Below are 56,629 nucleotides of genomic sequence, written 5' to 3'. Positions count from 1 at the left end.
TCTCGAGACCTTAGGTACTGAGAAAAATGCTCACACATGCTGTTCAAGTAAACAAGTGGAGGACTTGCATTTAAGGCATGGGACCTTAGCTCCATGACGGCGTCATAGCGCTTCTGCAATTTGAACTGATGCTTCCAGCTATTTAAAGCAACGAGAGCCACTACCGCAGTAGCTACAGTGGCAATACTGGAACTTGCACTAAGAAAGCTCACCAAACCAATCTGCCCATCCTTGGAAAATATGAAACCAAAGACACTTCCGGAAAGAAACAGCAAGACGCAATAAATAGTCGTCGCTATTTTATCAGTCATTATTTTTCCTAAATTCCATCCACTTTGTTATCTGCGGAGAATACTCGTATGCCCGAAAATAAACAAAGACCCATCCTGTTCTCGGCACCGATGGTGCGCGCCATCCTGGAAGGCCGGAAGACGGTAACGCGGCGGGCAGTGAAAGGTTTCCAAATCCCTGCCGAGGACACCGCCATTCCGATTGGCGATCGTCAGCGCTGGAGCGCAATAGGCCAGCGAGACCCGCGCTATGGCTTCTGCGTATTTGGATCGACCGAAGCAGAGTGCGCAAAGGAACTGGAAGTGTACGCACCTTGCCCCTACGGCAAGCCCGGCGACCGGCTGTGGGTACGCGAGACATGGTACTGCGATCACTTCGAAGTCCAGAAAGGGCCATACCTGCAACCTGCCGACATGCATGACCTTGATCAGTCGCGCGAAGACGGAGACCTGGTGTACGCCGCTGATGGCCTAGCGCCGTACGAGCAGGAGCAGCCAACCTGGAAGCCCAGCATCCACATGCCCCGCTGGGTCAGCCGCATCCTGCTGGAGATCACCGACGTGCGCGTCGAGCGCTTGCAGGACATCACCGAGGAGCAAGCCAAGGCCGAGGGCGTGCGACTCTACACCGATCATGCCGAACTGGGTGATTGGTGGCACGTCGAGGGGATCGAGACATACAGCGCCGACCCGCGCAAATCGTTCGAACTGCTCTGGTCATCCGTCGGCGGCAACTGGAACGCCAACCCTTGGGTCTGGGTGGTCGAGTTCAAGCGGGTGACGCCATGATCGCCACCCTCTGGTTCGCCTACGTGTTCATCTACAAGGGGCCAAGACCATGAATGCACAAGTCCTCGACCCTTGCAGTGCCAGCCGCATGATGTGGTTCGACAAGGGTGATCAGCGCGCCCTGTTCGGTGACATCCGCGATGAAGAGCATGTGCTGTGTGATGGCAGGGTGTTGAGGGTTGAGCCCGACGTCATTATGGATTTCCGGCACCTACCATTCCCCGACGCCAGCTTCAACATGGTGGTGTTCGATCCGCCGCACCTGGTACGCGCCGGCCGTGAAAGCTGGCTCCGGCTTAAGTATGGAATCCTCACCGACGATTGGCGCGACGATCTGCGCAAAGGCTTCGCCGAGTGCTTCCGGGTGTTGCGCCCTGGCCAGTTCCTTATCTTTAAGTGGAACGAAACCCAGATCCCGGTCAGCGAGATTCTTGCCCTTACCGATGAGCAACCGTTGTTTGGCCACAAGTCCGGGAAGCGCGAAAAAACGCACTGGATGACCTTCATGAAGGGTGAAAAAGATAAATAGTCGGGAAACCGACACCCCAACACATCAACCATTGAGGCTCACCAAAAAAAGGAGTCTCTCATGAAGTATTTCGCAGACGCAGTCATCGCAATCGCCCCATTAATAACCCGCAAGTCTAGGAATCGCTTCTTCCGCAAGTACGACCGATGGACAGACAGATTGCTTCGGCTGGGCTTCATCGATCTTAAAACGCGACAGGATATGCGGCAGCAAATCGCAGGCGCATATCTCGCCTCCTTGATGTAGCCATTCCCCCTCTGAATAAGCCTGCCGGAAACCGGTGGGCTACTTTCCGTCGCCCCGCGCGGCCAGGACCACCCATGTCAGCATCAGAAAAACTCAACGACGGGATCACGGGCGACAAAGTGCCCGAGGCGCAGATGGCCGAAATCCTCGGCACCACGCTCGCCGCCTTACGCTCCAAGCGAGCCCGAAACCAAATCCCACTCGGCGTGTGGAACAAGCAAGGCAGCCGGGTCATGTACAGCATCAGGAGATACTACGAATGGCTCGAAAGCCAATGGGTTTGCCCGCAGGAATGGACCTCCACCACGGATCGATCCGCATCCGCTTTATGTGGAACGGCAGCCGGCGGAGTGAAACGCTCCCCTATTCCCCGACACAGAAAGGAATCAAGTCTGCCTCACAGGTTGTTGATCAGGTAAAGGGGCTGATCAAGCTGGGGCTGCTCGACGACGACAAGTACGCCGAGCTTTTCCCGAGTTCCAGCAACCTCGCCGGCGGCAAGATCAACTTCGGCGAGTACGCGCAGCTCTGGCTGGATAGCCGTGAGGTGGTGGCCGGTACGAAGGGGAACTACAAGGGAGCGCTGAACAGGTACTGGATGCCCGGCCTGGCCCTGGTGCGGATCGACCTGATCACCACCACGCTGCTCCGCCGGGTTATGGCCGCCAATGAGTGGAAGTCGCCGGGCGTTAAGCGCAACGCCATCTCGAAGCTGTCCACCATCCTGAACTCAGCCGTATCCGAAGAGCTGATCCCGAAGAACCCAGCGGCAATTCTCGAACTGCCCAAGCGCAGCAAAAAGGAGATCGACCCCTTCACGCTGGAAGAAGCAGACCAGATCATCGCGAAGATGTACGAGCACGATCACTGGCCCAGTACGATTTATGCGGCATTTTTTGAGTTTGTGTTTTTTACAGGGATGCGTCTATCTGAAGCCCTGGCGATGCGCTGGGATGCGGTAGACGAAGAGAAGAGGACGGCCCACGTATGTCGCGGGATCGCCTTGGGGGAAGTGGTTGAGCGCACGAAAACGGGCAGTGACCGCTTCGTTTTGTTGAATGACCGCGCCCTGCATGCCCTGAAATTTGCCAGGGAGTACGCGCAGCGTCGGAAAAATGGCAAAGGGAAAGTGCTGGAAACGCCCTTCATTTTCCCGCCATCAAAGAACTCGGAGTACGTTAAGCAGACGTCGGACCTGCATAAGCAATGGGTTCCGACGCTGAAAGCACTGAATATCCGTCGTCGGCCGCCATACAACTGTCGTCACACCTATGCGACAATATGCATTATGTCTGGCATGAACCCCGCCTTCATTTCCCAGCAGCTCGGCCATAGTGTGCAGATGCTGCTCTCGACTTATGCGCGTTGGATCAACTCAAGCTCGGACTGGAGCGAAATGGAAAAGCTCCAGATTGGTCCCAAATTGGTCCCAGCTCAAATAAGCGCACCCTAAGCTATTGATAGGTAAAGTAATTGATCTCCACAGCTAACATCACCATGCAGTTCGGCGCCAAGCCGCTCTTTGAGAACGTCTCGGTCAAGTTCGGCGCCGGCAACCGGTATGGTCTGATCGGTGCCAACGGTTGCGGCAAGTCGACCTTCATGAAAATCCTCGGCGGCGACCTCGATCCGTCCGGTGGCCAGGTCATGCTGGAGCCGAATGTGCGCCTGGGTAAGCTGCGCCAGGACCAGTTCGCCTACGAAGAATTCACCGTGCTCGACACCGTGATCATGGGCCACGAAGAGCTGTGGAAGGTCAAGGCCGAGCGCGACCGTATCTACTCGCTGCCGGAAATGAGCGAAGACGACGGCATGGCCGTGGCCGAGCTGGAAACCGAGTTCGCCGAGATGGACGGCTACACCGCCGAATCCCGTGCTGGTGAGTTGCTGCTGGGCCTGGGCATTCCCCTGGAACAGCATTTCGGCCCGATGAGCGAAGTGTCCCCCGGCTGGAAACTGCGTGTATTGCTGGCCCAGGCGCTGTTCTCCGACCCGGAAGTGCTGTTGCTTGACGAACCGACCAACCACTTGGACATCAACACCATCCGCTGGCTGGAAAACATCCTGACCCAGCGCTCCAGCCTGATGATCATCATCTCTCACGACCGTCACTTCCTGAACAGCGTGTGCACCCACATGGCTGACCTGGACTACGGCGAGCTGCGCCTGTTCCCGGGCAACTACGACGAGTACATGACCGTGGCGACCCAGTCCCGCGAGCAACTGCTGTCGGACAACGCGAAGAAGAAAGCGCAGATCTCCGAGCTGCAATCCTTCGTCAGCCGCTTCTCGGCCAACGCCTCGAAAGCCAAGCAGGCGACCTCCCGTGCCAAGGCGATCGACAAGATCCAGCTGGCCGAGGTCAAGCCTTCGAGCCGCGTGAGCCCGTTCATCCGTTTCGAACAAACCAAAAAGCTGCACCGCCAGGCGGTCATCGTCGAGCGCATGGCCAAAGGCTTCGACGGCAAGCCGCTGTTCAAGGACTTCAGCTTCCAGGTTGAAGCCGGCGAGCGTGTGGCGATCATCGGCCCGAACGGTATCGGCAAGACCACCCTGCTGCGCACCCTGGTTAACGAACTGACTCCGGATGCCGGCAGCATCAAGTGGACCGACGCGGCAGAACTGGGCTACTACGCCCAGGATCACGCGAGTGACTTCGAAAACGACATGAGCCTGTTCGACTGGATGGGCCAGTGGACCCAAGGCGAGCAAGTGATCCGTGGCACCCTGGGGCGCATGCTGTTCTCCAACGACGAGATCCTCAAGTCAGTCAAGGTGATCTCCGGTGGTGAGCAAGGCCGCATGCTGTTCGGCAAGCTGATCCTGCAAAAGCCGAACGTGCTGATCATGGACGAACCGACTAACCACTTGGACATGGAATCCATCGAGGCGCTGAACCTGGCGCTGGAGAACTACCCGGGCACGCTGATCTTCGTCAGCCATGACCGTGAGTTCGTATCGTCCCTGGCCACCCGCATCATCGAGTTGAGCGCCAACGGCGTGATCGACTTCAGCGGTACCTACGACGACTACCTGCGCAGCCAAGGCGTGGTGTTCTAAAAGTAGTGACCTGAAACTGTGGGGAACAGGCTCGTTGTGGCGAGCGGGCTTTTGTGGCGAGCGGGCTCGCCACAAAAGCCGGTTTCTCAGTCAAAGTAGTTAGCCTGCTTCCTTTTCCCCCAAGCCCTTGCCATGATGCGCTCACCGCCCGCCCGCGAACGAGTGCCCATGTCTGCCGCCGCCCCCAGTTCACTGTCGATCACCCTGCAGATCGTCTCCATCGTCTTCTACACCTTCATCGCCTTTATCTGCATCGGCCTGCCGATTGCGGTAATCCCGGGCTATGTCCATGAGCAACTGGGCTTCAGCGCGGTGGTGGCCGGGATCACCATTGGCTCCCAGTACCTCGCAACCCTGCTCAGCCGTCCCATGGCCGGACGCATGTCCGACAACGTCGGCACCAAGCGCGCGATTGTGCTGGGGCTGGCGGGGATCCTGATCAGCGGTGTATTGACGTTCTTCGCCACCCTGGTGGACAGCCTGCCCAGCCTGAGCCTGGGGATTCTGATTGCCGGCCGGCTGCTGCTGGGCGTGGCCCAGGGCCTGATCGGCGTGGGCACCATCAGTTGGTGCATGGGCCAGGTGGGTGCCGAACATACCGCGCGATCGATTTCGTGGAATGGCATTGCCTCCTACGGCGCCATCGCCATCGGCGCGCCGCTCGGAGTGGTGATGGTCGCCGAATATGGCTACACCAGCCTGGGTATCGCGCTGTCGGTATTGGCGGCGCTGGGCCTGGTGCTGATCCGCAACAAACCCTCGGTGCCGGTGGTGCGCGGCGAGCGCCTGCCGTTCTGGGCGGTGTTCGGGCGCATCGCACCGTTTGGTGCCAGCCTGTGCCTGGCGTCCATCGGCTACGGCACCCTGACCACCTTTATCACCCTGTATTACCTCAATCGCGGCTGGGTCGGCGCGGCGTACTGCCTCACGGTGTTTGGCGTGTGTTTTATCGTCTCGCGGCTGGTGTTCATCTCGGCGATCAGCCGTTTTGGCGGCTTCAGGGCGGCGATTGCGTGCATGATCATCGAGACCTTGGGCCTGACGTTACTGTGGCTGGCGCCGTCCACCGGCGTGGCCTTGATCGGTGCGGGGCTGACCGGCTTTGGTTTGTCGCTGGTGTACCCGGCACTGGGCGTGGAAGCCATCAAACAGGTGCCAAACAGCAGCCGCGGTGCGGGCCTGAGTGCGTATGCGGTGTTTTTCGACCTGGCCCTGGCGATTGCTGGGCCATTGATGGGTGCCGTGGCGTTGAACCTGGGTTACAGCTGGATCTTCTTCTGCGCGGCGCTGTTGTCGGTCACGGCGCTGGGCGTGACCTTGCTGCTCAAGCGCCGCGCTTACTGATCGGCGGTCTGCAAGCCGGCGCGGGTAGATTGGCCGAGGGTGTGGGTGAAAAAACGCCCGGCTTCGGAAATCAGGTCGCGGTGGATGCCTTCACGGTCGACGCCGTCGGCATCGGTGCAGATCGCCGGCATCGCGGCCAATTGGTCGCTGTCGCACGGCGCCATGAACACGAAGTGCCCTGCCCCCGCCAGCAACTTGAAGTCCGGTGGTTCCGGCAGCTTGCGCGCCAGGGCGGCGGCGTTTTTGTCCACCGCCACCAACTTGTCGCCGTCGCCGCTGTAGAGCAGCACCGGCACGTGCACATCCGCCAGGGTGTGGCGGCCGAACATCAGGCTCAAAGGCGCCATCAACATCAACGAATGAATGCGCGGGTCGGATTGTGGTTGGAGGTCGTCACGGTCCATCACCAGTTCACCTTTGGTGGTGCAGGCATCGCGATCTTCGGGGCGTTCCTGGCAATAGCGGCGCAGGCGATCGAAATCCGGCTTGGCTCCCGCCAGGATCAACGCGGTTTCGCCACCGGCCGAATAGCCGATAACGCCCACCTGATCGACGTTGACGAATGGCGACAGCATCGGGTCAGCCAAGGTCGCGGTGATCGCTTCGGAAATCTGGATCGGCCGGCCGTACAGGTTACTTACCGTGCCCAGGCGGCTGTGGTCCTTGTAGTTATCGCCGGGGTGCAATACCGCGACCACCACAAAGCCTTTACGCGCCAGGGAGGTGGCCAGGTCATGCAGAGCCAACGGCGTACCGGTGTTGCCATGGGACAGCATCAGCATCGGGAAGCGGCCAATGGCGATCTTGGAATCTTCGGTAGCCGCGACGTGATAGGGACCCAGTTGTGTGCTGTGTTCATCGTCGGTGGACGGGTAGAACGCCACCGCTTTCATCGGTTGCAGATCCAGCGGGTCGAGAAAGGTCATGCGATGGAAGCCCACACTCCAATGGGGGTGCGGCGCAGGCGCGGCGTGCACTGAAATCAGGCCGCCGAGCAGGGAAAGAACCATAACGGCACAAAGACGCATCATGAGGATGTCCACCTTTGCTGCGTGACCACGTTCAACACCCGCGGCATGTCTATTTGAAAAGTCCATGGCTCAAGGTACTCACACTGGGTGATAAACCCATGCGTGCATAACCTGGGCCAAGGTAATGACAGCGGGTAAACGAAAAAACTCCGTACGCCAGTCGCTTCAAGACGACCAGAATACAGCGTTTAGGCGCCCGGCTTCAGATAGAAACCGAGCAGAGGCGAAATTTACACAAGCCTTACGCAGCGGCGAACAATTGTTCGTTGATCAGTACGTTCGCGTCGCTGATGGATTTGCTGCGTACTTCATCACCATAAGCCAGGCCGTGGGCGCGTACGAATTCGATGTCGGTAATGCCGAGGAAGCCCAGCATCACTTTCAGGTATTCCTCGTGGGCAACACCGGTTGCCTGGCCAACATGCAGGCCGCCGGAGGTGGAAACAACGATGACTTTCTTGTTACCGCACAGGCCTTCAGGGCCGGCTTCGGTGTAACGGAAGGTTTGACCGGCGACGGCGATGCGGTCAATCCAGGCCTTCAATTGGGTTGGAATGGTGAAGTTGTACATCGGCGCAGCCAATACCACGGCATCGGCGGCGAGGAATTCAGCCAGGGTCTTGGCACTGAGGTCGGCCTCGTGCTGTTGTGCGGCGTCACGCAGTTCGGCGGCGGTGCCCAGGGCGCCCAGGGTCGCGCCGGAGAAGTGGTTGATGCCTTCACTGGCGAGGTCGCGGTAGGTCACTTCCACACCCGGCTCGGCCGCTTGCCAGGCCTTGACTACGCCAGCGCTGAGCTGACGGGAAGCCGAGTTGTCGCCGAGGATGCTGGAATCGATGTGCAACAGTTTCATGGTGGATCTCCGAGTGTGGGATCGACAGTGGCGATCAGATGGTGGTGATGCTACGCATGAAACCAATAGTCGATAAGTCGCCTGAATTGCGATAGTTTGTCCCACTGACAGGACAATAGGCTGACCATGCAAGACCTCAACGACCTCTACTATTTCGCCAAAGTCGTCGAAGCCGGCGGCTTCGCGGCGGCCGGGCGGCTTTTGGGCATTCCCAAGTCGCGGCTGTCGCGGCGCATTGCCGAACTGGAAGAGCGCCTCGGCGCACGCCTGCTGCAACGCACCACGCGGCAACTGACCCTGACCGCCGTTGGCGAGCGCTACCTGCGCCACTGCCAGGCGATGCTGCTGGAGGCGGAAATGGCCGACGAGGCGGTGGCCAGCATGTCCAGCGAACCCCGCGGGCGGCTGCGGGTCACATGCCCGGTGGGGCTGGCGCAGCACTTCCTGCCAGAACTGGTCGCCGGATTTCTCGCCGCCAACCCCCAGGTACAGCTGGAGATGACCCTGGTCAACCGCCGCGTCGACCTGGTCGCCGAAGGCATCGATGTGGCACTGCGAGTGCGCGAGCTTGGTGACGAAGACCCGCTGCTGGTGACCAAGCGCCTGCGCCAGGCCCAGACCGTGCTGGTCGCCAGCCCCGCCTTCATGCTCGGTCGCCAGGTAAGCACCCTCGACGATCTCAAGCAACTGCCGATACTCGGTGCGCTGGAGGCGGATCGCCTGGTGCATCAGCGCATCCTTGACCCCCAGGGCAACCCACACGATCTGGCGATGGAAGCCCGCCTGGGCATCGACGACTTCATCGTGCGCAAGGCCAGCGCCGTCATGGGTCTGGGCTTTACCGTGCTGCCGATGATGTACTGCGAAGAGGAACTGGCCAACGGTCGGTTGGTGCAACTGCTGCCGCAATGGTCGTTGCCGGGCGGCTGGCTCCAGGCCGTCTACCCGCATCGCCGTGGCGTGCTGCCGGCGATTCGGGCCTGGATCGATTACCTGGAAGAAGGCTTTAAGAGCTGCGGAGACCGCTTGCTATGAAGATGACCGAAGCACAAGTCGCGAGTTTCTGCCTGAGCCTGCCCGGCGCGCGGGAAGACTACAAATGGGGTGGCGTGCGGGTGTTCTCGATAGCGGGCAACAAGATGTTCGCCCTGCAAAACCTGCGCGGTGATTCGCTGGCGTTCAAGGTCGACAAGGAATTGTTCCTCGGCCATGTGGACCGCCCTGGCATCCACCCGGCGCCGTACCTGGCACGCGCGCAGTGGATCATCATGAACACGCCCTACCCGCTGGGCGCCGAGGAACTGCGCGGCTTGTTGCAGCGCTCCCACCAGTTGGTGGTGAGCAAACTGCCCAAGCGCACGCAGATCGGCTTGCTGCTAGAGAACTGACAGTAGCGTGCCACCGAGGAACAACTGGTCCAGCCAGAACACCTGGTGCAACAGCACGATCACCCAGAACAGCACCTGGTAAGACACCTTGCGCGTCTTGTGCCGGAACACCTGCTGGGCAATCAATGCCCCCGGCCAACCGCCCGCCAGCTCCACGGCGTGGAGGATGTTCTCCGGGGTGCGCCAGCTGTCGGTGAGGGCCTTGCGCTTGTCGCTCCAATACAGGAAGAACGCCAGCACGCTGACCACGCCATAGGCCGCCAACGGAAGTACCGTTTCACCGCGCAGCCACACCAACACCGAACCCAGCAGCGGCGCCGTGCACAGCAGCACAAAAATCGCCGCTTTCAGGCGTGGGTGTTGAATCATCATGCCTTGGCCGCAGCCCAGTCGATCCAACCGAATTGCCAGGTCGCCAGGATCAGCAGGCCGAACGCAATACGGTACCAGGCAAATGCCGCGTAGCTATGGCTGGCAATGAACTTGAGCAGGCCCTTGACCGCGATCATCGCGAAGATGAACGAGGTGACGAAGCCAATGGCGAACACCGGCAGGTCCGCCGGCTGGAACAGGTCGCGGTATTTGTAGCCCGAGTACACCGCCGCACCGACCATGGTCGGCATGGCCAGGAAGAACGAAAACTCGGTGGCGGTCTTGCGCGACAGGCCGAACAGCAGGCCGCCGATGATGGTCGAGCCGGAGCGCGACGTACCCGGGATCATCGCCAGGCACTGGGCAAAACCGACCTTGAGCGCATCTTTCCAGGTGATGTCATCGACGCTTTCGGCGTGCACTTCATGCTCGCGGCGCTCGGCCCACAGCATGACGATGCCGCCGATCACCAACGCAGTGGCCACGGTGATCGGGTTGAACAGGTAATGGTGGATCAAATCGGCAAAGATCACCCCCAGCACCACGGCCGGCAGGAACGCGATCAGCAGGTTGACCGTGAAGCGCTGGGCATTGCGCTGGGTCGGCAAGCCGGTGACCACATCGAGGATCTTGCGCCGGAATTCCCAGACCACCGCGAGGATCGCACCCAGCTGGATGATGATATTGAACGCCATGGCACGTTCGCCGCCGAAGTCGAGCAAATCGGCGACGATAATCTGGTGTCCGGTGCTGGAGATCGGCAGGAACTCGGTAAGCCCCTCCACTACGCCAAGAATCAATGCCTGAATGGCTGTCCAAAAATCCATGCTTCCCCCAAAGGTCATGCCCTGTGGCATGCCTTATCAATCTTTTAATGGTTCACTGACGAGCGCACTGAAGGCCCGGTGTTGACCATGGGTCAATGCCGGTCTGCAAAAATTCTGTGAAAAATCAGGCAGTACTCAGGTTTTGCGATTTCAGGCCGAAAGCCTATCAGACAAGGCGTAAAAGTCGATGCGACGCCCACAATTATAAAAAGCCCGGAGTGACAGGACGATGAACAGTTTGCGTAATATGTCGATCAGCCGACGCCTCTGGTTGATCCTGATCGTCGCCGTGCTGATGCTGATGGCCCTGGGTTTGCTGATGCTCAAGCAGATCCACGACGACCTTTACCAGGCCAAGCGCCAGCAGACCCAGCACGTGGTCCAGACCGCCAGCGGGATCCTGACGTTTTATCACAGCCTCGAAACCACCGGGGTGATGACCCGCGAAGCCGCGCAAAAACAAGCCCTGAGCGCGGTGCGCGGCTTGCGCTATGACCACGACGACTATTTCTGGATCAACGACCTCACCCCCGTGATGATCATGCACCCGGCCAACCCGAAGCTGGACGGCCAGAACCTCTCGGCCATCCGCGATCCCGACGGGTTTGCCGTGTTCAACGAGTTCGTGATCCTCGCCAAGGCCAAGGGCGCCGGCATCATCAACTACCGCTGGCCGAAGCCGGGCGCCGATGCGCCGGTGGCGAAAACCTCGTATATCCAGTTGTTCGAGCCGTGGGGCTGGATCATCGGCTCCGGCGTTTACGTGGACGATGTGCAGGCCGAGTTCAACAGCCAGGTGTGGAAGGCCTCGTTTATCGGTCTGGGCATCGCCGTGGTAATGGCCCTGCTGGTATCGCTGATTGCCCGCAGCATCGTGCGCCCCTTGCAGGACGCAGTGAACGCCATGGGTAATATCGCCAGCGGCGAAAGCGACCTGACCCGCAGCCTCGACACCGACGGTCGCGACGAAGTCACCCAGCTGTCCCAACACTTCAACAGTTTCACTGCCAAGCTGCGCCAGGTCGTCAGCCAGTTGCAGGTGTGCGCCAACGCCCTGGGCCAGTCCTCCACGGAACTGGGCAACAACGCGACCCAGGCCCATGACCGCAGCCAGCAACAGTCCCAGCAGATGGAACTGGTGGCCACCGCCATCAATGAAGTCACCTACGGCGTGCAGGACGTGGCCAAGAACGCCGAACACGCCGCCAGCGAAATGCGCGATGCCCAGGCTCAGGCCCAGCAAGGCCAGGTCAATATCGACAGTAGCCTGCAGCAGATCGACCAGCTTTCCACCACCATCAGCGAGGCCGTGGAAGTGATCCGCACCTTGTCCAGCGAAAGCACGCAGATCGGTGGTGTGTTGGAAGTGATCCGCTCCATCGCTGACCAGACCAACCTGCTGGCGCTCAACGCCGCCATCGAAGCGGCACGCGCCGGGGAACAAGGCCGTGGTTTTGCCGTGGTGGCCGATGAAGTCCGCCTGCTGGCCCAGCGCACGCAAAAATCCACCGCCGAGATCCAGGCGATGATCGAGCGTCTGCAAGGTCACTCGGAAGCAGCGGTCAAGGTGATCAGCGACAGCCACAGCGCCTCGCAACTGACCATCGAACAAGCCGGCCAGGCCGGTGCCAGCCTCACCGCCATCGGCCAGGCGCTGCACAACCTCAACGGCCTGAATGCGTCGATTGCCAGCGCCACCCTGCAACAGGCTCATGTGGTGGAAGACATCAACCAGAACGTCACCCAGGCTGCGAGCTTGTCCCACAGCACCGCGCTGGCGGCGGAACAGTCCAACGTGGCCAGCGTGCACTTACGCGGGCTGAGCGAACAACTCGACAGCCTCTTGCGCCAGTTCAAGGTCTAACACCGCTCCAAATGTGGGAGGGGCTTGCCCCCGATGGCGATATATCAGTCTGCATATGTGCAGCTGTCCATCCGCTATCGGGGGCAAGCCCCCTCCCACATTTGCCCTACTGTGTTTTGAAGATTGCTGGCCTCTGGTTACAATCCCCGCCCTCTCCCACTCTCCCAAGGAACTGCCATGTCCGGGCTTGAACTGTTCGCCGCCGCCCTGGGGGTGATCGCTGTCTGGCTGACGGTCAAACAGAACCCCTGGTGCTGGCCCATCGGCCTGGTGATGGTGTTGCTGTACACCTGGGTGTTCTATGACGTGAAGCTCTATTCCGACATGCTGCTGCAGGTGGTCTACGCCGCCTTGCAAGTCTATGGCTGGTGGCAGTGGACCCGCGCCGGCGAGGTCAGGCAAGGACGCCAGGTCACCCGCCTGGGTTGGCCCGCAATCATGACCAGCATGGCCATCGGCGCGGTCGGCAGCCTGCTGCTGGGCGCTGCGATGGCGCACTGGACCGATGCCGCCCAGCCCTGGCTCGACGCCGCCCTCACCGGATTCAGCCTGGTGGCGCAAATGTGGATGGCGCAGAAACGCGTGCAGTGCTGGCCGCTGTGGATTGCCGTGGACGTGATTTTCGTCGGGCTGTTCCTCTACAAGGGCTTGTATCTCACCGCTGCGCTCTATGCCCTGTTCACCGTGATCGCCGTGCAAGGCTGGCGTGAATGGCGCGCCGACCCGGCGTTGCAACCATGAAGGTGGTCGTACTGGCCGGCCCCGAATCCAGCGGTAAAAGCTGGCTGGCCGCCGAACTGCACGCGCATTTTGGCGGTTTGATGGTGCGTGAATACGTGCGCGATTTCATGGACCATCACCAGCGCGACACCACCCTGGCGGATATTCCAGCCATCGCCCACGGCCAACTGGCCTGGGAAGATGCCGCCCGCGCCCGGCAGCCGCGCCTGCTGGTCCTCGACACTCACCTGCTGACCAATAAACTGTGGAGCCAGACCCTGTTCGGCGACTACCCGGCATGGCTCGACGACGAACTGCTGGCCCGGCAGTACGACCTGCACCTACTGTTATCGCCGGATGATGTGGAATGGACCGCCGATGGCCAACGCTGCCAGCCGGAACTGGCCGACCGCCGGGTGTTTTTCCAGGACAGCCTGGCGTGGATGCAGGCGCATCGACAGGCGGTGGTGGTCATCAGGGGGAGTTGGGAGGAGCGCCGCACCGCCGCGTTTGCTGCGGTAGAACAGCTGTTGTAGTGAGCGGGCTTGCCCCGCTCACTACAACACCGGGGCGGTTAGTAGCCCAACGACAGGCCGGTATTGCGACGCGGGTCATTCGCCCCATAGAAGCGGTTGTTACCTACCGGCTTACCCTCCAGGGACGGTGCCCCCACCAGGATCGCCGCCAAGTGGTTGGCATCCTGCGGCCCGGCAAACTTGTGGCCCCAGCTTTCCAGAATCTTCTGGGTGTCCGGGCTGACCGCGAAGGTCTCCAGGTTGGTGGTTTCCGGCATCCATTGCTGGTGGAAACGCGGCGCGTCCACGGCTTCCTGGATATTCATCTTATAGTCGATGACATTCAGGATGGTCAGCAAGGTCGCCGTAATGATGCGGCTGCCGCCCGGTGTACCCACCACCATCACGGCCTTGCCGTCCTTGGTCACGATGGTCGGGCTCATCGAGGAAAGCGGCGCCTTGCCCGGTGCGATGGCGTTGGCTTCCCCCTGGACCAGCCCGTACATGTTCGGTACGCCGACCTTGACGGTGAAGTCATCCATTTCATCGTTGAGGATCACCCCGGTCTTGCTCGCCATCACGCCCGCACCGAACCAGTCGTTGAGGGTGTAGGTCACCGAGACCGCGTTGCCCCACTTGTCGACGATCGAGTAGTGGGTGGTGTTGTTGCCTTCGTGCGGCGACACACCCGGCTTGATTGCCTGGGAATCCCCGGCCTTGTGCGGATCGATGGCGTCACGCAGTTTGGCCGCGTAGTTCTTGTCCAGCAGATGCTCGATCGGGTTCTTCACGAAATCCGGATCGCCCAGGTAGCTGTTACGGTCCACATAGGCGTGGCGCATGGCTTCGATCTGGTAGTGCAGGCCCTGGGCCGAGTGATAGCCCAGGTCAGCCATCGGGTAGCCTTCGAGGATGTTCATGATCTGGCAGATCACCACCCCACCCGAGCTTGGCGGCGGTGCCGAGACCACGTGGTAGCCACGGTAGTCGCACTCGATGGGCGCCAGTTCGCGGGTTTTGTACCTGTCGAGGTCGGCCTGGGTGATGATGCCCTTGCCGGCCTGGCTGGAATCCACCAGGGCCTTGGCGACCCAACCCTTATAGAAACCGTCGCTGCCCTTGGCGGAGATTTCCTTGAGGGTCTTGGCCAGGTCTTTCTGCACCAGCTTCTGGCCGACCTGCAGCGGCTGGCCGTTGTGCAGGAAAATCCCGCGCATATCCTTGTCTTTTTCGAACTCGCCGGTGGCGGTGTGCAGCAGGTCGATATCGCCCTGCTCCAGGGCAAAGCCGTTTTCCGCCAGCTTGATCGCCGGGGCAATCACCTGGGCGCGTTTGAGGGTGCCGTACTTGCTCAGGGCCAGCTCCATGCCGGACACGGTGCCGGGCACACCGACAGCCAGATGCCCCTTGGCACTCAAGCCTTCGACCACATTGCCGGCCTTGTCCAGGTACATATCAGCGGTGGCCGCCAACGGGGCTTTCTCGCGGAAGTCGAGGAAGGTCTTGCGCCCATCCGCCAGTTGCACGGTCATGAAGCCGCCGCCGCCCAGGTTACCCGCCGCCGGGTACACCACCGCCAGCGCGTAGCCGACCGCCACGGCGGCATCCACCGCGTTCCCGCCGGCCTTGAGTACATCCACGCCGACATGCGTGGCCAAATGCTGGGCGGTCACCACCATGCCATTTTCACCGGCCACCGGGGCCTGGGAAGCGGCTTGCACGCCGCTGACCGTCAACACCAAGGCGGTGGCAATTAATGCGCGGTTGAAGGGTTGGTATTTCATCCATGGCTACTCTAGTTATTGAGACGCACCAAAATAGCCCGCCCCGAATTTAATCCCCAGCGCAATGGCGTTTTTATTACAGAACCTGTCGGTCACAGAACGGAGCGGAAAAAGCCCATGCTATATTTCGCGCCCAAACTGTCCTGCAAGGCGCTTTGACATGGCGATCAAGAAGACCGGAATTCGTGCCCAACAGGCGGACCAGACGCGTTCGCGCATTCTGCAGGCGGCGGTCAAGGTGTTCACCCGCGACGGCTATTCCGGTGGGCGCGTCGACACCATTTCCAAGGAAGCCGACTCCAACGACCGCATGCTCTATTACTATTTCGGCAGCAAGGAACACCTGTTCGTCTGCGTGCTGGAACACACCTACGAGCAGTTCAACCACGCCGAAAGCACACTCAAGCTGGACCTGGATGCGCCGGTGCAGGCCCTGCGCGAGCTGGTCGCGTTTATCTGGAACTACTACGTCAAGCACCCGGAGTTCGTGGCGATCCTGAGCATCGAGAACCTGCACCAGGGCAAGCACGCCAAGCAGTCCGGCGAATTGCGCAGGCTGTCGGGGGAAGCGGTCGGCGTATTGCGCCCGATCATCGAAGCCGGCCAGGCCCAAGGCGTGTTCCGCAAGGATGTCGACCTCAAGCACGTGTACTTGATGATCGCCTCGCTGTGCTACTTCTATAACTCCAACCGCCACACCCTCAGCTCATTCCTCGGCGAAGACTTGTCGAACAAGGGGCAGCAGCAGGATTGGCTGGGGTTTATCAGTGACCTGGTGGTGCGCGGCGTGACCCCCCTCCCACCGCTTTAACCCTGTCGTGTCAGTGAGTACCAGGGTTGGCGCGCAGCTGCGCGACCTTCTGTTCCACCCCACTCCACACCGGCGCATTCGGCGCAAACCGCCCGCGCAGGTACGCCACCAGATCCGCCACCTGGCTGTTGGACAAACTGTCCTTGAAACCCGGCATGTAGCCCAGGTCCTTGGTCGCAGGTTTGCTGATGCCTTGCAGGATCACCTTGATCAGATTGTCCGGCTGGTCGCTGTACACATTGGTATTGGTTGCCAGCGACGGGCTCACCCCAAACAATTTCGGCCCCAGCCCGTCGGCGTGGCAGGCCTTGCACGCACCTTCGAACACGCGCCGGCCATTGGGATTTGGCACCGTGGCAACCACCTGCACTTCAGCAACGGCCTCGCCCTTCAGCGACGCCAGGTACACCGCCATCGCACGGATATCTGCCTTGGGCAGTTTCGACAACTCGCTCACCACCGGCCCCATCGGGCCTGCCGCCACACCATGGGCATCGGAATAGCCGGTGCTCAGATAGGTGAATAGCTGGTCCTCGGTCCACGGCGTCGGCGCCTTCGACAACCCGGTCAGTGCCGGCGCCTCCCAGCCATCGACCATGCCGCCCGCCAGGAAGGACTTACCACCCTTCTCGGCCCCCATGAAATTGCGCGGCGAGTGGCACGCGGCGCAGTGGCCCAAGCCATTCACCAGATAATTGCCGCGATTCCATTGCTCGCTGCGCTCAGGCTGCAGCGATATTTCACCGCGGCGCAGATTCAACGCATTCCACCCCGCCATCAGCGGCCGGATATTGAACGGAAAACCCATGGCATTCGGCGTCGGCGCCTGGCTGACCGGCGCCTGGGACATCAGGTAGGCGTACAGCGCCTGCATATCCGCATCGTTGATATTGCGAAACGCCGTATACGGAAACGCCGGGTACAGGTTGCGCCCGTCGCGACCAATGCCATCGCGCATCGCCCGCTCGAACGCAGGATAAGACCAGGCGCCGATGCCGGTCTCTACATCCGGGGTGATATTGCTGCTGTACAGGGTACCGAAGGGGGTTTCCATGGCCAATCCACCGGCATTGACCGCGCCACCGGGCGCCGTATGGCACACCGCGCAATCGCCCACCGCCGCCAGCAAGCGTCCGCGCTCCAACGTGGCCTTGGACCAAGTGCCGGCACTCGGCGCCGCGATGGGTGCGATTTCATTGTGAAACGGCCAGGCCGTAGCCAGCAGCGCGCCCAACGTCGCGAACAGCGCACCAAACCACCACTTGCGGCGTTTTTCCGGCGACCTGGCCGGCTCACCCAACGTGCCGGCACTCAGCGCCGCCAGCACCCGCTCCGGGGTGATCGGCAATTCGCGAAAACGAATCCCGGTGGCGTCGTAGATCGCATTGGCAATCGCCGCCGCGCTGGGCACCGACGCCGATTCACCCGCGCCCATAGGCGGCTGGTCCTGACGCGGCATCATCAGCACGTCGATCTGCGGCACCTCGGGGAACGTCAGGATCGGGTAACCGCCCCACTCCTTGCTCGCCACCGTCGACTCTTCAAAGGTCACACGCTCCTTGAGCACGCGGCTGGTGGACTGGATCACATTGCCGTGGATCTGATGCTGCACGCCAGACGGGTTGATCATCATCCCCGCGTCATGCCCGATCACCACCCGCGTCACCGACACATCGCCGGTGTGCTTGTCGATGGCCACGTCCGCTACCCAGGCGGCCCACGCTGCGCCGAAGCCGGGGAACTTGCTGTGGATGTAGCGCGCGTAGGCAAAGCCGCGACCGCGCAGCAGGTGGTCTTCACTGGCGGTCTGCATCGGCGCGGTGCGCGGTGACCAGTTGGCGCGTTCGGCGGTGGATTTCACCAGGTCGATGGCGCGCTCGTCCTTCAGATAGCGCAGGCGGTATTCCACCGGGTCGACGCCGGCCGCGAAGGCCAGCTCATCGATATAGGACTCGTGGGCAAAAGTGTTGGGCAACGCCGACACGCCGCGCATCCACGACGCGCGCACGATGGGCGCCATGTCGTTGATGGTCACGCGCAGGTTGTCGATGTCGTAGGGCGGAATCGAGGTGCGGTCGCCCATCTCGAACATCGCCGCCAGCGGTTCGACGCGGCCGGTGAGCAAGAGTGCCAGGGTCGGTGCGCCGTTGGAGGGGTAGCTGGTGTCGAAGTCGTAGGAGGCGATGCTGCCATCGGCGTTGAGGCCGCCGTCCACCTCCATCAACTGCGCGGTGCCCTTGGGCTCCCACAGGTGCTCCTGTTCGCGGCTCAATTGCACGCGCACCGGCTTGCCCACCGCTCGGGACAACAGCAAGGCATCGGCGCACACATCGTCGGCACAATTGCGTCCGTAACAGCCGGAAGCTTCCATGCGGATGACCTCGATCAGCGCCTCATCGCATTCCAGCAACCACGCCAGGTCGGCGCGCAGCAGGTGCGGGTTCTGGCTGCCGGACCACACGCGGCTGCCGGCCGGCGAGTAATCGGCCAGCCCGCAGGAGGGACCGATGGAGCCATGCATCTGGTATGGCCACAGGTACGTACGCGGCATGCGTTGGCTGGCGTCGGCCAGGGCTGCGTCGACATTGCCCTGGTCGAGCACGGTGCGGCGCACCCGTGGGTTATCGCGGATGGCCTGTTCCACATCACCCATGTCCGGCAGCGCGGTATTCCAGGGTTTCCAATGCACCTGCAACGCCTGGGCAGCCTTGATCGCCTGCTCTTCGCGCAGCGCCACCACGCCGACAAAATCGCGGATCACCACTACCGCGACGATCCCGGGGATATGGGCGATGGAACCTTCATCCACGCGCAGCAGGCTGTTGCCGACAAAGTCACCGCAATCAAGCCCCGCATACGGCGGGCGGATCACCCGGCCGTGGAGCATGCCCGGCACACGCATATCGTGCACATAGGTCAGTTCACCGGTGGCCTTGCCTGGGATGTCTACCCGCGCAGCGCCCTTGCCCACCAGGCGATAGTCCTCGACGGCCTTGAGGGGCGCATCGCCGCTGATGCGCAACTGGTCGTGCTGGCCGCTGACCAGTTCCGCGTAGGTGCTGGTACGCCCGTCGACGCCGTGAATCATGCCGCCTTCCACCCTGAGGCTGGCCGTGCTTACGCCCCAGCGCCCCGCCGCCCGCGCCAGCAAGAAGCGCCGCGCCTCCGCCGCCGCATTACGCAGTGGGATCGCGGAAACCTGCAACGTCGCACTGGCAATGGTCGCGCCCTGGTTCGGCACGCGCTCGGTATCGCCGAGCACCATCTTCACCTGCTTCATGCTCAGGTCGAGTTCCTCGGCGACGATCTGCGCCAGCGCGGTACGTATGCCGGTGCCCAGGTCCACATGGCCGTTGAATGCGTACACCAGGCCGTCATCGTTGACGGCAATAAACAGCCCCAGCTCCTTGGGCTTCACGCTGGGCGTACCCCCCTTGGCCACCGGCCCCGAAGGCGGCAGCACGTCATCGACGATCAACAGAACGCCGGTCTTGGCCAGCCACTGGTCACGGGAAAGCGGGGTGTCGGTCATGGTGATCCATCCACGTTCATCAGGCGCGCGGCTCGCAGCACCGCGCGAAGGATTTCGATATGGGTGCCGCAGCGGCAGAGGTTGCCCGCCAGCTCAAGGCGCACCTGGGCTTCGCTGGGGCTGGGGTTACGGTCGAGCAAGGCCTTGGTGGCCATGATCATGCCGTTGAGGCAGTAGCCGCATTGCGCGGCCTGCTCATCGATAAAGGCCTGCTGCACCGGGTGCGGCGCCTCGCGGGTACCGAGGCCTTCGAGGGTGACGATCTTGCGCCCCACCGCGCCCGACAGCGGAAATACACACGACCGCGCAGCGACGCCATCGATGATCACGGTGCACGCACCGCACTCGCCCAGGCCGCAGCCGTACTTGGGGCCGTTGAGTTGCAGATCATTGCGCAGTACCAGCAACAGCGGTGTATCCGCCATGGCGCTGACTTCGCTGGTTTGCCCATTGACCTCAAGCGCTACCGTGATGTGCTGGCTGATCATTTGCTTCGCCCGAATCATTTGATGAAGTAGGCACTACATTAATAAGCCAAAAAAAAGCGTCGCGAACCTGGGGTCTCACGACACACTTGACTGATGAAGTGCCTGCTACATCAACACAGAGCAAAAACGATGCCAGCCGGCTTTATTCCTGGGGATCGTCGATCATCTTGCGCAACAGAAACAGCACCGCGATCCGTTCGGCAGGGTTGAGGTTGCTCATGGTCAATTCGCTGATCTGTGCGGCGCGGGGCGTGGTTTGCGCGACCAGCTCGGCGCCGGCGGCAGACAGATCGACCACCACCTTACGCTTGTCCTGCGGGTCGGGCTCAAGGGTGATCAGTTCCTTGGCCTTGAGCCGCTCGACAATCCCGCGAATGGTCGCCTGGTCCACGGCCGTGGCCTTGACCAGTTCAGTGAGGGAACTTGCACCGTGATCGCGCAACGCACACAGGGTGACGAACTGCACGGCGGTAAGCTGGGAATCGCCGACATTCTGCTGAAAAATCGCCAGGTGGCGCTGGTAGGCCTTGCGCAGCAGGTGGCCAACTTGTTCAGAAAAAACGTAGGAATCAGGCACGGCGAGCTCGGTGGGTGGTTGGCGATGGGTGGGCATGATGGCCGCGTTATTGGATGTACTCAAGTTTCCCACTGAAGAAACTCGGTCAAACATGTGGGGGACTTGACCCCCACATTGGATTTTCAGCGTGCCAGGGAAGCTTTTGGGGCAACCACATCCCCGCCAATGACCACCGCCTCATCATCCAGATACACATCGCAGTTACGCAGCGGAATATCCATATGGCAGGGCGTCTTGCGTGTGCCACCCACTTCGGTATTCGGCCCGGTGGAAAACAGGAAATTGCCATAGAACGCCCGCGCATCCATGCACATGCCGTCATTCTTGTCGTGCAGCCCCATGGCCGTCCACTGCGCCCGTGGCTGCAGGCCCCAGCCGATATGGGAGATGCCGTACACCTCGGGATCATTGAAGTACTTCATGTAGTCACGCAGGTACTCGGCCTCGAAACCGCCGTGGATCCCGGTGATAAAGCCCTTCTCGATTTCCAGGGTGATCTGCTCGCGGGTATAGGTCTTGAACGGCAGCAGAATATCGCCGACATCCAGCACCAGCACGCCCTCGGCGGTTTCTTCATTGGGCCAGGAAAACAGGAAACCGCTCGGCCAATGGTCCCAGCGCCCCGGCTCATCGGCAAAACCGTACTCGGTCACCGACGGGTACTGCCCCAATGCGGCGCGGAAATCACTGCCGGCGCGGGACTTCACATGGATCGAACGCGCCTTTTTCAGTAACTGCTCGGCGGCCAGCACACGCACCTTGTCGGCCTCGGTGGGCAGCATGCGCGCCAGCACTTCCGGCGGTTCCACCGCCAACAGGATGCGCGTGCCGGTCTTGAGGATCTGCTCCTGCTCCGGCGAATGCAGCAGCATCATGGTGTCGACGATCAGGTCGGCCGCCTCCAGGGCGCGCTGGGCGGCGAGATTGCCGGTGAGCGCGGTGTCGCCGCAGTAGGCGGTCATGTCATTGCCCATCGCCCGTGGATGGTTGAACGATGGCAGCTCCACCGCATACACCTTGGCCCCCAGGCGCTGCGCCGCATCCATCGCGGCGCGCACGGTGCGCGGGTCGGAGTAATGGCTCTTGAGCACGGCAACGCTCTGAGTCGGATCGACCTTCGACAGCTTCAGCACGTGTTCAAACATCTGGGTCAGTTCGCAATCGCTTACCGGCATTTTCCTGTCTCCTGTGGGCTGCACCACGTTCAGGCATCGCGCTTCACACTGGTGCATTTATATAGCGTACACGCCAATTAATATTGATAAGACCTGAATTGAAGACGGACTGCAAGCACCGCACAAAAACGTTACCTTTTCACACATACCCAACAGATAAAGGGATAAATACAGTACAGATGACGAATACAGCCAAAAAACAATTTCATTAACTTGGGCTTTCAATTTTAAAAAAGTAGCGTATACACTAAAAAACTCGCGGACAGATGCCGCCGACAATCAAAGAGACAGAGGATCACGCCCCATGGGAAGCACACAAAAAATCGCTATCGTCGGTGCCGGCCTGGGCGGTGCAGCTGCAGCCACCCTGTTGCAGCAAGCCGGCTTCGACGTCGACATCTACGAGCAGGCACCCGAGTTCTCCCGGCTGGGCGCGGGGATCCACATGGGCCCCAACATCATGAAAATCTTCCGCCGCATGGGCATCGAAAAGCAGCTGGACCTGATGGGCTCGCACCCCGAGTACTGGTTCAGTCGTTGCGGCGAAAGCGGTGAATACCTCTCGCGTATCCCGCTCACCGGCTATGGCGCGTCCTACATCACCGTGCACCGCGGCGACCTGCACGCCCTGCAGATGTCCACCCTCAAGCCTGGCACCCTGCACTTCAACAAGCGCCTGGAAACCCTCGAAGAAACCGACACCCAGGTGCGCCTGACCTTCGCTGACGGCGAAGTGACCTATGCCGACATCGTGATCGGCGCCGACGGCATCAATTCAAAGATTCGCGAGGAACTGCTCGGCGCGGAAAAGCCGTTGTACAGCGGCTGGGTCGCGCACCGCGCGCTGATCCGTGGCGACCAATTGGCCAAGTACGACTTGAAGTTCGAGGACTGCATCAAATGGTGGACCGAGGACCGCCACATGATGGTCTACTACACCACCGGTAAGCGCGACGAGTACTACTACGTGACCGGCGTGCCCCATGCCGAATGGGACTTCCAGGGCGCGTTCGTCGACAGCAGCCGCGAAGAGATGTTCGACGCCTTCAAGGGCTACCATCCCACCGTGCAGGCGTTGATCGAGAGCACCGAAAGCGTGACCAAGTGGCCGTTGCGCAACCGCAACCCGTTGCCGCTGTGGAGCCGTGGCCGTCTGGTGCTGCTGGGCGATGCCTGCCACCCGATGAAGCCACACATGGCCCAAGGCGCCGGCATGGCCATCGAAGACGCCGCGATGCTCACCCGCTGCCTGCAGGAAACCGGCATCAGCGACTACCGCACGGCCTTTGGACTCTACGAAGCCAACCGCAAGGAGCGCGCATCCCGCGTGCAGGCCGTATCGAACGCCAACACCTGGTTGCGCACCCAGGAAGACCCGGCCTGGGTCTATGGCTATGACCTCTACGCCCAGCCGCTCAAATCGGGGGTGGCCGCGTGAGTACCTTCCTCTACGGCGGCAACGTCCAGGCCAATGGCATTCGCCAGCATTACCTGCGCTATGGCGGCAAAGGCCCGACTCTGATTCTGATCCCGGGCATCACCAGCCCGGCGATCACCTGGGGCTTCGTGGCCGAGCGCCTGGGCGCGCAGTTCGACACCTACGTGCTGGATGTACGCGGGCGCGGGCTGTCCTCGACGGGTCCGGAGCTGGATTACAGCGCGGATACCTGCGCCGAGGACGTCGGTGCCTTTGCCGATGCGCTGAACCTGGACAGCTACCACCTGATGGGCCACTCCATGGGCGCGCGCTTTGCGGTGCGCAGCGCCGTGCTGCATCCCCAGGGCGTCAACCGCATGGTGTTGATCGACCCACCGGTATCCGGCCCGGGCCGACGCGAGTATCCGAGCAAATTGCCGTGGTACGTCGACTCGATCCGTCAATCCCTGGTCGGCATGGATGCACAGGCGATGCGCGCCTTCTGCGCCACCTGGACCGACGAGCAACTGCACCTGCGCGCCGAATGGCTGCACACCTGCTTTGAGCCCGCCATCGTGCGCGCCTTCAATGACTTCCACACGGTGGACTTCCACCAGGACCTGCCCCACCTCATGGCCCCAGCCCTATTGATGGTGGCCGGACGCGGCGGCGTGATCCTCGACGAGGACATCGCCGAGATCCAGGACCTGCAACCGCGCATCCAGGTGGTCCGCGTGCCGAATGCCGGACACATGATTCCGTGGGATGACCTTGAAGGTTTCTTCGATGCCCTCGGCGACTTCCTCACACAACAATAAGGACACTTCCATGCAGAAGCCCTACCGCATCGGCCAGATAGTGCCAAGCTCCAACACCACCATGGAGACCGAGATCCCCGCCATGCTCACCGCACGCCAGGCGATCCGCCCCGAGCGCTTTACCTTCCACTCCAGCCGCATGCGCATGAAGCAAGTGCGCAAGGAAGAACTGGCGGCCATGGACGGCGAATCCGACCGCTGCGCCGTCGAACTGTCCGACGCCAAGGTCGACGTGCTGGGGTATGCGTGCCTGGTGGCGATCATGGCCATGGGCTTGGGTTACCACCGCAAATCCGAACAACGCCTGCGCAAGGCCACCGCCGATAACGACGCCAACGCCCCGGTGATCACCAGCGCCGGTGCGCTGATCGAAGGCTTGCAGGTGATGGGCGCCAAGCGCATCGCGATTGTCGCGCCGTACATGAAACCGCTGACCGAGCTGGTGGTGAACTACATCCGCGAAGAAGGCTTCGAGGTGGTGGACTGGCGCGCGCTGGAGATCCCCGACAACCTCGAGGTGGCCCGCCACGACCCGGCCAACCTGCCGGCCATCGTTGCCGGCATGAACCTGGAAGGCGTCGACGTGATCGTGTTGTCGGCTTGCGTGCAGATGCAGTCGCTGCCGGTGGTGGCCAAGGTCGAGGCGCAAACCGGCAAGCCGGTGCTCACCGCCGCCATCGCCACCACCTACGCCATGCTCAAGGCTTTGGACCTGGAACCCATCGTTCCCGGTGCGGGCGCCCTGCTCTCCGGTGCGTACTGAAGTGAGCCCTGTTCGAAAATGAGGGATTGAAAAGATGAGCGAACAATCCGCCAACGCCAACTACCAGGGCGTGTGGGGCAACCGCATCGGCTTCGGCAAGAAAGCCGCGCTGCTGATGATCGACTTCATGCAGGGCTACACCACCGAAGGCGCGCCGTTATATGCACCCGAAGTGGTTGTCGCCGTGGCTGAAAGCATCGAACTGTTGGCTACCGCACGTCAGCACGGGATTGCGGTGGTGCACACCAATATCCGCTACCATCCCGGCCATTTCGCCGATGGCGGTATCTGGGTGAAAAAAGCTCCGGTGATGAAAGACATGGTCGAAGGCAACCCACTGGCGGCGTTCTGCGCCGAGGTACTGCCTCAAGCCGATGAAGTGGTGATCACCAAGCAGTACGCCAGCGCGTTTTTCGGCAGCAGCCTGGCTTCGATGCTGCATGCCCAGGGTATCGACACGGTGGTGCTGGCCGGCTGTTCCACCAGCGGCTGCATTCGGGCGACGGCGGTGGACGCAGTGCAGCATGGGTTTCGCACCATCGTCGTGCGTGAGTGCGTCGGTGATCGACACCCGGCACCCCATGAAGCCAACCTGTTCGACATCGACAGCAAGTACGGCGACGTGGTGAGCAAGCAGGAGGCCATGAGCAAGTTCAGGGAGCAATGAGGCCTTACCCCCAACCGCGCCACAGAGCACGGCACCTGCAGAACATTTCTGACACTGCCTTTGGAAGCCGCTTCGACAGCATTCCGAAGTGCTGAAACAAAAGCGGCTGTATAAAAACCATAAGTCACCGCCAGGAGACACCCGATGCCCATTGCGAATGCAGCGCCCGCGACCACGGTCGCCGATCCGGTCAACACGCTTTACCACAAGATCACCTGGAAGCTGATTCCCTTCCTGTGCTTCTGTTATCTGGCCGCTTACCTCGACCGGATCAACATCGGCTTCGCCAAACTGCAGATGCTCGACCAATTGCAGTTCAGCGAAACCGCGTTCGGCCTCGGCGCCGGGCTGTTCTTTGTCGGCTATATCCTCTTTGAAGTCCCCAGCAACCTGGTACTGGAGCGGGTCGGCGCAAAGATCTGGATCGCGCGCATCATGATCACCTGGGGCCTGTTGTCGGCCTGCACCATGCTGGTCACCTCCACGACCCAGTTCTACATCCTGCGCTTCCTGCTCGGCGCCGCCGAAGCCGGGTTCCTGCCTGGCGTGCTGTACTACCTGACCACCTGGTTTCCCACCCATCGGCGCGGGCGCATCATTGCGCTGTTCATGATCGGCCTGCCGCTGTCCAGCGTGATCGGCGGCCCGTTGTCCGGCTGGATCATGGGCCACTTCGACCACATCGGCGGCCTGCGCGGCTGGCAATGGCTGTTCCTGATCGAGGCGGTACCCAGCGTAGTGCTCGGCGCGCTGACGTTCTGGGCGCTGCCCAACACCTACCAGCAAGCCAAATGGTTGTCGGACGAAGAAAAAGCCTTGCTCGAAACCGAACTGCGCAAGGACGACACCGATGGCGCCGGCAGCAAGCACAGCTTCCGTGACGGATTCTTCAACCTCAAGGTGTGGATGCTCGGCGGCATCGACTTCTCGATCCTGCTCAGCGCCTACGCCATGGGCTTCTGGATGCCGACGTTCATCCGCAACGCCGGGGTCACCGACACCTTCCATATCGGCATCCTCACCGCCCTGCCGAGCGTCGCCGCCCTGCTGGGCATGCTGTTGATCGGCGCCAGCTCCGACAAACACCGCGAACGCCGCTGGCACATCATCGTGCCGTTTTTCATCGGCGCGGCGGCGATGGCCACCAGCACCTTCTTCACCCATAACGTCGCGGCTACCGTGGCGCTGTTCGCGATTGCTTCGGCGGCGATCATCGGCGCAGTGCCGGTGTTCTTCAGCCTGCCGGCGACCTTTCTCAAAGGCACCGCCGCCGCCACCGGTTTTGCCCTGGCGTGCTCGCTGGCGAATATCGCCGGCCTGGTGAGCAACTCGTTGATGGGGGTGGCGATCGACGTCACCGGCAGCAGCGCCGGCGCGCTGTGGTTCTTTGCCGGCTGCCTGATCCTCAGCAGCTTCCTGGTCATCGCGTTGCCGGCGAAACTGGTCAATCGCTGACCCCCCTGTACCGCACCCGCCTTGCGCGGGAGCGGTCATCCTCAGCCCGCCAGGGCAAAGCCGCGCTGCAGGTCTTCGCATTAAAGCGGCCACTCGCGCAGGCCTGGGGGTGACGCCGCGCAGCATGGAAATGCTCGGCCCGGATATGCGCGTGCCGGGCGAAACGGATGGGTTGCCGAGGTTGCCGGAGGTCACGTACTACCTGTGGATTCGGCCGAATACGGCAAACCCGATTGCGCGCAAGGCGTATGACTTGATTCGGGGCAACCAGGGCCTGTAAAGACGGGGCTGGCATCTGGATTTTATCCCGTTAGAATCATCGCCATTCCCGTCTGCCCTCCCTGACACGAGCCCCTTCATGAGCGTTGATTTCGACACGATCCACCCCCGCCTCGGCACTGGCAGTACCAAATGGAACCGTTACCCGGCCGATGTGTTGCCGATGTGGATCGCCGACATGGACATCGCCGCGCCGCCCGCCGTTCTCCAGGCCCTGCACGCTCGCGTCGACCAGCAGATTCTCGGCTACAGCGTGGCCGGCCCGGATGTACGCGAGGCCATCGTGGCCGACCTGTGGGCCAAGTACGCCTGGCGCGTACAGCCCGACGACCTGCTGTTCCTGCCCGGCGTTGAGCCTGGCTTCAATATGGCGCTGCACGCCTTTGTACAACCGGGCCAGCCGGTGGTGCTGCAAACCCCCAACTATCGCCCGATTCGCCTGGCGCCCGGCCACTGGAACCTGCCGCGCATCGAAGTACCGTTCGAGTTGAGCAACGCTGAATACATCACCCCCATGCCCGCCCTGCGCAAGGCCCTGACCGGCGCCGGCGCACTGCTGCTGAGCAACCCGCACAACCCGATCGGCAAGGTCTTCCCCCGCGAAGAACTGCAGGCCTTGGCCAATGCCTGCCTGGAAAACGGCGCGCTGATCATCAGCGACGAAATCCACGCCGAGCTGTGCTTCGACGGCCGCCGCCACATCCCCACCGCCAGCCTCAGCCACGAGATTGCCCAGCGCACCATCACGCTGATGTCGGCGAGCAAGGCCTACAACGTAGCCGGCTTGAAGACCTGCTTTGCGGTGATCCAGAACGCCGAGATTCGCGAGCGCTTCAACCAGGCCCGCTGCGGCATGGTCGACAGCGTCAGCCCCCTGGGCCTGGAAGCCACCCGCGCCGCCTACAGCCAGTGTGGTGAATGGCTCGACGCGCTGAAGCAGTACCTGCAAGCCAACCGCGATTACCTGTTCGAGGCCGTGCAAACCCGCTTGCCCGGCGTGGTGATGCATGCGCCGCAAGGCACATTCCTCGCCTGGCTGGACTGCAGCGCCCTGGGCCTGGATGACCCACAGCACTTCTTCCTGGAGCAGGCCAAGGTCGGACTGAGTGCGGGGATCGAGTTCGGTGACGACAGCCAGCAGTTCGTGCGCCTGAACTTCGGCTGCCCACGGGCCTTGCTGGAAGAGGGTCTGCAACGTATGGAGCGTGCGCTGCAGCAGCGCTAAGGCACCGTCGCAGGTTTTATCAATGTGGGAGCAGCGCTCCCACATCAGGTGGGCGTCACAGCTTGGCGATGGACACTTCGGTGGACTTCACAAAGGCAATCACTTCGCTGCCTACCTTCAATTCCAGGTCACGCACCGAGCGGGTGGTGATCACCGAGGTGACGATGCCGGATGCGGTTTGCACGTCAATTTCGGACACCACCTCCCCCAGCAGAATTTCCTTGATCACGCCCTTGAACTGGTTGCGCACGTTGATCGCTTTAATGGTCATGTCGGCTTTCCTTTTGGCTGTTGGGTCAATCCGCACGAATGCGCAGGCCCTCAAAGTGCGTTATCCGAGAGAACATTAAAAGGAATATATAACTATTTATTTATTCCATATAGAAATATACAAGCTGTTGCCCCATCAACAGCCGATCAACAATTTGCTCCCCCCGCGGTAGCAGCTTTCGAGTCTCGGCAAGGCTGCGTCGGCCGCGACTCGATCCTGGGTCGGCAGTGCGCCTGACGCATCCTCGACGGCGAAGTGGTGTTTGTGTTTCGGGAACCACGCCTGATGCCTGGGCTCACGGTGGAGCCGAACATCGGTATCAGCGATGACAACCCCTGAGACCGGGCGCTGGTGATGGACAACCAACCGAGCAGCATTCGCCAGGCACTGGCGGTCGACCTGCCGCACCCGAGAGACCGACGTGATCCGTTGCTGGCCCGGCTCAAGGCGCTGGCCTTGACCGAGTTGCAGCGTGCCCACGTGATCTGAGGACTACTCGTAACCTGTGGCGAGCGGGCTTGTCCCGCGTTGGGCTGCGAAGCAGACCCAAAGCCAGGCGCTGCGGTTTACCTGACAGAACACAGGAATCCTGATTGGGGCTGCTTCGCAGCCCAGCGCGGGGCAAGCCCGCTCACCACAACAAGCAGGCTTGCCACAAAGCGCATCAAGCCGCCTTGCGCAGGCTCACCCAATAACGGGTTCGAGATTGCACCTCCAACCCCAGGGTCGAGGCCAGCAGGCCGAGGATGCGGTCAGTGTCATCCAGGCGAAAACTGCCGGTCACCCGCAGCGTTTCCAGGCTGGGATCCCAGCGTAATACGCCCGGACGATAGCGTTCCAGCTCGCGCAGAAAATCCCCCAGCAACTGGTTCTGCGCGGTCAACACGCCATCGCGCCAACCCAGCTGCAGCACATCGAACGGCACCCAGGCACCAAGTCCGCCGGCTTTCAGCGGTGCTTGCTGGCCCCCCTGCAATGTCGCCAGGTTTGCGCTCAAATCACGCACCTGCACCGCGCCCTTGAGCACCGACACCAGGCAACCGGAAGGCAGCTGCCGCACGCACACCTCGGCCTGGCTGACGAGCAATTGGCCGTAGCGGGTTTGCACCGTCATCGCCGCCGCGCCCGGAACGTTCAGCGCCAGCTCACCGTCGACCAGGGTGATGCGCCGTTGTGCCAGGTCCACGTCTACGGCTGTAGCGGTATTCAGTTGCAGGCTGCCACCCTCGGCCAACGGCATGCGTTTGCGTTCGCCGGTGGCGGTGTGCACGTCGGCACGCCAGGCTTCGATAGGCAACTGGCGGCTGATCAACCATGCCGTCGGCAGCAGCGCCGCCACGCCCAAGGCACGCTTGAGCACGGCACGTCGCCCCGGTTGCGGGCGGTCGAGGCTGGCCATCGCGAGCGCCTGGGGCAAGTCGCTGAAACGCTGGCGCAAGGTCTGGGCTCTTTGCCAGGTCTGTTCATGCTGGGGATGGCTGTCGCGCCAATGCTGCAACGCAGCGTGATCGCGCTCGGTGGCCGCGCCGGATTCGACCAGCGCCAGCCACTGGGCGGCGGCGCGCGCGACGTCGCGGCTCACAGCTCCACCAGCAGGCAATGCTCATAGGCCTGGGCCATGTAGCGCTTCACCGTACGTTCGGACACGTCAAGACGCTCGGCAATCTCGCGGTAACCCAGGCCCTCCAGCTGGCTCCATAGAAACGCACGGCGCACCAGCACGGGCAAGCCGTCGAGCAATTCATCCAGGGCTTGCAGGGTTTCCAGCACCAGCCAGCGCTGTTCGGGCGACGGCACACAGGTGTCGGGCAAGGTGGCCAGGGCATTGAGATACGCCTGTTCGAGGCTGCGGCGCTGATGAAAATTCACCAGCAGGCGCTTGCCCACCGTCACCAGGTACGCCCGGGGTTCCTGCATCTGCGCAATCGGCTGCGCACTGGCAAGCACCCGCAGGAACGTGTCCTGGCTCAGGTCGGCCGCATCCCAGGCATTGCCCAGTCGCCGCCGCAGCCAGCTTTCCAGCCAACTGCGATGGTCACGGTACAAGCTTGATAGCGTCAGTTCGGGGGCGTGCGTGGGGACAACAGCATCATTCATGGCAACAACCTGCACGGCGCGATTGAGTCTCAAATGAGATTCATTCTATTTAATATCGTGCCGGGACACCATGATCTTTTCAACCTCGCGTTTACAGCATCGCCGCCTTCTGCCGCAGCAGGTCAATAAACAAGCCCAATTCGCGGCTCACCCCTTCGCCCTTGCGCAACAAGATGCCAAACGGCGCCAGCCGCACGTCCAGGGCCACCGGCAGCGCGACCACCAGGCCCATTTTCAGATAATCACGCAAGGCACTTTCCGACAGCACCATCACCGCGTCGGTCAGTTGGATCAACTGCTGCATGGAGTACACCGAGCTGCATTCGATGATGTCCGCCGGGCTTGGCAGCGCCAGGTCTTGCAGGGCCTGGTCGAAACCGATACGCGCCGGGCTGGTTTGCGGTTGCAGGATCCACGGCCAGTCGCGCACCAGCTCCGCCAGGGATAGCTGGCCGCGTCGGACCAATGGGTGGCCGGCGTGCACCACCACCAACAGACGCTCGTTGCCCAGGGGTTCGAAGCTGTAGTGCTCGCTGTCGGTGGCAGCGTTGCGCCGGGAGATGGCCAGGTCGATGCGCCCCCGCTCCAGCAGTTGGATCACCTGGTCGCTGGTGTCGCCCATGATGCGGATACGCAGTTGCGGGTTGAGCGCCTTGATCTGCGCAATGCAGTCCATCACCAGGTCCGGCGCGGCGCCCATGATGGTGCCGATAGACAAGTAGCCATACCCGCCCTGCTGGCGCGCCATCAGGTCTTCGGCGCAACGGTCGAGACCGCTCAGTGCCGATTCGGCAAAATTGATCAGTTGCTGGCCGAGTGCCGTAGGACGCATCCCCCGTGGCAGGCGCTCGAACAGGTCACAGCCGAACATGTCCTCGATCTCGCGCAGCATGCGCGTGGCTGCCGGTTGCGACATGCTCAGGGCCTGGGAGGCGCGGTGCAGGTTCTGGCTGGAACTCAGCGCCACCAGCATATGCAAGTGCTTGTAGCGCAGACGGTTGAACAGGCTGGGAGAGATCGTGGGACTACGCATTTTTTTCCTTATTATCGATACCTTGAGGTTATCGGTTGTAAGCGAGATTCGATTTGTAGCGCATTGCTCGGCCGCCGTACAGTCCGGTCCATAAGAACAAAACAACGGACCTCCTCATGAAAACCCTGCCCGCACACCTGCTCGCCAAGATTTCCTGGCGGCTGCTGCCCTTCCTGCTGTTGATGTACATCATGGCGTTTCTCGACCGCGCCAACGTCGGGTTCGCCAAGCAAGCCTTCCAGGCCGACACCGGTTTGAGCGATGCCGCCTTTGCCTTTGGCGCTGGTGTGTTCTTCGTCGGCTACGCGCTGCTGGAAGTGCCGAGCAACCTGATCCTGCACCGTGTCGGCGCCCGCCTGTGGATGTGCCGGATCATGGTCAGTTGGGGCCTGATTTCGGCGGCGATGGTGTTCGCCCATGACGAAACCAGCTTCTACGTGCTGCGCTTCCTGCTGGGCGTGGCCGAAGCCGGGTTCTTCCCCGGCGTGATCCTCTACCTCACCTACTGGTTCCCCCAGGCCGTGCGCGGCAAGGCCATGGGCTTCTTTTACTTTGGCGCGCCGCTGGCCTTTATCTTCGGCAGCCCATTGTCCGGTTTGCTCTTGGAGATGGATGGCTTCGGTGGGATTCACGGCTGGCAGTGGCTGTTCGCCGTGGAAGGCTTGATGGCCAGCGCGGTAGGCATCTGGGCCTACTGGTACCTGGACAATCGCCCCGCCGACGCCAAGTGGCTGAGCGTGGACGAGCGCCAGCAAATCCAGAGCCTGCTCGACCTGGAAGACCAACACAAAACCTCCCATGGCCGCAGCCTGCTAACCGTGTTGTGCCAACCCTCGGTGCTGTACCTGTGCCTGGTGTACCTGCTGATCCAGGCCAGTGTGTATGGCGTGGTGTTTTACCTGCCCACCCAGGTGGGCGGTCTGCTCGGCACCAAGGTCGGCTTGATGGTCGGGCTGGTTTCGGCGATTCCCTGGGTCTGCGCACTGTTCGCTGCCTGGTGGATCCCCGGCTATTCCGACCGCACCGGCGAACGCCGCCGCACCGCCTGCCTGACGTTATTGATGGCGGCCGCCGGCATCGCCTGCTCGGTGACCTTCGCCAACCCACTGCTGGGCATGCTCGCGCTGTGCTTTGCCGCCTCGGGTTTTATCGCGGTGCAGCCGGTGTTCTGGACCTTCCCCTCCAGCTACCTGGCCGGCAGCGCCGCCGCAGCCGGCATTGCGTTGATCAATTCCTTCGGTGCCCTCGGCGGCTTTATCGCCCCAGTGATCAAGCACTGGGCCGAAGGCGCCTTCGATTCCCCGGCGGCCGGTTTGTACCTGCTGTCCGCCACCACGGTGCTCGCTGCATTGCTGGTACTGGGCATCCATTCACCCGGCCGCACCGCGTCGAACACGCCGGCCACTGTTTAATTCCAGGAGTCATACCATGGGTCATCTCACCATCAAACACGTGCGCGCCTTTGTCCTGCGAGGCGGCGGCGCCGATTACCACGACCAGGGCGACGGCCATTGGATTGACGACCATATCTGCACGCCCATGAGCAAATACCCGGAGTATCGCCAGAGCCGCCGCAGCTTCGGCATCAACGTGCTCGGCACCCTGGTGGTGGAAATCGAAGCCAGCGACGGCACCGTCGGTTTCGCGGTGACCACCGGCGGCGAACCGGCGGCGTATATCGTCGAAAAACACCTGGCACGCTTTATCGAAGGCGCACGTGTCACGGACCTCGAGAAGATCTGGGACCAGATGTACCAGTCAACCCTCTACTACGGTCGCAAGGGTTTGGTGATCAACACCATTTCCGGGGTGGACCTCGCGCTGTGGGACCTGCTCGGCAAGATCCGCCAGGAGCCGGTGCACCAGTTGCTCGGCGGCGCGGTGCGTGACGAGTTGCAGTTCTACGCCACCGGCGCGCGCCCGGACCTGGCGCAGAAGATGGGTTTTATCGGCGGCAAGATGCCCCTGCACCACGGGCCCAGCGAAGGCGAAGAAGGCCTGCGCAAAAACCTCGAAGCCCTGGCGACCATGCGCGAACGGGTCGGCCCGGAGTTCTGGTTGATGCTCGATTGCTGGATGAGCCTGGATGTGAACTACGCCACCAAACTGGCGATAGGCGCCCATGAACACGGGCTCAAGTGGATCGAGGAAGCGCTGTCTCCCGACGACTACTGGGGCTACGCCGCCCTGCGCAACAACGTGCCAAAAGGCATGTTGGTGACCACCGGCGAACATGAAGCCACGCGCTGGGGCTTCCGCATGCTCCTGGAGATGGGCTGCTGCGACATTATCCAGCCGGATGTCGGTTGGTGCGGCGGCCTCACCGAGCTGGTGAAAATCTCCGCCCTGGCCGATGCCCACAACGCAATGGTCGTGCCCCACGGCTCGTCGGTGTACAGCTACCACTTTGTTGCCACCCGCCATAACAGCCCGTTCGCCGAATTTCTGATGATGGCGCCCAAGGCCGATGAAGTGGTGCCGATGTTCCACCCGCAACTGCTCGGCGAGCCGGTCCCGGTGAATGGCCGCATGCGCTTGTCGGTGCTCGACAAGCCCGGTTTCGGCGTAGACCTGAACCCGGATTGCCAGTTGCACCGTCCGTACAATCGCTGAGGAAAACGCCATGAATATGCCCCGTAATGGTTTCAAGGCCGCCCTGGCCAAGGACGCCACCCAATATGGCATCTGGGCCGGTTTTGCCACCGGCTACGCCGCCGAGATCGTCGCCGACCTCGGCTACGACTGGATGCTGATCGACGGCGAACACGCGCCCAATACCGTGCCCAGCGTGCTCAACCAATTGCAGACCGTGGCCCCGTACGCCACCGCACCGGTGGTGCGTGCGGTCAACAGTGACGCCAGCCTGATCAAGCAACTGCTCGACGTCGGCGCCCAGACCCTGATGATCCCCATGGTGGAAACCGCCGAACAGGCCCAGGCCCTGGTGCGTGCCATGCGCTATCCGCCCCATGGCATTCGCGGCGTCGGTGGCGGCCTGACCCGCGCCACCCGTTGGGATGGCGTGGCCAACTACCTCAATACCGCCCATGAAGAGCTGTGCCTGATCGTGCAAGTGGAGTCGCGCCTGGGCGTGGAAAACGTCGCGGCGATTGCTGCCGTGGAAGGCGTGGATGCGGTGTTTATCGGCCCCGCCGACCTGTCCATCGGCCTCGGCCACGCCGGCAACCCCGGCCACCCTGAAGTGCAGGAGCGCATCAAGCACGCGGTGGAGGCCACCCTCGCCGCCGGCAAGGCCAGCGGCATCCTGGCGCCCAACGAAGACGACGCACGCCGCTACCAGGCCTGGGGTTGCCGCTTTATCGCGGTAGCCATCGACATCAGCCTGCTGCGCCAGAGCGCCCTGGCCACCCTGGCCCGCTACCGCCCTGCGGCTGAAACGAACGCGCCATCGCGCACTTACTGAGGAGCTGCCCATGTCATCCGTTCCCGTGTACCAGAACTTTATCAACGGCCGCTTTACCCCAAGCCAGGCGCACATCGATGTGTTCAACCCGGCGACCGGGGTCTTGTTGTCCAAGGTCCCGGCGTCCACCGCCGACGACGTCGACCAGGCCCTCGCCGCGGCCCGCAGTGCGCAAAAAGACTGGGCGCGCAAACCCGCGATCGAACGCGCCGGGCATCTGCGCCGCATCGCCGCCAAGCTGCGGGAAAACGTCGCCCACCTGGCCCGCACCATTACCCTGGAGCAAGGCAAGGTCAGCGGCCTGGCCGAGGTCGAAGTGAACTTCACCGCCGACTACCTCGACTACATGGCCGAATGGGCGCGCCGCATCGAAGGCGAGATCATCACCAGCGACCGCCCCAACGAAAACATCTTCCTGTTCCGCAAACCGTTGGGCGTGGTGGCCGGGATCCTGCCGTGGAACTTCCCGTTCTTCCTGATCGCCCGCAAGCTGGCCCCGGCGCTGCTCACCGGCAACACCATCGTGATCAAGCCCAGCGAAGAAACCCCGAACAACTGCTTTGAATTCGCCAAACTGGTGGCCCAGACCGACTTGCCCGCCGGCGTGTTCAATGTGGTGTGCGGCGATGGTCAGGTCGGCGCTGCACTGACTGCCCACAAGGGCGTGGACATGATCAGCTTCACCGGCAGCGTCGCCACCGGTTCACGCATCATGGCCGCCGCCGCGCCGAATATCACCAAGCTCAACCTGGAGCTGGGCGGCAAGGCGCCGGCCATCGTGCTGGCAGATGCCGACCTGGACCTGGCGGTCAAAGCCATCCGCGATTCGCGCATCATCAACACCGGCCAGGTGTGCAACTGTGCCGAGCGCGTGTACGTGGAGCGCAAGGTTGCCGAGCCATTCATCGAGCGTATCAGCGCGGCCATGTCCGCGACCCGCTACGGCGATCCGCTGGCCATGGCCGATGCGGAAATGGGTCCGTTGATCAATCGCCAGGGCCTGGACAGCGTCAACCGCAAAGTGCGCACCGCCCTGAGCCAGGGCGCCACGTTGGTCAGTGGCGGGCAGATCGCCGACCTGGGTGCCGGCTTTCACTTCCAGCCGACGGTATTGGCCGGGTGCCGGGCCGATATGGAGATCATGCGCGAAGAGATCTTCGGCCCGGTGCTGCCGATCCAGATTGTCGACGACCTCGACGAAGCCATCGTCCTGGCCAATGACTGCGACTACGGCCTGACCTCGTCGATCTACACCCGCGACCTCGGCAAAGCCATGCACGCGGTGCGCGAGATCGACTTCGGCGAAACCTACGTCAACCGCGAAAACTTCGAAGCCATGCAAGGCTTCCATGCCGGCGTGCGCAAATCCGGGATCGGCGGCGCCGACGGCAAGCACGGCCTCTACGAGTACACCCATACCCATGTGGTGTACCTGCAGAGCTGAGGTGGTGAAACGGGTCGGTGCGCGTTAGCGTGCGGGCCTTTCCTGACAAAATCCCACAAGGATTGCGCGATGCCCCTGACGCCTTATAGCGGCCCCATCATCGACAGCCACCTGCACCTGTTCGACCCACGTCGCCCCCAGGGCATCCCGTGGCCCGAGCCGGGCAATCGGCTGTACGCCGCCCACTTACCTGCCGACTACTGGGCCCTGGCCGGCCCACACAATGTGATCGGCGCAATTGCCGTGGAAGCCAGCCCATGGCGCGACGACAACCGCTGGCTGCTGCACACCCTGCGCCGCGAGCCGCGCATGCTCGGTTTTGTCGGCAACCTGGACCCGCTGCACGCCGACTTCGCCACCGACCTCGAGGCCCTGGCGGATGAGCCGCTGTTCCTCGGCCTGCGCTACGGCAACCTGTGGGACCGCGACCTGCTGCACGACCAGACCCGCCCGGGGTTTATCGACGGCCTGCGCCAACTCGCCGCCACCGGCCGCAGCCTGGACAGCGCCAACCCGAACCCGCGCCTGCTCAAGGGCCTGCTGCAGCTGAGCGAGGCATTGCCGCAGCTGCGCATCATCGTCGACCACCTGCCCAACGCCCAGGTACCGGTGGGTGAAGAGGCGGCGTACCACGCCGACCTGCTGCGCCTGGCCGAGCGCCCGAATGTGTTCGCCAAGCTGGCGGAAATTCCCCAGCTTGGGGCGCAGGGATTGATCACCGACACTGCGTTTTACCACGACCGCCTGGCCGTGCTGTGGGAGGCCTTTGGCGAAGAGCGCTGCTTCTTCGGCAGCGACTGGCCCAACAGCGATCACTTGGCGGATTTCGCCACCACCCTGGGGCTCGTCAAACGCTGCATGGCCGACAAACCTGAAACCGTGCAGGCCAAGTTTTTCCTGCATAACGCCGTGCGTATCTACACGCCCACGCCACCCCATGGAGCGCTGTAATGCAGACCCGCGCTTTTCGCATGCACCTCAATCCGGGCCAGGCTGATGAATATCGCCGGCGTCACGACGAGATCTGGCCGGAACTGGCCCAGGCCCTGCTCGACGCGGGCGTGGTGGATTACCGGATTTTCCTCGATGAGGCGACCAATGCGCTGTTCGCCGTGCTCACCCACGAAGACACCCACGGCCTGGATGAACTGCCCCGCACCGCACTGATGCAACGCTGGTGGCGCCATATGCAGGACATCATGCCCAGCCATGGAGACGGCTCGCCGGTCAGTGTCGACCTGCTGCCGATGTTCCAGCTGAGCCGCCCTTGAATTAACCGACCCACAACAACAATAAAAAGGATTCGACCACGTGGAAATCATTCTCCTCGGTGTGATTCTGCACTTTATCGGCGGCTTCGCTTCCGGCAGTTTCTACATCCCCTACAAGAAGGTGCGCGGCTGGGCCTGGGAAAGCTACTGGATCACCGGCGGCCTGGTGTCCTGGCTGATCGTGCCGCTGATCGCCGCCCAACTGACGGTGCCAGGCTGGGTGGAAATCCTGCGCAATGCCGACACCGGCACCCTGCTCTGGACCTACCTGTTCGGTGTGCTGTGGGGCATCGGCGGCCTGACCTTCGGCCTGACTATGCGTTACCTGGGCCTGTCCTTAGGCATGTCGCTGATCATGGGCCTCACCTCGGCCCTCGGCGCCTTGATGCCGGCGCTGTACCGCGACCTGTTCACCCAGGACACCGAAGGTACCCTGACCTCGATGCTGGCCTCACAAGGCGGGCATTGGGTGCTCTGGGGCGTGGCGGTATCGCTGATCGGCATCGCAGTGTGCGGCAAGGCCGGGCTGATCAAGGAACGGGAAGTGTCCGCAGCGGTGAAGTTCGCCAGCGTCAGCGAATTCGCCCTGGGCAAGGGCATGCTGGTGGCGGTGATTTCCGGCGTGCTGAGTGCCTGTTTCAGCTACGGCATTTCCGCCGGTCGCCCACTGGCGGCGGCAGCGGTGGAACATGGCGCCAACAGCCTGTTCCAGAACAACGTGACCTTCATGGTGATCATGTGGGGCGGCCTGACCACCAACGGCATCTGGTGCCTGTGGCTGAACTGGCGCAACCGCACCTTCCATAACTACACCGACCGCAGCACCCCGCTGCTGGGCAACTACCTGTTGGTGGCCATTGCCGGCACGCTGTGGTTCCTGCAGTTCTTTTTCTACGGCATGGGCGAAAGCCGCCTGCAGAACGACGCCAGTTCCTGGGTGCTGCACATGTCATTCATCATCATCGTGTCCAACTGCTGGGGCCTGTATTTCCGCGAATGGCACGGCACCAGCGCGGCCAACAAGGGCGTGCTGGTGGCGGGCATCGCGGTGATCCTCGGCGCTATCGCCATGGTCGGCTACGGCAATTACCTCGGCTGACGCCGCTTGATTTTCTAGGAGTATTTTTATGTTGCTTGCAGACAAAACCGTGATCATCACCGGCGCCTCCCGTGGCATCGGACGCGCCGCAGCCCGTGAGTGTGCCCGCCAGGGTGCCCGCGTGGTGATCGGCCACAGCGGCAGCGGCCAAGGCACCGAGGCTGCGCATTCATTGATCGAAGAGATCAAGGCCTTTGGCGGCCAAGCCATCGAAGTGGGCGGCGATGCGGCCGACCCGGACACCGGCGACACGCTGGTGGCCGGCGCAGTACAGGCCTTCGGCAGCGTCGACGTGTTCGTCAACAATGCCGGCATCTGCCCGTTCCACTCGTTCCTCGACATGCCCCGCGAGGTCTACCTGAAAACCGTCAACACCAACCTCAACGGCGCCTACTTCGCCGTGCAGGCGGCGGCCAACCAGATGAAAAACCAGGGCCGTGGCGGCGCGATCATCGCCGTCAGTTCCATCAGTGCGCTGGTGGGCGGCGGCATGCAAACCCACTACACGCCGACCAAGGCCGGCCTGCATTCGTTGATGCAATCCTGCGCGATTGCCTTGGGCCCGTATGGGATCCGCTGCAACTCGGTGCTGCCGGGCACCATCGCCACCGACATCAACAAGGAAGACCTGGCCGACGAAGAAAAACTTGCTTACATGACCTCGCGCACGCCCCTGGGCCGCCTGGGCGAGCCGGACGATGTGGCCGGGCCGATCGTGTTCCTCGCCTCGGACATGGCGCGGTATGTGACCGGTGCGTCGTTGCTCGTCGATGGCGGCCTCTACGTAAACCTGCAGTAACCCCGCGCCTTAACAAACATCACACTTCCACTGTGGGAGGGGGCAAGCCCTCTCCCACAAGGGATCTCTGTGTGCCTGAAGTTTGTGTTGTACCTAATAAAAACAACAATTCCAGGAGTACTTCCATGCGCACCACCCTCCCCCTGGCCCTGCTCTGCAGCGCCATGTCCACCTGTGCCTTCAGTGCGGGCCTGCTCGACCCCAACTCCCCGGCCATGCTCGGCGATTGGAACGGCCTGCGCCCCCAACTGGCCGAACAAGGCTACGACTTCACCCTCAAGTATGTCGGCGAAGTCGGTGCCAACCTCGGCGGCGGCTACAACTCGCACACCACCGCGCGCTGGAGCGACCAGTTGATCCTGGGCGTCAACATGGACCTGCAAAAACTCCTCGGTTGGCAGGATGCGACCTTTCGCATCGGCATCGGTGAGCGCCATGGCAAGGACATCACCAACGACCGCGTGCACCAGCCCAACGCCACCGGCCTGACCTCCACCATGGAAGTCTTCGGCGGCGGTAATGCCTGGCGGCTCTCGCAGTTCTGGTACGAGCAGAAGTTCTTCGAGCGCAAGTTCGCCCTGAAACTGGGGCGCTTCGGCCATGGCGAAGACTTCGACCAGTTCCCCTGCGAGTTCCAGAACGTCACCCTGTGCGGTTCCCAGGAGGGCAACTGGAACGGCGTGTGGAACAGCTTTCCGATCAGCCAGTGGGCGGTGCGGGCCAAGTACCAGTTCACCGATGAGTTCGCCATGCAGGTCGGCGCCTACGACAAGAACCCCGGCAACGCCGAAGCCAGCAATGGTTTCAAGCCGTTTATCAGCGGTTCCCAGGGCACCAGCTTCCCCATCGAGGCCATCTGGAAAGGCCAGCTCGCCGGGCTGAATTCCGAGTACCACGCCGGTTACTACTACGCCAACGCCGACACCAAGGACATGCTCAAGGACGCCGACGGCAACTACGCCGCCAGCTCACGAAAGCCCTACCGGTTGTATTCCAGCAACAGCGGCTGGTGGCTGTCAGGCCAGCAGCAATTAACCACGGTCGACGGCAACGCCAGGCGCGGGCTCAACGTGTTCGCGAACCTGACGGTGAATGACCCGGACAAAAGCGTGATCAAGCACCTGATCCAGGTCGGCCTGATCTACCGTGGCCCCTTCGATTCACGCCCGGACGACACCTTCGGCCTCGGCGCATCGAAGTTGCAGGTCAGCGACCGCTATACCCGCAATACGCAGATGCTCAACGGCGCCAATGGCGTGACCGACATCGATGACCCGCTATACGTGCCCGAGCAGCGCCGCGAGTACAGCTACGAGATCAACTATGGCGTGCAGGCGACGAAATGGCTGATGGTGCGGCCTAACCTGCAATACGTGAAATACCCCGGCGGGCTTACGCAAACCACGGGCGCAGTGGTCGGCGGCGTGCAATTTATCGCCGACTTCTAGCCGTTCTCTGCATCAAACACCTGTCCGCGTCCCACGACGCTGGCAGGTACCAGAACCGCCCCCGGCGCCAATACCGCATTGGCGCCAACCCGGCATTGATCCCCCAGCAACGCGCCAAACTTGTCGCAGCCGGTGCGCTGCAATACCCCGTCAACCCGCACCAGCACGTCCTTGTCGTCCCGCTCGTTGCGGTAGTTGGCGACGATACTCCCCGCCTCAAGGTTGACCCCATGGCCCAGCACTGAATCACCGACAAAGTTGAAGTGGGCCAGCTTGCTGCCGCTGAACATGAAGGTGGTTTTCAGTTCGGCGCCGGGGCCGATGATGCAGTGCTCATCCACCCAGCACCCACCGCGCAGCAGTGAGCCGCTGGCGATAAAGCAATGGGCGCCGATGATCAGGGGCGGCTTGAGCAAGGCACCGGGTTCGACGATAGCGGTACGGTGGATGGCGACTTCGTCGTTCACGCTGTAGTCGTCGGCCGGCAGGTCGGCGAGCATCTGGCGAACAACGGCCGGCGCCTGGGCGACCAGGGCCCAGGGCGCCAAGCCGGCCCACGGGGCAAGAGGGGATTGAGCAAGGTTGGCGATGTAGTCGGTGAGTCGAATCAAGGTCGAGCCCTCACGTGGTCAGAGACAGTCAAGAAAACCCGCATTGGCGATCATTCGACATCGAGTACAGCACTTTCAGGCCCTTGCCTCTCACAGGCCGCGCTTGCGCAGCCACTGCAAAAAGCCCTTCTTCACCGGCACCACCGGCGCCTCCTGGGTCAGGACCTGGGCGGCATGCAGGCGGAATTCCAACAGTGCCTTCATCGCCTCGCTAATGTCGTGGCGCGCATCCAGGCACGGTTTCAGGTATTCGTTCTCGATGCGGTACAACGTGCAGAAGGTCTTGGCGGAAAAGTCCGCCAGCACGGCCTGATCGGACAAGATCCCGGCCTCGCCAATCACTTCTCCCGGCCCCATGCGCCCGGCTTCGAATACATGGCCGCCCTTGGTCAACATCACCGAGACCACGCCGGACTCGACGATAAACAAATGATCGCTGACCTCCCCCGCCGGCAGGATCATCTCGCCGGCGCGGTAGGTGTGCAGGGTCATGTTCTGGCTGAAGGTGTCTTTCTCTTCCTGGCGCAAGGTGGAGAAAATCGACGAACGCTCCAGCAACGCCCGCGCGGCAGACATGGCCGGTGGCGCGCTGCTTTCGGTGGCGGACAGCACGCCCACGCCCGCTGCTTGCAGGTGCCGGAACGCCAGGTCATAGAGCTGGTTGCGCACCTCGCGCTTGAGGGCCATAGCCGGCACGAACCCGCTGATTTCATACTCCACGCCGCCACTGGCGGAAGTCTTGAATGCCACGCTCGGCGCGGGTTTGGCCAACAGTGGCCGGCAGCCCTGCATCGCACGTTCCAGTGCTTCGATTACAGTTTGCGGACGCGCATGGGGGCTGACTTGCAGGCTGACCGTCAGGCCGAACATGTCCGCCGGGCGCGAAAAGTTGATGATCTTGGCCTTGGCCGCGAGGGAGTTGGGGATCACCGCCAGGCTGCCCTGGGAGGTTTGCAGGCGTGTGGCACGCCAGTCGATGTCGGTGACCCGCCCTTCGGTGCCGTCGATGGAGATCCAGTCGTCGATCTGATAAGGCTTGGTGGTGTTGAGCACGATCCCGGAAAACACATCGCTCAGGGTACTTTGCAACGCCAGGCCAACGATGATCGCCACCGCGCCGGAGGTGGCCAGCACGCCCTTGACCGGCAGGTCGAGCACATAGGCCATGGCGGCGATGATCGCGATGAGGAAAATCACCGCGCCCATCAGGTCCTGCAACAACCGCCCGGTGTGACCCACCCGCTGCATCATCACCGTGCCCAGCAACACTGTCAGCGTGCGCGCCGCAAACAGCCACCAGCCGATCTGCAGGGCCGTGGCGGCCAGGTGCAAGGCGGTGTTGTCGGTATAGGGCGCAAGTTGCATGGGGTTCATGCCGTCGTTGAACAGCACGGCACTGAACACGGCAAAAATCGCCAACCGCGCAGCCAGCTTCCAATTGGCCAGGTCGGCAGAGATCAGGCGCCACACGGCGATGTCGATAAAGATCAGCGCCACGGCGCACAGCATCGGGTGATCAGCGATAAATGAGGGCATCCAGGCGACTCCAGGGCGAATGACGGGAAGATCGCATGAAATAGAGATTGCGCAAACAAAATGTCTTGCTGCGCAATGGTGGTGAACGGGCTTGTTGTGGCGAGCGGGCTTGCCCCGCGTTGGGGCGCGAAGCGGCCCTGAAACCATCCGCTTCGGAATGTCTGGAAAACCGCGTCGCGTTTATTGGGGCTGCTGCGCAGCCCAACGCGGGGCAAGCCCGCTCGCCACAACAAGCCCGTTCGTCACATAAAACCTGCCCCCACAGGTTTTTAGGGTGAACCGTCAGGCGTCCATCCGCCCAAACTTACCCGATTGGAAATCCACAAACGCCTGATGAATTTCCTGCTCGGTATTCATCACAAACGGTCCATGCCCGACGATAGGCTCGTCAATCGGTTCGCCGCTGAGCAGCAGGACCTTGGCATCGTCGTTGGCCTCCAGGCTGAGTTGGCGGCCGTCGCGCTCGAATAACGCCAGTTGGCCTTGGCGTGCGACTTCTTCGCCGTTGACCAGCACCGTGCCGCGCAGGATCACCAGGGCGGTGTTGCGCCCGACGTGCAGGTCCAGGGTGACGGGCTTGCCGGCGTTGAGGCGCAGGTCCCACACGTCGATCGGCGTGAAGGTGCGCGCCGGTCCCTGGGTGCCGGCGAATTCACCGGCGATCAGGCGCAGGTGGCCGGCGTCGTTGGCCAAGGGCAGCACGGGAATATCGCCGTCGACGATGGTCTGGTAACCCGCGTCGGCCATTTTGTCCTTGGCGGGCAGGTTGACCCACAGTTGCACCATCTCCATCACGCCGCCGCTGCGGGCGAAGGCTGCGGAGTGGAACTCCTCGTGGAGGATGCCCTTGGCGGCAGTCATCCATTGCACGTCACCCGGGCCGATGGTTCCGCCAGCGCCGGTGGAATCGCGGTGTTCGACTTCGCCGTCGTAGACGATGGTCACGGTTTCAAAGCCGCGATGGGGGTGCTGGCCTACCCCGCGACGCTGGTCTGTCGGGGTGAAATCGGCCGGGCCGGCGTGGTCCAGGAGCAGGAATGGGCTGATGTGCTTGCCCATCGAGTCGTAGGAAAACAGCGTACGCACGGGGAAGCCGTCGCCGACCCAGTGGGCGCGTGGGCTGGTGTAGATGCCGATGAGTTTTTTCATGGTGGTCCTCCAAAGTGCATACACCTTAAAACTCGCAGCAATTCGGCGCTAGACGGTAAAAACAACCTTAATCGTCCTACTGGCAGGACGATTTAAGGCAGCATCCTCACAAAACAGCGTTAATGATAATTACTCGTAGTAATATCCGCCCTCTCCCGCTCAACCCTCGAGGGCTGCAATGCCGTTTGCCCCTGCGCCTGCCGCACCGCGCGTACTGGTGGTGGATGACCACCGCAAGATTCGTGAACCCCTGGCCACGTACCTGCGACGTCACACCTTTGAGGTGCGCACCGCTGAAGACGCGGCCGGCATGTGGCAATTGCTCAAGACCCAGGCGTTCGATGTGGTGGTGCTCGACGTGCTGCTGCCCGATGGCGATGGCTTTGAGTTGTGCAACCAGTTGCATCGGCGCAGCAACACCCCGGTGATCCTGCTGACCGCCCGCGACACTGCCGCCGACCGCATACGCGGCCTGGACCTGGGCGCCGACGATTACGTCACCAAGCCCTTCGAACCCCGGGAGCTGGTGGCGCGTATCAACAGCGTGCTCCGCCGTCAGGGCCGCGCCACCGGCCCCACCGCGCCCAGCACTGGCGCACGGGCCTATCAGTTCTCCGGTTGGCACTTCAGCGTGACCAGCGCCACCTTACGCCGCGATGCCCACCCCGACATCCAACTCAGCACCGCTGAAAGCCGGTTGCTGCAGGTGTTCCTCGCCCATCCCAATACCCTACTGCCCCGCGAACGCCTGATCGACCTCACCGCCGCCGCCGACAGCGATGTCAGCGACCGCGCCATCGACCGGCAAGTCAGCCGCCTGCGCCGCAAGCTGGCCCAGGGCGATGCCACCCCGGAACTGTTGCGCACCATCTGGGGCGGCGGCTATCTATTGGCGGCCGAGGTCAGCGAATGCACACCTTGAGCCGGCTGTGGCCGCACAGCCTGGCACGTCAGTTGAGCCTGTTGTTGTTGCTGGCATTGCTGGCGTCGAACGCCATAGCGATGTTGTTTCTGCAACGCACCGGCAGCCTGATCCACCCGCTGTCGCGCAGTTTCAGCCTGGAACGCCTGGGGATTGCACATCACACGGCAATCGACCTGAGCCCGAATGAAACCGAGCACCTGCTGGCCGGCATGAGCACCGACGACACGCGCTTCTGGATCGCCCCCACGCCGGAGGTGGCGCCGTTTGCACACCGCCCGGAAGAACAGCGCCTGGCCAACGAGCTGCGCCGCCAATTACAGCTGGATAACGCCGCCGCCATCGGTATGCAGTTGGAACGCATCAGCGGCGCCGACGCCCGCACCCATGTGTTCAGCCCCGCCGGCTGGGCGCCGTTGCGCCTGCGCAGCAGCGTGCCGCTGCCCAACGGTACCTACCTGAATGCCGTGCAATACCCCGCCGGCGCCTATGAATGGGGCCGCGTCCTGGCCTACAGCCTGCCGGTGACGACCCTGCCGGTGCTGCTGATCGTGATGTTTTTCATTGCTCGCGTGGTGCGCCCGATCAAGACCCTGGCCCAGGCCACCGAGCGCGTCAGCCGCGGTGAATGGATCGCGCCGCTGCCGGAAACCGGCCCACAGGAAGCCCGCGACCTCACTGCCGCCTTCAACACCATGCAGGTCAACCTCGCCCGGCATGTCGAAGGCCGCACGCGGATGCTCGCAGCGGTCAGCCATGACTTGAATACGCCGATCACCGAACTGCGCCTGCAAGTGGAGTTGCTGGAGCCCGGCGCAGCCCGCGATGACATGCTCGAAAGCCTCGGGGAATTGAGTGCGATGGTACGAGAAACCCTGAATTTCGTGCGCGACGACGCGGTGCAGGAAGCGACTGCCACGCTTTCGTCGAGCGACCTGCTGGATGACCTGGCCAAGCGTTACCAACGCCTGCGACAGCCCGTCACCTGGGCCGGCGCACCACCGTTACTGCTGACCTGCCGCCCGCTGGCGCTCAAGCGCGCCCTGACCAACCTGATCGACAACGCCCTGCGCCACGCCGGCGATGCCGACCTGAGCCTGGTTCGCGAGGACAACGGCTGGCTGCGCATCGAGATTCTCGACCACGGCCAAGGTCTACCCGAAGATTGGTTGAGCAAAGTCTTCGAGCCCTTCGTACAACGGGGTGTCAGTGACGGCGGCGTGGGGCTGGGCCTGGCGATCGCACGGTCGTGCATCCAGGCCCATGGCGGTGAACTGGTCTTGGAAAATCGCCCACCGGCCGGCCTGTGCGCGGTGGTGCGATTGCCCACCGCGCTCTAGAAGTTGAGCGTGGCGCCCATCCACAGGGTGCGGCCGTAGTTCACCGTGCCGTAGGTTTCATCGTCCAGGCGCTTGTCGGTGAGGTTGTTGAGGGAGGCGTTGAGGGTCAACGAATCGCTCACGTCATAGGAGCCGCCCAGGTCGGCGGTGGTGTAGCCCGGCGCCGGTTCGTCGGTGGTAAGGGTGTTGCCGGTTTCCTCGCCGTAGTAGCTCAGCGAGGCCCAGGCCTGGGTGCGATCGTTGATGGTCCATTCGGTGCGCACATTGGCTTTTTGCTCAGGTGTGAGGGCCAGGGGCGCGCCTTTGTTGGCGCCGCTTTTCTGTTCGGAGTCGGTGTAGGTGTAGTTGGCCTTGAGCAGCACGCTGGGGTTGATGTCCCATTGGCCATTGAGCTCAACGCCCTGGATGATCGCCTTGTCGACGTTGACCCGGTCCATGATGGTGTAGCCGTTCCAGCGCCGGTCGGTGGTGACGGTGGAGAGCTTGTCCTGGAAGTCGTTGTAGAACAGCGTCACGCCGCCGGACAGGTTGTCGCGGTTGCTCCACAACGCCGAGACTCCATAGTTGGTGCTGGTCTCGGGCTTGAGGTCCGGGTTGCCGAACATCACGAAGCGGTTGCGGCGCAGGTAAGCATAGTCCTCAACCACGGCACGCAGCTCCGGCGCCTTGAAACCTCGGGCGATACCGCCCTTGAGCGTCCACTGCTCGGTGGCGCGCCACACGCCGTAGACCCGCGGGCTGAGATGGGCGCCGTACTCTTCGTGCTCATCCAGGCGCAGGCCGGTGGTCAGCGCGAAGCTGTCGGTCATCGACCACTCGTTTTCCGCGAACAGGGCTTTTTGCACCACCGAGAATTTATAGTCGACACGGTCACCGAGGCCCTGGTTCCAGTCGGTCAGTTCGCTTTTATTCCATTGCACGCCCACGGTGCTGACGTTATGGGCGGTGGGCACCACCAGCTTGGCGTCGAACACGGTGTTCTTGATCTCGGGTTTGCGCCCGTAGATGTCAGTCTGCGCTGGTGTCGCCTTGCCTTCGCGGCTGGAGGTTTCCTGGGACAGCGCGATGTCCGAGGTGGCCCAGCCCCAGCGGCCCTGGTGCGACAGCGACCAGTGATCGCGGTTGTTTTCCTGCTCGCGGGTGGCCCAGTTGGCGCTCATGCCGTCGCCATTCTTCAAGCGCGTGGCGCCGGCTTCCAACAGGATGTCGTGGTCGAGGGTCGGGGTGAAGGCCAGGCGTGCGGTGAGGTCGCGGTGGTCGGCTTTGCTGAAGCCATTGGTCTGCTCGATGTCGTCGTCGGCCTGGCGATCCAGGTAGCGGCCCCACACCTGCAAACCGAGGAAATCTTCCTTGAGCGGGCCGCTGAGGTAGAACTGGGTCTGGCGTGCATTGCCCTGGTCGCTGTGCTGGCGCGCCGAGTAGTCATACCCGATGGAGCCGCCCCAGGTCGGAGAGACCTTGCGCGTGATCACGTTGATCACCCCGCCGATGGCATCCGAGCCGTACAGCGAGGACATCGGCCCGCGCACCACTTCGATACGCTCGATGGCCGCAGCGGGTGGTACAAAGCTCTGTTCGTAGCCACTGTTGCCATTGACCCGCGATTCCCGCGCACTCTGGCGCTTGCCGTCGACCATGATCAGGGTGTAGTCGGCCGGCATGCCACGGATAGAGATGTCGGTTTCATTCGCACCGCCGTTGACCGTCACACCTTCTACGTCCCGTACTGCGTCGCCGAGGTCGCGGTAGGACTTGCGGCGCAGTTCCTCGCCATCGATCACGGTGACCGAGGCCGGCGCGTCTTCCGCGCTTTGCGCAAAACCGGATGCAGTCACCACGACATCATTGAGTTCCAGTGCAACAGGCTCATCCGCGTGGGCATGAAGACTGGCGGCAACCAGCAGGGCCAGGGGCGAGAAACGAAAAGCAGGCAGCATGGGCGAAGACCTTCGGATTAGACTCAAAAGAGAATCGTAATCATCCAGCCCCGAGAAACTTGGACAAAGTGTGACAACTCAGGCGGCCGCGACCTCTGCGCTACGGCGCTCACGTAACAAATGGAAGGCCACGAAAGCCGTCACGGCAAAACACGCCTGGATCACGATCATCGGCGTGGCACTGCCGTCGCGCAGATGGCTCAGCAACAGGCCACTGCAGGTCGCGCCGAACATCTGCGCAAAACCCATCAAGCCCGCCGCCAAACCGGCGCGGTGAGCGTTGGGCATGACCCCGCCGGTCACAGACCCGGGCAATACCAGGCCGCCGCCGAGGGTCGCCAGCGCAATGGGAATATCCAGGCCCAGCACCGACAGGCCAAACAGCGCATAAATCACCAGCGCGGCAATCCCGCCCATGGCCACCAGCGTCACGCCCATCGCCACAATCCGTTGCGGCCCCAGGCGCTGGATGTTGCGCCGGGTGTAGGTGGAACCGATGATCAGCATCGACACGATCACGCCGAAATTGATGCCGTACTCCAGGCTGCTCAAGCCCAGCAGATTGATATACACCGCCGAGGAACCGGCGATCACTGCGAACATGGCGCCATAGGTGCACGCCAGCGCCACGGCGAACGCGCGGTACTGGCGGCCCTTGAGCAGATCCAGGTATTGCCCGCCGAGGGTGCGCCAGTGGCCGGCCTTGGGGTCGAGAAAGTGATTGCTCTCGCGGAAGAACAGCAGCGCCAGCAGCAACACCACACTGCCAATCGCCAAGGCCAGCAGGATCGGCGCCCGCCAGCCCAGCAGCTTGACCAGCAGGCCGCCGACCATCGGTGCGACGACGATGGCGTAAAGCATGCCGATCATGGTCAGCGCCAGCGCCGGCCCCGCGTCGGCCTTCCACACGTCACGCACCACGGTGCGCGCCAGTACCAACGCAGCGCAGGCGCCGAGGCCTTGCACGACGCGAGCGGCAATAAATTGCTGGATGTCATTGACCAGCAGCATCGACAAGGTCGCCAGCACATACAGCAACAGCCCGCCGATCAGCACCGGGCGGCGGCCGATACGGTCCGACAGCGGCCCGAACAGCAGTTGCCCCAGGCCAAAGGCGGCGACAAACGCCGACAGTGCCATCAGCGCCGCCCCCGACGGCGCCAGCAGTGCCTGCTCGATCACACCCAAGCCTGGGATGATCAATTGGGTCGAGACTTCACCCAGTGCCGTCAGGGCCACCAGTAAAAACAATAAGCTTCGCGATGGGGCCGGGGCGTTCGACATGGGGATTATCCGGGGCTGGATTTATTTATATTTCGACCATAATATGCGTAAAAAATTATGTCCATAATTTTTTGCCCACTGGTAATCCCCGGAGCCCGACATGATCCCTCTCCCCTCGCGTCTTCTCACGCCCCTGGCCCTGTTGATCCTCCTCAGTGGCTGCAACAGCCAGGCCGACACCGCCGCTGAAGTGCCGCAACCACGTCCGGTACTCGCCGCCAAGGTCGAAGCCGCCGGCACTCAGCAAAGCGCCTACACCGGCGTGGTGGCGGCGCGTACGGAAAGCGACCTGGGCTTCCGGGTCAGCGGCAAGGTCATCGAACGCAAGGTCGACCCCGGCCAGCACGTCTCCCGTGGCGACACCCTGCTGGTGCTGGACATCGGCGACTTCGAGCTGGCCCTGCGCTCGGCGAAAAACCGCGTCAACGCCGCCCAGGCGCAACTGCGCCAACGCCGCGACGATGAAAACCGCTACCAGCGCCTGGCCAGTACCGGCGCGGTGTCGCGGCAGATCTTCGACCAGTCGGCGACTAACCTGCGCGTCGCCGAGGCCGAGCTGGCTGCGGCGCAATCCGATGCCAGCCAGATCGAGAACCGCCGCACTTACTCGGTACTCAAGGCCGACGGCGACGGCACCATCACCGACGTGCGGGTGGACCGCGGCCAAGTGGTCGCCGAAGGGCAAATCGTCGCGCGCCTGGCCCATGACGGCGCCCGCGAAGCCATCGTTAACCTGCCGGAAAACCAGCGTGACCAGGCCGCGCAAAAAGCCCTGGCCTTCCCCTTCGGCGCCCCGGGCCAGGCGGTAACGGCCACCTTGCGCGAACTGTCGGCCAGCGCCGACCCGGTCACCCGCACCTACCGCGCCCGTTATGTGCTGCACGGTAACGTCGAGCGCTTCGCCCTCGGTTCGACCATCACTGTGCGCCTGCAAGGCAACGGCCAGGCGCAACAAACTCGCGTGCCCATCGGTGCGTTGCACGATGCCGGGCAAGGCACCGGTGTGTGGTTGATCGGCGCGGATAACAAGGTCAGCTTCGCCGCCGTCAAGGTCGCCAGCCTCGGCCAGGAAGACGCCCTGCTCGACAGCGGCGTGAACCCCGGCCAGGTCGTCGTCGCCCTCGGCGCGCACCTGTTGCACAACGGCGATGCGGTGCGCCTGTTGCCCGCCCAGGTGCTGGCCCTCAACCGCAAACAGGACCAATGAGCATGCGCGGCATCAACCTCTCGGAACTGGCGGTCAAGCACCGCGCAGTCACGCTGTTTTTGATCATTGCGATCCTCGCCGCCGGGATCTTCTCGTTCGGCAAACTGGGACGCGCCGAAGACCCGTCGTTTACCGTCAAGGTCATGACCATTACCGCTGCCTGGCCCGGCGCTACTGCCCAGGAGATGCAGGAGCAGGTTGCCGACCGCCTGGAGAAGCGCCTGCAGGAACTGGACTACTACGACCGCGTCGAGACCATCGCCCAGCCGGGTTTTGTGTCGATGCGCATGACCTACAAGGAGTCCACGCGCCCCGGCGAAATCCAGGAGCTGTTCTACCAGACGCGCAAAAAACTCAGCGATGAAGCCGCGAGGCTGCCCAACGGTGTGATCGGGCCGTTCTTCAACGATGAATATTCCGATGTGTACTTCGCCCTGTACGCCCTGGAGGCCGAGCACTTGCCCCATCGGCAACAGGTGCAGATGGCCGAAGAGTTGCGCCAGGGCCTGCTCAACCTGCCGGGGGTGAAGAAGGTCAATATCCTCGGCGAGCAGGCGCAGCGAATCTTCGTCGAGTTCTCCTATGAGCGCCTGGCGACCCTGGGCATCAAGCCGGACCAGATCTTCAGCGCCCTCGCCGCACAAAACGCCGTGGCGCCGTCTGGCTTCGTGGAAACCGCCGGGGCCCGCGCCTATATCCGTATCGACGGTGCCTTCGACAGTCTGGCGCTGATCGAAAACGTGCCCCTGGAAGTCAACGGTCGCGTGCTGCGCATTGCCGATGTCGCCAGCGTCAGCCGCGGGTATGAAGACCCGCCCAGCTACCGCATCCGCCACCAGGGCGACCCGGCGCTGATGCTCGGCGTGATCATGGAAAAGCACTGGAACGGTCTGGAGCTGGACAAAAGCCTCAAGGCTCAGGAAGCCCGGATCCAGGCGGACCTGCCGTTGGGCGTGAACTTCGCCAAAGTCTCCGACCAGGCGAAAAACATCAGCCTGGCGGTGAATGAATTCATGCTCAAATTCTTCGTCGCCCTCGCGGTGGTGATGCTCATCAGCTTGCTGGCCCTGGGCTTTCGCGTCGGCCTGGTGGTGGCGGCTGCGGTGCCGCTGACCTTGTCGGTGGTGTTCGTGATCATGTTGCTCACCGGGCGTGAGTTCGACCGCATTACCCTGGGCGCACTGATTATTTCCCTGGGTTTGCTGGTGGATGACGCAATCATCGCCATTGAAATGATGGTGGTGAAACTGGAGGAAGGTTTTGACCGGATTCATGCGGCCACCTTCGCCTGGAGTTCCACGGCGGCACCGATGCTCACCGGTACGCTGGTGACGATCATCGGCTTTCTGCCGGTGGGGTTTGCACGTTCAGGTGCGGGGGAATACGCCGGTAATATCTTCTGGATCGTCGGCTTTGCACTGATCTCGTCCTGGCTGGTGGCGGTGGTGTTCACGCCGTACCTGGGCGTGAAGTTGCTGCCGCAGATCAAGCCGGTGCCCGGTGGCCACGACGCGATTTATGCCGGGCGCTATTACCAGAAGCTGCGTGATTTAGTCGAAGCCTGCGTACGCAGGCGTTGGCTCGTGACCGGGTTGGTCATCGGCGCCTTTGTACTGTGCGTGCTGGGCATGGCCGTGGTGAAGAAACAGTTCTTCCCCAACTCCGACCGTTCCGAGCTGATTCTTGAGGTGTATATGCCGCCCGGCAGTGCCTTCAAGAGCACCGAGGCGGTGGCGGCGCAGCTGGAAAAAGCGCTGCTGCAAGAGCCGCAGACCAGCATGGTCGACACCTATGTGGGCGGTGGCGCGCCACGCTTCTTCCTGTCGCTGAACCCCGAAATGCCGGACCCGGCGTTTGCCAAGCTGATCGTGCAGACGCCGGACTCTCACGCCCGCGACGCCTTGAAGCTGCGCATGCGTGAGCGAATTGCGGCCGGTGAGTTTCCAGCGGCGCGGGTGCGGGTGACACAACTGCTGTTCGGCCCACCGGTGCCCTTCCCGGTGGTGTTCCGCGTATCCGGCCCGAATGTGGATGTGCTGCGCGGCGTGTCCGAGGACGTGCGCAAGGTCGTCGCCGCCAACACGCTGACCAAGGACGCCTTTCTCGATTGGGGCGAACGCACCAGCGGTTATCGCCTGGTGCTGGATCAAGACCGCCTGCGCCTGCTGGGTTTTACCCCCAACGAGGTCAAATCCCAGCTCAACGCCTTGCTCAGCGGCAACCCCATCACCGAAGTGCGTGAGGGCAACCGCACCGTGTCCGTGGTCGCCCGCGCCCAAGGCAACCAGCGCGAGAACCTCGGCAACCTCAACAATATGACCCTGACCAACAGCGCCGGCACGTCGGTGCCCCTGGCCCAGGTCGGGCAGTTCCAGGCGGTGATGGAAGAACCGATCCTCAAGCGCCGCAACCGCGCAAGCACCGTGGAAGTGCGCGCCGACATCATCGACGGCGTGCAACCGCCCGATGTGGAAATGGCCGTGTACAAAGACCTGCAACCGCTGATCGCCAGGCTGCCGGCCGGTTACCGGATCGACATCGGCGGCCCGGTGGAAGAAAGCGCCAAGGCCAACGTGGCGCTGGCGGCGCTGTTCCCGATCATGATCCTGCTGACCCTCACGGTGATCATGTTCCAGGTGCGTTCCTTCGGCGTGATGTTCATGGTCTTCGCCACCGCGCCGCTGGGCTTGATTGGCGCGGTGCCGACCTTGCTGCTGTTCAACCAGCCGTTCGGGTTCAACGCGATCCTGGGCTTGATCGGGATCGGCGGGATCCTGATGCGCAACACGTTGATCTTTACCGACCAGATTCGCCAGAACCAGGAACACGGCATGGCAATTCGCGAGGCCATCGTCGAGGCCACCGTGCGGCGGGCCAGGCCGGTAATACTGACCGCGCTGGCGGCGGCGCTGGCGTTTATTCCGCTGACGCTGTCGGTGTTCTGGTCGTCCCTGGCGTTCGTGCTGATTGGCGGAGTGCTGGTGGGCACGGTGTTGACGCTGTTGTTCTTGCCGGCGCTGTGCAGCCTGGTGCTGGGGCGGGAGAAGACAAAAGTTGTCGAAACGCCCCACGTAAGCGCCGGATAAGCGCTACTCCCCTGCCCTGAAAACCGCTGCAAAGTCCCTCGCCTGAATACACAGTGCGAGGGATTGCAGATGGTTGTTTTCGTTAAAGCCCCGGTTGAAGGGGCTGTTTCATGATCGAGGTGACCCGCCAAGCCATTGGCTACCTGGTGCTGGCCGCCATGGATTCAAAGACGCGAGACGTTGAATCCGTTCTCAGCGACTTCGGGCGCTGCCTCAATACCTACGAGAACTGGGCGGAAAGCTTCTTTAGCTTTTCGGCCCTGGATGTCGAACAGGTCTTCAAAGTCGGGGATGACGTGGCGCTTGTCGCGCCGATCAACCGCGCCATCATTCCCAGCAGCACCACAGCAACGTGCCAGGCAAACGGCACGTTGACCCTGGTGCATATGTTCCAGAGCGCTCGGTTCGTGCCCATTGGCAATACGCCCGTGATGGTGCAACGCGTCGATCCAGAGGGCGGGCCCCTGGGCGAGCCGATCCACAAGACCATCGGCCCCAGCGGCATTCTTGAAATCAAGGAATGTGATCGCAACCAGCAGTACCGGGTCAGCTTCTACCCCAACGTCTCCAAAGATCATTTCAAGGCGCTGTATGCCTCTTATCAGTCGGTGATTGCCGTACTGGACGGTTGGTTGCGCAGTGAATGGGAGACCACCTTCGAGCCGTTATGGAAGGGTTACTCCGAAGCCAGCTTCCCCAAGCGCTATCTCTCCCTGCATCAAGCCTACGCGCGCGGCTTCGGCGAAGCGCTCTACTCGCTCTGGGACACTGTCAAGCAGCTGTTTCAGTGGCTTGGCGACCCGTTGGCTTATGCCGAACAACTGCTGCACTACCTGTCCCCGGACGAACTTGAAAAGCTGCTGAGCCTCGGCGCCGACACCCTCGCCAAGGGCTTGTTGGTGCTCAGCGACGAGCCGCTGTTGTTCATCCATCTCTCGGCAGCGGTCAGCTGGATGCGCCTGTTGCCGCCGCCCTATATGAACGAGTTGCTCGGGGAAATCAGCGCCGAAGTATTGATCAATTTGCTGCTGTGTCTCGCCACTGCCGGGATGGGGATGGCGGTGCGAATAAGTACCAAGGTGCTGGGCGGCATCAAGTCTCAACGTGCGCGCCGATGGTTGGAGCGCATGGCGGGGCAGTTCGGAAAATCTCCCATGGACGCGCATGCCGAGGCGGTGAAGCCTTTGCTGCTCGGTGGCCCGGCGACAGCGATCAAGACCGTACCGGTTGCGCCGTTGAAGGCTGGGGATCAGTTGGTTTCCAACCCGGTGCCGGCGGTTCGTAACAAGACACAGAAGACCGTGTTGGTCAGGCAGGAGCCTGTCGATGATGTGCCTGTTGTATCGACGAATCCGAAGGGCGATGCGGCGGCTTCTTCGGATAAGACCGTCACCAACGGCTGCCCCGTGTCGATGGTTACCGGGGAGGAACTGCTGACCCTGACCGATGGCACGTTGGACGGGATTTTGCCGTTTGAGTGGACGCGGTTGTATCGCACCAGTGCGGTGGAAGTGGATTGCGGGTTGGGGTTTGGCTGGAGTCATTCGCTGGCGCATCGGCTTGTGGTGTCGGGCGATTCGGTGGTGTGGACGGACCATGAAAATCGCATGACTTCGTTTCCATTGCCGACCGTTGCTCGACCGGCCATCACCAATAGCCTGGCCGAAGCGGCGATCTATTTGGGCGCTTCGCCGGATGAGTTGGTGTTGTCCCAGGCGTCGCAGTTTTATCACTTTCGCGACAGTGTGTTGGTCTCTATCAGCGATGCGTACGACAACCGGCTGCGGATTTCTCGGGATTATTTGGGGCGGATTGAGCGGCTGGATAACGGCGTCGGACGTTCGCTGTTCCT

The 56,629-nt window shown here is 62.3% G+C and carries 51 protein-coding genes and 3 pseudogenes (1 of these 54 cut by a window edge); 35 read left to right on the top strand and 19 right to left on the bottom strand.

Translation table 11 applies throughout. The annotated features are described in order from the left end of the window. A protein-coding gene (locus tag HDC32_RS00265) for a hypothetical protein (protein ID WP_184742030.1) crosses the window boundary here: on the bottom strand, nt 1–311 show its 5' end (the start). The gene continues 322 nt to the left of window position 1, outside the view; only the first 311 of its 633 coding nucleotides appear in the window; it begins with the start codon at nt 309–311; the stop codon falls past the left edge of the window. Between the two features lie 48 nt (nt 312–359). Here HDC32_RS00265 and HDC32_RS00260 point away from each other — a divergent pair, with 48 nt between their 5' ends. The 6 genes from HDC32_RS00260 to HDC32_RS00235 all read left to right on the top strand — a co-directional run bounded on the left by HDC32_RS00260 (nt 360) and on the right by HDC32_RS00235 (nt 6,258). Further along, nucleotides 360–1,079, top strand: a complete 720-nt coding sequence (locus HDC32_RS00260; RefSeq protein WP_184742029.1) for a hypothetical protein — start codon at nt 360–362, stop codon at nt 1,077–1,079. Nucleotides 1,080–1,128: 49 nt separating this feature from the next. After that, nucleotides 1,129–1,608 (top strand): class I SAM-dependent methyltransferase, encoded by a 480-nt coding sequence (locus HDC32_RS00255; RefSeq protein WP_184742028.1) that lies wholly within the window; start codon nt 1,129–1,131, stop codon nt 1,606–1,608. Nucleotides 1,609–1,668: 60 nt separating this feature from the next. Continuing rightward, nucleotides 1,669–1,854 carry a hypothetical protein gene (locus HDC32_RS00250; protein ID WP_184742027.1) on the top strand — a complete coding sequence of 62 codons (186 nt, stop codon included), beginning with the start codon at nt 1,669–1,671 and terminating at the stop codon, nt 1,852–1,854. Between the two features lie 259 nt (nt 1,855–2,113). After that, nucleotides 2,114–3,307 carry a tyrosine-type recombinase/integrase gene (locus HDC32_RS00245; RefSeq protein ID WP_184742026.1) on the top strand — a complete coding sequence of 398 codons (1,194 nt, stop codon included), beginning with the start codon at nt 2,114–2,116 and terminating at the stop codon, nt 3,305–3,307. Nucleotides 3,308–3,327: 20 nt separating this feature from the next. Beyond that, nucleotides 3,328–4,914: an ABC-F family ATPase gene (locus HDC32_RS00240; RefSeq protein WP_074846575.1), complete on the top strand. Its 1,587-nt coding sequence runs from the start codon at nt 3,328–3,330 to the stop codon at nt 4,912–4,914. A gap of 168 nt (nt 4,915–5,082) precedes the next feature. Further along, complete coding sequence (locus HDC32_RS00235; protein ID WP_131696487.1) at nt 5,083–6,258, top strand: MFS transporter; 1,176 nt, start codon at nt 5,083–5,085, stop codon at nt 6,256–6,258. On the opposite strand, the gene HDC32_RS00230 is transcribed toward HDC32_RS00235, so the two are convergent. Further along, entirely contained in the window at nt 6,252–7,289 is a 1,038-nt protein-coding gene (locus HDC32_RS00230; protein ID WP_184742025.1) for a dienelactone hydrolase, read from the bottom strand. The genes HDC32_RS00235 and HDC32_RS00230 overlap by 7 nt on opposite strands. A 241-nt stretch (nt 7,290–7,530) precedes the next feature. Continuing rightward, nucleotides 7,531–8,142 (bottom strand): FMN-dependent NADH-azoreductase, encoded by a 612-nt coding sequence (locus HDC32_RS00225; protein ID WP_184742024.1) that lies wholly within the window; start codon nt 8,140–8,142, stop codon nt 7,531–7,533. A gap of 126 nt (nt 8,143–8,268) precedes the next feature. Here HDC32_RS00225 and HDC32_RS00220 point away from each other — a divergent pair, with 126 nt between their 5' ends. Both HDC32_RS00220 and HDC32_RS00215 read left to right on the top strand, forming a co-directional pair. Further along, nucleotides 8,269–9,177 carry a LysR substrate-binding domain-containing protein gene (locus HDC32_RS00220; protein ID WP_131696490.1) on the top strand — a complete coding sequence of 303 codons (909 nt, stop codon included), beginning with the start codon at nt 8,269–8,271 and terminating at the stop codon, nt 9,175–9,177. Then, a complete protein-coding gene (locus tag HDC32_RS00215) occupies nt 9,174–9,530 on the top strand; it encodes an MmcQ/YjbR family DNA-binding protein (RefSeq protein ID WP_184742023.1) in 357 nt (118 codons plus the stop codon). The genes HDC32_RS00220 and HDC32_RS00215 overlap by 4 nt, the downstream gene beginning before the upstream one ends. Here the strand turns inward: HDC32_RS00215 and HDC32_RS00210 are convergent. Next, nucleotides 9,519–9,902, bottom strand: coding sequence for a DUF1294 domain-containing protein (locus HDC32_RS00210; protein ID WP_131696492.1), 384 nt, complete (start codon nt 9,900–9,902; stop codon nt 9,519–9,521). The two genes, HDC32_RS00215 and HDC32_RS00210, sit on opposite strands and share 12 nt — an antisense overlap. Further along, nucleotides 9,899–10,729: an undecaprenyl-diphosphate phosphatase gene (locus HDC32_RS00205; RefSeq protein WP_065941752.1), complete on the bottom strand. Its 831-nt coding sequence runs from the start codon at nt 10,727–10,729 to the stop codon at nt 9,899–9,901. The genes HDC32_RS00210 and HDC32_RS00205 overlap by 4 nt, the downstream gene beginning before the upstream one ends. 229 nt (nt 10,730–10,958) lie before the next feature. On the opposite strand from HDC32_RS00205, the pseudogene HDC32_RS32300 reads away from it, so the two are divergent. The 4 genes and pseudogenes from HDC32_RS32300 to HDC32_RS00190 form a co-directional block, all read left to right on the top strand. Then, nucleotides 10,959–11,738 (top strand): annotated as a pseudogene (locus HDC32_RS32300) (cache domain-containing protein); the annotation flags it as partial. A 120-nt stretch (nt 11,739–11,858) separates the two neighbouring features. Beyond that, nucleotides 11,859–12,593, top strand: a complete 735-nt coding sequence (locus tag HDC32_RS32295) for a methyl-accepting chemotaxis protein (RefSeq protein ID WP_409438475.1) — start codon at nt 11,859–11,861, stop codon at nt 12,591–12,593. A gap of 177 nt (nt 12,594–12,770) precedes the next feature. Further along, nucleotides 12,771–13,334, top strand: coding sequence for a nicotinamide riboside transporter PnuC (gene pnuC, locus HDC32_RS00195; RefSeq protein ID WP_131696494.1), 564 nt, complete (start codon nt 12,771–12,773; stop codon nt 13,332–13,334). Then, entirely contained in the window at nt 13,331–13,849 is a 519-nt protein-coding gene (locus HDC32_RS00190) for an AAA family ATPase (protein WP_131696495.1), read from the top strand. The genes pnuC and HDC32_RS00190 overlap by 4 nt, the downstream gene beginning before the upstream one ends. Before the next feature lie 38 nt (nt 13,850–13,887). Here HDC32_RS00190 and ggt read toward each other — a convergent pair whose 3' ends face one another. Next, nucleotides 13,888–15,612 carry a gamma-glutamyltransferase gene (gene ggt, locus HDC32_RS00185; RefSeq protein ID WP_131696496.1) on the bottom strand — a complete coding sequence of 575 codons (1,725 nt, stop codon included), beginning with the start codon at nt 15,610–15,612 and terminating at the stop codon, nt 13,888–13,890. Nucleotides 15,613–15,772: 160 nt separating this feature from the next. On the opposite strand from ggt, the gene HDC32_RS00180 reads away from it, so the two are divergent. Then, nucleotides 15,773–16,423, top strand: coding sequence for a TetR family transcriptional regulator (locus HDC32_RS00180; RefSeq protein ID WP_145338824.1), 651 nt, complete (start codon nt 15,773–15,775; stop codon nt 16,421–16,423). Nucleotides 16,424–16,433: 10 nt separating this feature from the next. Here HDC32_RS00180 and HDC32_RS00175 read toward each other — a convergent pair whose 3' ends face one another. The 4 genes from HDC32_RS00175 to HDC32_RS00160 all read right to left on the bottom strand — a co-directional run bounded on the left by HDC32_RS00175 (nt 16,434) and on the right by HDC32_RS00160 (nt 22,195). Continuing rightward, a complete protein-coding gene (locus tag HDC32_RS00175) occupies nt 16,434–19,955 on the bottom strand; it encodes a molybdopterin cofactor-binding domain-containing protein (RefSeq protein WP_184742021.1) in 3,522 nt (1,173 codons plus the stop codon). Beyond that, nucleotides 19,952–20,443 carry a (2Fe-2S)-binding protein gene (locus HDC32_RS00170; RefSeq protein ID WP_131696499.1) on the bottom strand — a complete coding sequence of 164 codons (492 nt, stop codon included), beginning with the start codon at nt 20,441–20,443 and terminating at the stop codon, nt 19,952–19,954. The genes HDC32_RS00175 and HDC32_RS00170 overlap by 4 nt, the downstream gene beginning before the upstream one ends. A gap of 142 nt (nt 20,444–20,585) precedes the next feature. After that, nucleotides 20,586–21,020, bottom strand: a complete 435-nt coding sequence (locus tag HDC32_RS00165; RefSeq protein WP_131696656.1) for a MarR family winged helix-turn-helix transcriptional regulator — start codon at nt 21,018–21,020, stop codon at nt 20,586–20,588. 122 nt (nt 21,021–21,142) lie between these two features. Then, on the bottom strand, nt 21,143–22,195 hold the full coding sequence (locus HDC32_RS00160; protein ID WP_131696500.1) for a 2,5-dihydroxypyridine 5,6-dioxygenase: 1,053 nt from the start codon (nt 22,193–22,195) through the stop codon (nt 21,143–21,145). A 304-nt stretch (nt 22,196–22,499) separates the two neighbouring features. On the opposite strand from HDC32_RS00160, the gene HDC32_RS00155 reads away from it, so the two are divergent. The 7 genes and pseudogenes from HDC32_RS00155 (at nt 22,500) to HDC32_RS00125 (ending at nt 28,819) form a co-directional block, all read left to right on the top strand. Then, a complete protein-coding gene (locus HDC32_RS00155; protein ID WP_145338822.1) occupies nt 22,500–23,633 on the top strand; it encodes an FAD-dependent monooxygenase in 1,134 nt (377 codons plus the stop codon). Beyond that, nucleotides 23,630–24,430, top strand: a complete 801-nt coding sequence (locus tag HDC32_RS00150) for an alpha/beta fold hydrolase (RefSeq protein ID WP_184742020.1) — start codon at nt 23,630–23,632, stop codon at nt 24,428–24,430. Before HDC32_RS00155 ends, HDC32_RS00150 begins: the two co-directional genes overlap by 4 nt. 10 nt (nt 24,431–24,440) lie before the next feature. Next, nucleotides 24,441–25,193, top strand: a complete 753-nt coding sequence (locus tag HDC32_RS00145) for an Asp/Glu racemase (RefSeq protein WP_131696503.1) — start codon at nt 24,441–24,443, stop codon at nt 25,191–25,193. 34 nt (nt 25,194–25,227) lie between these two features. Beyond that, nucleotides 25,228–25,860: an N-carbamoylsarcosine amidohydrolase gene (locus tag HDC32_RS00140; RefSeq protein ID WP_131696504.1), complete on the top strand. Its 633-nt coding sequence runs from the start codon at nt 25,228–25,230 to the stop codon at nt 25,858–25,860. A 144-nt stretch (nt 25,861–26,004) separates the two neighbouring features. Continuing rightward, nucleotides 26,005–27,315, top strand: a complete 1,311-nt coding sequence (locus tag HDC32_RS00135) for an MFS transporter (RefSeq protein WP_131696505.1) — start codon at nt 26,005–26,007, stop codon at nt 27,313–27,315. 79 nt (nt 27,316–27,394) lie between these two features. Continuing rightward, nucleotides 27,395–27,595 (top strand): annotated as a pseudogene (locus HDC32_RS00130) (LysR family transcriptional regulator); the annotation flags it as partial. A gap of 78 nt (nt 27,596–27,673) precedes the next feature. Next, a complete protein-coding gene (locus tag HDC32_RS00125; protein ID WP_184742019.1) occupies nt 27,674–28,819 on the top strand; it encodes a MalY/PatB family protein in 1,146 nt (381 codons plus the stop codon). A gap of 55 nt (nt 28,820–28,874) precedes the next feature. Here HDC32_RS00125 and HDC32_RS00120 read toward each other — a convergent pair whose 3' ends face one another. Further along, the gene (locus HDC32_RS00120) at nt 28,875–29,090 is read right to left on the bottom strand and encodes a molybdopterin-binding protein (protein WP_003173733.1); all 216 of its coding nucleotides are present in this window, start codon (nt 29,088–29,090) and stop codon (nt 28,875–28,877) included. Between the two features lie 339 nt (nt 29,091–29,429). Between HDC32_RS00120 and HDC32_RS32290 the strand changes: the two are divergent. After that, nucleotides 29,430–29,579: pseudogene (locus HDC32_RS32290) on the top strand (ABC transporter ATP-binding protein); the annotation flags it as partial. A gap of 175 nt (nt 29,580–29,754) precedes the next feature. Here HDC32_RS32290 and HDC32_RS00110 read toward each other — a convergent pair. The 3 genes from HDC32_RS00110 to HDC32_RS00100 all read right to left on the bottom strand — a co-directional run bounded on the left by HDC32_RS00110 (nt 29,755) and on the right by HDC32_RS00100 (nt 32,220). Then, nucleotides 29,755–30,672 (bottom strand): FecR domain-containing protein, encoded by a 918-nt coding sequence (locus tag HDC32_RS00110; RefSeq protein ID WP_184742018.1) that lies wholly within the window; start codon nt 30,670–30,672, stop codon nt 29,755–29,757. Then, nucleotides 30,669–31,187, bottom strand: a complete 519-nt coding sequence (locus tag HDC32_RS00105; RefSeq protein ID WP_027607930.1) for a sigma-70 family RNA polymerase sigma factor — start codon at nt 31,185–31,187, stop codon at nt 30,669–30,671. The genes HDC32_RS00110 and HDC32_RS00105 overlap by 4 nt, the downstream gene beginning before the upstream one ends. A 91-nt stretch (nt 31,188–31,278) precedes the next feature. Next, nucleotides 31,279–32,220, bottom strand: a complete 942-nt coding sequence (locus HDC32_RS00100) for a LysR family transcriptional regulator (protein ID WP_184742017.1) — start codon at nt 32,218–32,220, stop codon at nt 31,279–31,281. 116 nt (nt 32,221–32,336) lie between these two features. Here HDC32_RS00100 and HDC32_RS00095 point away from each other — a divergent pair, with 116 nt between their 5' ends. The 9 genes from HDC32_RS00095 to HDC32_RS00055 all read left to right on the top strand — a co-directional run bounded on the left by HDC32_RS00095 (nt 32,337) and on the right by HDC32_RS00055 (nt 41,705). Next, complete coding sequence (locus tag HDC32_RS00095; protein ID WP_131696510.1) at nt 32,337–33,632, top strand: MFS transporter; 1,296 nt, start codon at nt 32,337–32,339, stop codon at nt 33,630–33,632. A gap of 16 nt (nt 33,633–33,648) precedes the next feature. Continuing rightward, nucleotides 33,649–34,833 carry an L-rhamnonate dehydratase gene (gene rhmD, locus HDC32_RS00090; RefSeq protein ID WP_092489219.1) on the top strand — a complete coding sequence of 395 codons (1,185 nt, stop codon included), beginning with the start codon at nt 33,649–33,651 and terminating at the stop codon, nt 34,831–34,833. Between the two features lie 10 nt (nt 34,834–34,843). Then, a complete protein-coding gene (locus HDC32_RS00085; protein ID WP_184742016.1) occupies nt 34,844–35,644 on the top strand; it encodes an aldolase/citrate lyase family protein in 801 nt (266 codons plus the stop codon). A gap of 10 nt (nt 35,645–35,654) precedes the next feature. Beyond that, a complete protein-coding gene (gene aldA / locus HDC32_RS00080; RefSeq protein WP_184742015.1) occupies nt 35,655–37,088 on the top strand; it encodes an aldehyde dehydrogenase in 1,434 nt (477 codons plus the stop codon). Nucleotides 37,089–37,157: 69 nt separating this feature from the next. Beyond that, a complete protein-coding gene (locus HDC32_RS00075; protein ID WP_184742014.1) occupies nt 37,158–38,039 on the top strand; it encodes an amidohydrolase in 882 nt (293 codons plus the stop codon). Next, nucleotides 38,039–38,359 (top strand): L-rhamnose mutarotase, encoded by a 321-nt coding sequence (gene rhaM / locus HDC32_RS00070; protein WP_178116817.1) that lies wholly within the window; start codon nt 38,039–38,041, stop codon nt 38,357–38,359. The genes HDC32_RS00075 and rhaM overlap by 1 nt, the downstream gene beginning before the upstream one ends. A gap of 40 nt (nt 38,360–38,399) precedes the next feature. After that, entirely contained in the window at nt 38,400–39,458 is a 1,059-nt protein-coding gene (rhaT, locus tag HDC32_RS00065; protein WP_090404933.1) for an L-rhamnose/proton symporter RhaT, read from the top strand. Nucleotides 39,459–39,486: 28 nt separating this feature from the next. After that, a complete protein-coding gene (locus tag HDC32_RS00060) occupies nt 39,487–40,257 on the top strand; it encodes an SDR family NAD(P)-dependent oxidoreductase (protein ID WP_131696516.1) in 771 nt (256 codons plus the stop codon). A 125-nt stretch (nt 40,258–40,382) separates the two neighbouring features. Continuing rightward, entirely contained in the window at nt 40,383–41,705 is a 1,323-nt protein-coding gene (locus HDC32_RS00055; RefSeq protein WP_184742013.1) for a carbohydrate porin, read from the top strand. On the opposite strand, the gene HDC32_RS00050 is transcribed toward HDC32_RS00055, so the two are convergent. From HDC32_RS00050 to HDC32_RS00040, 3 genes are all read right to left on the bottom strand, one after another. Further along, a complete protein-coding gene (locus tag HDC32_RS00050) occupies nt 41,702–42,316 on the bottom strand; it encodes an LpxA family transferase (protein WP_145338815.1) in 615 nt (204 codons plus the stop codon). The two genes, HDC32_RS00055 and HDC32_RS00050, sit on opposite strands and share 4 nt — an antisense overlap. A 90-nt stretch (nt 42,317–42,406) precedes the next feature. Next, nucleotides 42,407–43,852, bottom strand: coding sequence for a mechanosensitive ion channel domain-containing protein (locus HDC32_RS00045; protein ID WP_167655199.1), 1,446 nt, complete (start codon nt 43,850–43,852; stop codon nt 42,407–42,409). Between the two features lie 282 nt (nt 43,853–44,134). Continuing rightward, a complete protein-coding gene (locus HDC32_RS00040; RefSeq protein ID WP_145338813.1) occupies nt 44,135–45,001 on the bottom strand; it encodes a pirin family protein in 867 nt (288 codons plus the stop codon). A 178-nt stretch (nt 45,002–45,179) separates the two neighbouring features. On the opposite strand from HDC32_RS00040, the gene HDC32_RS00035 reads away from it, so the two are divergent. Together HDC32_RS00035 and HDC32_RS00030 are read left to right on the top strand one after the other, a co-directional pair. Next, nucleotides 45,180–45,923 (top strand): response regulator, encoded by a 744-nt coding sequence (locus HDC32_RS00035; RefSeq protein ID WP_131696520.1) that lies wholly within the window; start codon nt 45,180–45,182, stop codon nt 45,921–45,923. Nucleotides 45,924–45,943: 20 nt separating this feature from the next. Next, nucleotides 45,944–47,263: an ATP-binding protein gene (locus tag HDC32_RS00030; protein ID WP_184744046.1), complete on the top strand. Its 1,320-nt coding sequence runs from the start codon at nt 45,944–45,946 to the stop codon at nt 47,261–47,263. On the opposite strand, the gene HDC32_RS00025 is transcribed toward HDC32_RS00030, so the two are convergent. Both HDC32_RS00025 and HDC32_RS00020 read right to left on the bottom strand, forming a co-directional pair. Continuing rightward, nucleotides 47,260–49,200 carry a TonB-dependent receptor domain-containing protein gene (locus HDC32_RS00025; RefSeq protein ID WP_184742012.1) on the bottom strand — a complete coding sequence of 647 codons (1,941 nt, stop codon included), beginning with the start codon at nt 49,198–49,200 and terminating at the stop codon, nt 47,260–47,262. The two genes, HDC32_RS00030 and HDC32_RS00025, sit on opposite strands and share 4 nt — an antisense overlap. Nucleotides 49,201–49,278: 78 nt before the next feature. After that, complete coding sequence (locus HDC32_RS00020; protein ID WP_184742011.1) at nt 49,279–50,484, bottom strand: multidrug effflux MFS transporter; 1,206 nt, start codon at nt 50,482–50,484, stop codon at nt 49,279–49,281. A 100-nt stretch (nt 50,485–50,584) separates the two neighbouring features. Between HDC32_RS00020 and HDC32_RS00015 the strand changes: the two genes are divergently transcribed. The 3 genes from HDC32_RS00015 to HDC32_RS00005 form a co-directional block, all read left to right on the top strand. Continuing rightward, nucleotides 50,585–51,691, top strand: a complete 1,107-nt coding sequence (locus HDC32_RS00015; RefSeq protein ID WP_131696524.1) for an efflux RND transporter periplasmic adaptor subunit — start codon at nt 50,585–50,587, stop codon at nt 51,689–51,691. Between the two features lie 2 nt (nt 51,692–51,693). Further along, entirely contained in the window at nt 51,694–54,777 is a 3,084-nt protein-coding gene (locus HDC32_RS00010) for an efflux RND transporter permease subunit (protein WP_184742010.1), read from the top strand. 110 nt (nt 54,778–54,887) lie between these two features. After that, the coding region (locus HDC32_RS00005; RefSeq protein ID WP_221461861.1) for a DUF6531 domain-containing protein at nt 54,888–56,629 on the top strand (1,742 nt) is incomplete at its 3' end.

The organism is Pseudomonas sp. JAI120 (genome assembly GCF_014207255.1).
GTDB lineage: Bacteria > Pseudomonadota > Gammaproteobacteria > Pseudomonadales > Pseudomonadaceae > Aquipseudomonas.
Note: the sequence above shows the minus strand (reverse complement) of the source record. Positions and strands in the feature narration are given on the sequence as shown.

What these genes read in the sequence shown, in the direction of transcription:
- HDC32_RS00260 (WP_184742029.1), top strand. Translation starts at nt 360, where the DNA reads ATGCCCGAAAATAAACAAAGACCCATCCTGTTCTCGGCACCGATGGTG.
- HDC32_RS00255 (WP_184742028.1), top strand. Translation starts at nt 1,129, where the DNA reads ATGAATGCACAAGTCCTCGACCCTTGCAGTGCCAGCCGCATGATGTGG.
- HDC32_RS00250 (WP_184742027.1), top strand. Translation starts at nt 1,669, where the DNA reads ATGAAGTATTTCGCAGACGCAGTCATCGCAATCGCCCCATTAATAACC.
- HDC32_RS00245 (WP_184742026.1), top strand. Translation starts at nt 2,114, where the DNA reads ATGGCTCGAAAGCCAATGGGTTTGCCCGCAGGAATGGACCTCCACCAC.
- HDC32_RS00235 (WP_131696487.1), top strand. Translation starts at nt 5,083, where the DNA reads ATGTCTGCCGCCGCCCCCAGTTCACTGTCGATCACCCTGCAGATCGTC.
- HDC32_RS00230 (WP_184742025.1), bottom strand. Translation starts at nt 7,289, where the DNA reads ATGATGCGTCTTTGTGCCGTTATGGTTCTTTCCCTGCTCGGCGGCCTG.
- HDC32_RS00225 (WP_184742024.1), bottom strand. Translation starts at nt 8,142, where the DNA reads ATGAAACTGTTGCACATCGATTCCAGCATCCTCGGCGACAACTCGGCT.
- HDC32_RS00220 (WP_131696490.1), top strand. Translation starts at nt 8,269, where the DNA reads ATGCAAGACCTCAACGACCTCTACTATTTCGCCAAAGTCGTCGAAGCC.
- HDC32_RS00215 (WP_184742023.1), top strand. Translation starts at nt 9,174, where the DNA reads ATGAAGATGACCGAAGCACAAGTCGCGAGTTTCTGCCTGAGCCTGCCC.
- HDC32_RS00210 (WP_131696492.1), bottom strand. Translation starts at nt 9,902, where the DNA reads ATGATGATTCAACACCCACGCCTGAAAGCGGCGATTTTTGTGCTGCTG.
- HDC32_RS00205 (WP_065941752.1), bottom strand. Translation starts at nt 10,729, where the DNA reads ATGGATTTTTGGACAGCCATTCAGGCATTGATTCTTGGCGTAGTGGAG.
- HDC32_RS32295 (WP_409438475.1), top strand. Translation starts at nt 11,859, where the DNA reads ATGGAACTGGTGGCCACCGCCATCAATGAAGTCACCTACGGCGTGCAG.
- pnuC (WP_131696494.1), top strand. Translation starts at nt 12,771, where the DNA reads ATGTCCGGGCTTGAACTGTTCGCCGCCGCCCTGGGGGTGATCGCTGTC.
- HDC32_RS00190 (WP_131696495.1), top strand. Translation starts at nt 13,331, where the DNA reads ATGAAGGTGGTCGTACTGGCCGGCCCCGAATCCAGCGGTAAAAGCTGG.
- ggt (WP_131696496.1), bottom strand. Translation starts at nt 15,612, where the DNA reads ATGAAATACCAACCCTTCAACCGCGCATTAATTGCCACCGCCTTGGTG.
- HDC32_RS00180 (WP_145338824.1), top strand. Translation starts at nt 15,773, where the DNA reads ATGGCGATCAAGAAGACCGGAATTCGTGCCCAACAGGCGGACCAGACG.
- HDC32_RS00175 (WP_184742021.1), bottom strand. Translation starts at nt 19,955, where the DNA reads ATGACCGACACCCCGCTTTCCCGTGACCAGTGGCTGGCCAAGACCGGC.
- HDC32_RS00170 (WP_131696499.1), bottom strand. Translation starts at nt 20,443, where the DNA reads ATGATCAGCCAGCACATCACGGTAGCGCTTGAGGTCAATGGGCAAACC.
- HDC32_RS00160 (WP_131696500.1), bottom strand. Translation starts at nt 22,195, where the DNA reads ATGCCGGTAAGCGATTGCGAACTGACCCAGATGTTTGAACACGTGCTG.
- HDC32_RS00155 (WP_145338822.1), top strand. Translation starts at nt 22,500, where the DNA reads ATGGGAAGCACACAAAAAATCGCTATCGTCGGTGCCGGCCTGGGCGGT.
- HDC32_RS00145 (WP_131696503.1), top strand. Translation starts at nt 24,441, where the DNA reads ATGCAGAAGCCCTACCGCATCGGCCAGATAGTGCCAAGCTCCAACACC.
- HDC32_RS00140 (WP_131696504.1), top strand. Translation starts at nt 25,228, where the DNA reads ATGAGCGAACAATCCGCCAACGCCAACTACCAGGGCGTGTGGGGCAAC.
- HDC32_RS00135 (WP_131696505.1), top strand. Translation starts at nt 26,005, where the DNA reads ATGCCCATTGCGAATGCAGCGCCCGCGACCACGGTCGCCGATCCGGTC.
- HDC32_RS00125 (WP_184742019.1), top strand. Translation starts at nt 27,674, where the DNA reads ATGAGCGTTGATTTCGACACGATCCACCCCCGCCTCGGCACTGGCAGT.
- HDC32_RS00120 (WP_003173733.1), bottom strand. Translation starts at nt 29,090, where the DNA reads ATGACCATTAAAGCGATCAACGTGCGCAACCAGTTCAAGGGCGTGATC.
- HDC32_RS00105 (WP_027607930.1), bottom strand. Translation starts at nt 31,187, where the DNA reads ATGAATGATGCTGTTGTCCCCACGCACGCCCCCGAACTGACGCTATCA.
- HDC32_RS00100 (WP_184742017.1), bottom strand. Translation starts at nt 32,220, where the DNA reads ATGCGTAGTCCCACGATCTCTCCCAGCCTGTTCAACCGTCTGCGCTAC.
- HDC32_RS00095 (WP_131696510.1), top strand. Translation starts at nt 32,337, where the DNA reads ATGAAAACCCTGCCCGCACACCTGCTCGCCAAGATTTCCTGGCGGCTG.
- rhmD (WP_092489219.1), top strand. Translation starts at nt 33,649, where the DNA reads ATGGGTCATCTCACCATCAAACACGTGCGCGCCTTTGTCCTGCGAGGC.
- HDC32_RS00085 (WP_184742016.1), top strand. Translation starts at nt 34,844, where the DNA reads ATGAATATGCCCCGTAATGGTTTCAAGGCCGCCCTGGCCAAGGACGCC.
- aldA (WP_184742015.1), top strand. Translation starts at nt 35,655, where the DNA reads ATGTCATCCGTTCCCGTGTACCAGAACTTTATCAACGGCCGCTTTACC.
- HDC32_RS00075 (WP_184742014.1), top strand. Translation starts at nt 37,158, where the DNA reads ATGCCCCTGACGCCTTATAGCGGCCCCATCATCGACAGCCACCTGCAC.
- rhaM (WP_178116817.1), top strand. Translation starts at nt 38,039, where the DNA reads ATGCAGACCCGCGCTTTTCGCATGCACCTCAATCCGGGCCAGGCTGAT.
- HDC32_RS00060 (WP_131696516.1), top strand. Translation starts at nt 39,487, where the DNA reads ATGTTGCTTGCAGACAAAACCGTGATCATCACCGGCGCCTCCCGTGGC.
- HDC32_RS00055 (WP_184742013.1), top strand. Translation starts at nt 40,383, where the DNA reads ATGCGCACCACCCTCCCCCTGGCCCTGCTCTGCAGCGCCATGTCCACC.
- HDC32_RS00045 (WP_167655199.1), bottom strand. Translation starts at nt 43,852, where the DNA reads ATGCCCTCATTTATCGCTGATCACCCGATGCTGTGCGCCGTGGCGCTG.
- HDC32_RS00040 (WP_145338813.1), bottom strand. Translation starts at nt 45,001, where the DNA reads ATGAAAAAACTCATCGGCATCTACACCAGCCCACGCGCCCACTGGGTC.
- HDC32_RS00035 (WP_131696520.1), top strand. Translation starts at nt 45,180, where the DNA reads ATGCCGTTTGCCCCTGCGCCTGCCGCACCGCGCGTACTGGTGGTGGAT.
- HDC32_RS00025 (WP_184742012.1), bottom strand. Translation starts at nt 49,200, where the DNA reads ATGCTGCCTGCTTTTCGTTTCTCGCCCCTGGCCCTGCTGGTTGCCGCC.
- HDC32_RS00020 (WP_184742011.1), bottom strand. Translation starts at nt 50,484, where the DNA reads ATGTCGAACGCCCCGGCCCCATCGCGAAGCTTATTGTTTTTACTGGTG.
- HDC32_RS00015 (WP_131696524.1), top strand. Translation starts at nt 50,585, where the DNA reads ATGATCCCTCTCCCCTCGCGTCTTCTCACGCCCCTGGCCCTGTTGATC.
- HDC32_RS00010 (WP_184742010.1), top strand. Translation starts at nt 51,694, where the DNA reads ATGCGCGGCATCAACCTCTCGGAACTGGCGGTCAAGCACCGCGCAGTC.